We start from the raw sequence: 57,671 nt of genomic DNA, 5'->3' as shown, positions 1-57,671 counted from the left end.
AGAGACTGACGGGGTCGAGCAGGCGGATGAGCCCCCGCTCGACTAGCATCATGGTACATACGGCGGTCGACATGGACTTGCTGCACGAAGCCATGTCGAACACGGTGGAAGTTGTCATCGGTTCTTCGTCGGGCACCAGACTCCGGTGTCCGTATGCCTTGAGGTAGGCCATCTTTCCGTGGCGGACTACGGCCAGCACAGCTCCTGGTATTTTCTTTTCGGCGATGGCTTTATTGATAGCCTGGTCGGCATACATCAGGTGCCGGCTGCTCATGCCCACCTGCTCGGGAGCCACGCGCTGCAGGAACTGGGCCATGGCGGCCTGTGTTCCCAGCAGCAGGGCGATTAGCAAACGGATAGTTCTCATGGGGCGTTTTGTTTTGGGTGGAAGAATACGGTTTATTTTCCTTCGCGGTAGGCATCCACCGCTTTCTTTACCGAGCCGTGCATCAGCAGCAGTGCCTTGGCCTTGCCGTAATCCAGACCCAGCTCTTCGACCAGCATACGCGTGCCGCGGTCCACCAGCTTCTTGTTGCTCAGCTGCATGTTCACCATCTTGTTGCCTTTGACGCGGCCCAGCTGTATCATGACCGAAGTGCTGATCATGTTCAGAATCATCTTCTGTCCCGTACCCGACTTCATGCGCGAGCTGCCGGTGACATATTCCGGCCCTACAATCATCTCGATGGGCACGTCAGCCTCGGCGGCCATCGGCGAGTCGGGGTTGCTGGTGATGCAGGCCGTCAGGATGCCGTGTTCGCGGGCTTCGTGCAGGGCACCGATGACGTAGGGCGTGGTGCCCGACGCGGCAATACCGATGACGGTGTCCTTGGCCGTGATGTTGCGTTCCACCAGTTCCTCCCAGCCGCGGTGGATGTCGTCTTCGGCGTTCTCCACGGGGTTGCGCAGGGCGGTGTCACCTCCGGCAATGAGCCCGATGACCAGGGTGTTGGGCATGCCGAACGTGGGTGGTATCTCCGAAGCGTCGAGTACGCCGAGGCGGCCGCTGGTACCGGCTCCCATGTAGAAGATGCGTCCGCCCTGCTTCATGCGGGGCACAATCTGGGTGACCAGTTTCTCTATCTGTGGGATGGCCTTCTGTACGGCCAGGGCTACTTTCTGGTCTTCGGTATTGATGTCTTCCAGTATTTCGCGGACAGACTTCTTTTCCAAATCGTTGTAGAGCGAGGGTTGCTCTGAAATCTTGATGAATGCCATATGATAAACGGTTAGTGGTTAGCGGTTAGTGGTTAGTGGTTAGCGGTTAGCGGTGGTAGGCGATGAGGCCTTCCATGGGGCTCTTGAGGATGGTGCCCAGGCGGATACCCATTTCGACGGTAGCCTGTGCCAGCACGTCTTTGTAGTAGTAGGCTACGGAGCCGATGAAATGGACTTCGTGGTTCTGATAGTCATACTGCATGACGTTGCGTTTCAAGAACGACTTGAAGCTGTTCAGTACCAGGCTGTGTATGCAAGGTTCGTTGAGGTTTTGTGCCAGGAAGGGAGACAGGCTGGCCAGAAAACGGTTGGGGAACGGCTTGCGGTAAACACGGTCGATGATGTCGGCTGGCGTCAGGTTGAACTGGCTGAGGAACTTCTCCTTCAGCTCCGGAGTCATTTGGTTCTTCAGGATGTCGCCCACCAGCAGTTTGCCCAGGCAGGCACCGCTTCCTTCGTCGCCCAGAATAAATCCCAGGGGCGATACGTTCTGCACAATCTTCTCGCCATCGTAGTAGCATGAGTTGGAGCCCGTACCCATGATGCAGGCGATACCTGCACGATGTCCGCACAGGCCGCGGGCGGCGGCCAGCATGTCGGTACTCACTTCCACTTCACCTTTCACCTGCAGATGGTGCAGGATGGCGCGGCGAACGATCTCTATCTTGTCGGGAAAGGCACAACCGGCTCCATAGAAATAGACAGCATCTGCTTCGGCCGTCTTCAGTTGGGGCAGAAGGTTGGCTGCTATCTCGTTGCTGATTTCTTCTTCGCTCTGGAAGAAAGGATTGGTACCTTTGGTAAAAATCTGTTGGAGAACTTCTCCATGCTCTACCAAACACCAGTCGGTTTTGGTAGAGCCGCTGTCTGCTATCAGTATCATAATAATAATGTTTATATCTTGATGTATATTTTCCTTTTATATAATTGGTAGCCGATGCACCAGTTGATGGCGACAAATATCAGGGCATAGGCCAACGAGCCGCCGGTATCTCCGAAGAGCGGCTGCATCATCTTGTCGTAGAGCAATCCGTGGATGGAAATGCTTCCGTCAGCCCAGGGCAGGCGGATGCAACCAAACAGGATGCTCAGCACACCTCCCAGTACGTACATGAACAGCGGGTTCACACCGAACGACTCGAAGAACAGACTCCAGCGCTTGTAGCCTTTTACGTCGATAATCCAGATGAGCAGGGCCAGCAGACTGGAGGCCAGACCACAGGTGGTAAGCACGAAGGTGGGCGACCATATCTTCTTGTTGAGCGGGCATCCGTAACTCAGCAGCAGGCCGCTGAAGGTAAGGATGGTGCCTGTCAGGAACAGCTTGACGAGGTGTGACTGGAGCACTTCCTCACGGCTGCGGCTGGCGGCATTCTTGTCGCCCAGCATCATGCGGCCTACGCAGAAGCCCAGCAGCACGTGGGCGATGGAAGGAATGGTGCTCAGCAGGCCCTCGGGATCGATACCGTTGTCCTTGTACATGTGGGCAGGTGTCAGGATGGCGCGGTCCACGACGGACAGGATGTTGGTTTCGTTGTAGGCAAAGCCGTTGCCTGCCATCAGCAGGATGAAGTAGCCCGCGAGGAGCGTGGCGATGAGGTAGGGAATGCGGCTGTGCTTCATCGTGAGAGCCACGATGGAAGCGGCGCAGTAGCACAGAGCCAGGCGTTGCATGACGCCCAGGATACGCATGCGGTCGAACGTCCATACCGATGCCCACAGATTCTGCCCGAAACTCTGGTCGTCGGGAGCAGATGCCCAGTAGTAGCAGAAGCGTGAGAACCAGCCGATGGCCATGCCGATGACGAAGATGACGACGGTGCGCCGCAGAATCTTCCGGAGGGTGGCATGGCTGTAGGCGAAGTCATACTTCTTCAGTGAGATATAGGTGGAGATGCCCATGATGAACATGAAGAAGGGGAACACCAGGTCTGTCGGTGTCAGCCCGTTCCATTCGGCATGACGTAGGGGAGCGTAGATGTGTCCCCATGAACCGGGATTGTTCACCAGAATCATGCCGGCGATGGTGATGCCCCGCAGAATGTCGAGGGCAAGGATACGTTTGCTGTTGGTTTGCGGTTTGTTCATATCGGTTATTCCTCCTTTCTGTCATTAGCGGTTGTACATTCATCCACCAGGTAGGCTATCGATACGTAGGGGATACCCGAGTTGGTGGTGAGGCCTATCTCGCACGTGCGGCTGTTGCTGTAGCCTATCTGGATGTTCCGTTCTTCAATCTGCGGGCGGAGCTTGCGCAGGGCATAGGCGTTCAGTTCGGGATGCGTGAAACCACGGTCGCCCGCAAAGCCGCAACAGCCCACCTCTTCGGGTACGAACACCTGTGTGGAGCACAGACGGGCCAGAGCGATGAGCGTGTTGGCCAGTCCCATCTTGCGCATGGAGCACGTGATGTGCAGGGCCACGGGACGGTCGACAGGCTTGAATACGAGGCGGGGACGCAGGAAGGTGTAGATGAACTCGGCCGGTTCGTAGAGCTTCATGCGACGGATGGTTTCGCGCATGCGGTGCAGGCAGGGACTTTGGTCGCAGAGCACAGGGTAACGTCCCTGTTCGCTGGCTTCCCACAGGGCCTCTTCCAGTTCATGCGTTTTGCGGTCGGCTATGTCTATCATGCCTTTGCTTTCCCAGATGGTACCACAGCACAGCTTCTCCATGTCCTTGGGGAAGATGACCTGATAGCCTGCCTTGTGGAGCAGGGCTACCATCTTGTTGACCAGCGCCTGCTCGACGGGCGACTTGCGTGCCAGCCCCATGGTCTGGTTGATGCAGCTGGGGAAGTACACTACTTTCAGTGGATCAGCTTGGGCGGAGGACGAAGAATGGGAGGTTACATCTTGTGGATTCTTCATTTTAAAAGCCTTCGGCATTGCCGGTGTCCATTGCGGGATACCAAGCAAGTTGTGCATGCCTCGGGTCAGTTTGCTCATGATGGCGGTGCCCAATGCGGCATGGGCAGTGTCGGCCAGGGTGAGTACGGGGCGCAGGGCGCTCTTGATGCCGGCGAAGTGGCGGGCAGCATAGTCGCCGGCCTTGTAGCCCGTACTGCCGGGGGGCAGGAGACGTTGGCGTACGAGGTGGGTCAGGTCGCCTGTGTTGATGCCCATGGGGCAGGACAGGGAGCAGAGCCCGTCGCCTGCGCAGGTCTGGTTGCCCAGGTAGTGGTACTGCTTTTCCAGCAGGGCAAGGCGTTCGGGATCGTTGCCTTCCTGGCGCAGGCGGGCCAGTTCGCGCTGGATGACGATGCGCTGGCGCGATGAGAGGGTGAAGCCACACGACAGGCAGTTCACTTCGCAGAAGCCGCACTCAATACAGCGGTTAATCTTATTTAATGTAGAATGAAGAGTGAAGAATGAAGAATCTCCTTGTGTACGCTTGTCTTCACTTCCTTTATTCTTCATTCTTACCTCTTCATTTAGCAGCGGCAGCGGCTTGAAGTACTTCAGGTGACATTTGGGGTCGTCGTTGAAGATGACACCGGGGTTGAGCAGTCCTTTCGGGTCGAAGAGATGCTTCACGGCTTTCATCACCTCGTAGGCCTCGTCGCCCCATTCGTATCGGACGTAGGGAGCCATGTTGCGACCCGTACCGTGCTCAGCTTTCAGGGAGCCGTCGTACTTGTCCACCACCAGTGTCTTGACGTCCTCCATCAGTGCCTCGTAGCGGTCCACTTCGGCTTGGGTGGAGAAGCTTTGGTTGAGGATGAAGTGGTAGTTTCCTTCCAGGGCATGGCCGTAGATACAGGCATCGTCGTAGCCGTGGCGGGCGATGAGGGCCTGCAGGTCGGCGGTGGCTTCGGGCAGGTCTTCGATGTGGAAGGCCACGTCTTCGATGAGGCAGGTCGTGCCGGGACGGCGCGTACCTCCCACACTGGGGAAGATGCCCGAGCGGATGGCCCAATACTTGCCATACTCTGCCGGATTGTCGGTGAAGTGTACGGGTATGTAGGTATGGAAGGCCGAGAGGGTTTGCACAATGGCAGCAATGCGGGTCTTCAGCTCTTCGGGTGTGCGGGCCTTGGTCTCGGTCAGTACGGCAGTGAGACCTGACGGGTCTGTGGCTTCTCCTTTATACTTTATATATATGGGGTCGTCCACGGACGACAGACTCTTGTAGTCCAGCAGTTCGGCACCTTTCACAATCCATTCTTCTTTCGGGTCGGTCAGCTTTTTCATGGCTACCACGGCCCGGCACGCCTCACGGATGTCTGTGAAGTAAACCATTGCGCTGGCCTTGTAGGGATAGTCGTACTCGGTGCGCATGGTCACCTGCGAGAGGAAGGCCAGGGTGCCTTCGCTGCCCACCATCAGGTGGGCGATGATGTCGAACGGGTCGTCAAAAGTAATGAAAGGCAACAGATTAAGGCCCGTGACATTCTTGATGGCATACTTGTAGCGGATGCGCTCCAGCAGTTTGGAGTTGGCGTGGATACGTTCGCGCAGGTGGCAGATGTTGCGGATGAAGTCGCGATGGGTCACCTCGAAGGAGGTGCGACTCACAGGGTCGGCTGTGTCGAGTACCGTGCCGTCGGTCAGGACGATACGTGCCGAGAGCATCACGCGGTCGCTGTTGGCATGCGTACCGCAGTTCATGCCCGAGGCATTGTTCATCACGATGCCGCCTACCATGGCGCTCTTCACCGAGGCGGGGTCGGGGGCAAACTTCCGTCCGTAGGGAGCCAGCAACTCATTGACGCGTTGCCCCACGATGCCCGGCTGCAGGGTAATCTGGCTACCGTCGGGGCTGATGGAGTATTGTTCCCAGTGCTTGCCGGCCACGATGAGGATGGAGTCGCTGATGGCCTGACCTGACAGGCTTGTACCCGCGGCACGGAAGGTGACCGGCAGGTTCAGACGGTCGGCTAGGCGGAGCAGCTTGGCTACTTCGTCCTCGCCGTCCGAACGGACGACAATCTGCGGGATGAGGCGGTAGAAGCCCGCGTCTGTGCCCCAGGCCAGACGCCGCAGTTCGTCGGTATAGATGCGTTCCTGTGGGATGAAACGCGAGGCTTCGTGCAGAAACGACAGATAAGGTTCTTTCATATTATTGTCTTTTTGGACTTATCGATACAAATAATATTTCGTGGATATTCGGCGGAAGTTCTCCACGTCTTTCTCCCAGTAGGGCCGGATGTCTTCCCAGCGATTGGCCTTCGTGAAGCGTTCGCGTATCTGGTGCGAACCGCACACCTTGTCGAACATCGCGAAGCGGCCCTTGTCGGCATGGTCGAAGACGGCGCGTTCGGGCCACAGGCGGGCCACTTCCTGCATCACGAGGAACTGCAGGGGACTGAGCGGCGCGCGGGCGTAGTCGGTGATGTGCACCTGTACGCCTTGCAGCTGTTCACCCTTGCCCACGCTGTAGAAGGGCTTCAGGTAGATGGGGCGGAAGATGATGCCGGGCACGTGCAAATCGTTCAGTGCGTCGGCCAGCTTGTCAGCTTCGGCCCAGGAAGCGGCGAACATCTGGAAGGGGATGGTGTAGCCCACGCCGATGGACATGTAGCCCAGTTCGCCCAGGATACCGCTCACGGGGTAGAAGAAGGCCGAGTGAGGGTGCGGAATGTGGGGCGACGAGGGTATCCATTGCAGGCCCGTGGCCGTGTAGTCCATGCGACGCTTCCAGCCCTTCATCTTGATGACTGTCAGCTTGCATTGCACGCCGCCTGTCAACATCCGCTCGCCGTTGAGCAGCAAAGCCAGCTCGCCGCAGGTCAGACCGTAAACGTAGGGTATCTTGAACTGGCTGACGAAGGAGATGCAATCGTCCTCCGTCAGGTTACCTTCTACTTTCAGTCCACCCAGCGGGTTGGGGCGGTCCAGCACGATGAGTTCCTTACCATTCTCAGCGGCAGCCTCCATCGCCAGTCCCAGGGTGCTGATGTAGGTGAACGAGCGGCAGCCGATGTCCTGGATGTCATACACCAGTACATCGACGTCCTTCAGCATTTCGGGCGTGGCTTTGCGCGTCTTGCCGTAGAGCGAATAGACGGGCAGGCCGGTGGCAGGGTCGCGCTGGTCTGCTACGTGGTCGCCGGCATGTACGTCTCCGCGCACGCCGTGTTCCGGTCCGTAGAGAACCACGAGGTTGACGTTCGGCGCTTCATGCAGGATGTCGATGGTAGAGCGCAGTTCGTTGTCTACGCCCGTGGGGTTGGTGATGAGGCCCACACGCTTGCCCTCCAGGCAGCGGAAGTTCTGTGCCTTCAGCACCTCGATGCCCGTCTTGATACGTATCTTCTGGGCCTGTGCACTGAGAGAAAGGCACAGGAAGAGGAACAGGAGAGTTTTCTCAAGTCCTGTGCCGGATGTAAGTATATTCTTTCTGTTCATGGTCGTTCTATCTATATAGTCTGTCTTCATATCTTTCCATACTCCGGGTCAATCTTCCTGTCCACGAAGAAAGTAACGATGACCGTGGCAATGCAGCACACCATTACCAGCCAGAAGAAGTCCGTGTATCCGATAGCCTCCTGAATATATCCGGCGAACATGCCTGGTATCATCATGCTCAGTGCCATGAAGGCCGTGCAGATGGCGTAGTGCGATGTCTTGAACTCACCTTCGGAGAAGTACATCATGTAGAGCATGTAGGCTGTGAAGCCGAAGCCATAGCCGAACTGCTCGATGGCGATGGCGGTGGAGATGATGACTACGTTGTCGGGCTGGGCGATGGCCAGATAGACAAACGTCAGACACGGCAGGGTCATGCAGCCGGCCATCCACCAGATGGATTTCTTCAGACCGAGGCGTGAGGCGAACAGACCGCCCAGAATACCGCCCAAGGTGAGGAAGATGACTCCGATGGTACCATATACGATGCCTACTTCGGCAGTGGAGAGTTCGAGTCCGCCCGACGCCTTGGAGGCTACGAGGAAGGGCATGCACATCTTGATCAGGAACGCTTCCGGAAGGCGGTAGAGCAGCATGAATACGATGGCCAGCAGTACACCCGGCTTGGTGAAGTAGGTGGCGAAGGTACGCCCGAACTCTCGGAAGATGGCTTTGGCACTGACGGTTCCGGCTGCCAGTGTGGGCTTGTCGGAAGCGGGTTTGGGCACCACGAAGATGTGGTAGAATGTCACCAGACTGAACAGGACGGCGGTGACGAGCATCGTGATGGTCCACGACAGCGGGATGTCTTTCGTCTTCAGCTCGATGGCACCGGCAATGGCTACGAGCACGCCCTGACCGAAGATGGAAGCCAGTCGGTAGAACGTGCTTCGGATGCCTACGAAGGCGGCCTGGTCGCTCTGCTTCAGCGCCAGCATGTAGAAACCGTCGGCAGCAATGTCATGGGTTGCCGAGGCGAAGGCCGTGATGATGAACAGGATCAGCGTGAAGGTGAACAGGCTGATGGGTGTTGTGCCCGCGGCAATGTCTGTTTCCTCCGGCCTTGGGATGGCCAGCGTCAGCAGGATGAAGGCGACGGACATCAGTACCTGCATAGCTATTGTCCACCAACGCTTAGTCCGGATGATGTCCACGAACGGGCTCCAGAAGGGTTTGATGGTCCACGGCAGGTAGAGCAGGCTGGTAAACAAAGCCATTTCTCCATTAGGGACACCCATCTTGGTGAACATCATTACGGAGATGTTGTTCACGATGAAATAGGGAATACCTTGGGCGAAGTACAGGGTGGGAACCCATAGCCAGGGATTGATATTCTTTGTCTGTTGGTTCATGATCCGTATGTTTGTCTGTTTATGAATAAATCTTCTCTATATTGGCTCCGATGTAGTAGTGCAGCAGGATTTCGTCATACTTGTAACCCTGCTCGCCCATGACGGCAGCGCCTATCTGACAGAGGCCTACACCGTGTCCCCAGCCGGCTCCGATGAGGGTAAATCGTGCGGGGATACCTTCTGGAGAGAGATCGTGCTTGTCCACTACAAAAGCCGAACTGTAAAGGTGCGAGGACGACAGCGTACGTCGTATTTCCAACTCCTTGCCAATGGTCAGGGTACGTTTGGTGCCAACAATCTTCAGTTTCCACAGACGGCCGCTGGTACCGCGGGCCACGGGTATGAGGTCAATAATCTGTCCGTAGTCCACTCCCGAACGTTTGAGGATAAGAGCCGCTAACTCTTCCTGTGTGTACTCAACCCGCCAGCGGTAGAAATCGGTTGTCTCCTGGTCGTAGTTGTTGAGCACCTGTGACAGGATGTGCTTGTCCGTAGTATTACAGAAAGCTTCGGGTGAGGTTCGTATCCAGCGGTCGGCTTCTGCTTCGACGGTTAGATCGGGCAGGGCAGGGTCGGGTACAGAAGTCTGTCCCTGGCGGATGCGGCGGTCGAGCTGCTTGCGCAGGTAAGGGTAGGGCGTGTCTTCCCAGCAGTACTGGAACTCTTCGAAGGCACCACCACAGCACTTGGAGAAGCGGGCGTCACATATCTTGTCTTCTGACATCAGTACCTGTCCGCGCGTAGCCTGAATGGCCTGGCGCACAATATCTGTGGAGGCACGGGTGATGCCTTGGTAGCGTTGGCAGTGGTCGTCGGCACAGACGTCGAAGCGGGTATGATCTTCGCGGTCGAACCATCGGATCAGTTCGTCATCGGTTTGCGTATAGGCCGAGTAGTCTGTATGGTGTGCTTCGATTTCCTTGTTTTTGTTGATTTGGGCCAATAGCCAGCTTCTCGAGATTACTGCATGGGCCTTCAGCAATTCCAGCGAGGCAGTAGCACTCATTTCACTGGAGATGACACTCGTCAGGTAGTCTTCCACACGTATGACGTTGACGGCGGTCAGGTGGTTGTCTTCTACGATGATGCGCAGGGCACCCTGGAAGCGTTGGTTTTCCTTGCGTTCCCAATGGAAGTTGATTCCGATGGTGACACCGTGCAGTTCGAAGGAGGCCGTCTGTTCGTCTTCGGGTTCGAAGAGAAGTTCGTCATAGATGCGGCCTTGCCATAGGATGCGGCCGTGGTCGAAGGTGGCGGTCTGATGACCGTCCATCTTCTGGCCGTTTTGCTGGTAGGGAGTCAGCAATGTAAATTCTATCTGGGGGTCGAATACGATTCCGACTTGTACGTAGGGTTCGTTCATGATATTGTTTCTATTTCTGGTTAATGGATCTTGTTATGGATGCGAGCCTTTACTTGGGCAAAGGCTTCGGGTGAAAGGCATACTTCGCTCAATATTTGTGCCACGTCGTCGGCTGTTATCTTCAGGAAGTCCAGTTCGACGGGAGTAATGAACACACCGCCCAAATCAACGGAAGCGGGACTGCTGAGCAGACGGGCGTCTCCTTCGGCCGTGTAGCAGGCGGGACGGTGCTTGGCACGGGGGAAGACGAAGGCCGTCCAGTGGGTCGACTCGTAGAAGGCCAGGACGTTCATCATCGGTTCTTCGTCGCCTTCGTGCACGGGTAGGGCCTGATAGATGGCCTGGAAGAGGCGGGAGGCCTCGCCGGCATCATCGGTGTTGATGACAAGCGTTGTACGCGGTGCGTCGTTCAGGCTGTAAAGGGTGGCATGAGCGGTTTGCACCACTGTCTCGGCTATTCGCGTGCGCCAGTCGGCCTCAATGGGCATAAAGCCGCGGCTGCCCGCCTGAAAGTGGGCATGGTCGGGGGCAGAGGCACCGCAACGCGGCCCGTTGTAGAAGATGGTGAAGTCTGTCAGTTCCTGGGCCAGCTCCAGCATGTCGGCAAAGCGGTTGGCGATGAGCTGGGGCAAATGGCCGGTCTCGGGCACGGTGAGGTGGCGCGGGAAGATAGGGAATGGGTTTACCAGTATTTCGTAGTGCCCCCGGAAAAGGATGCCTTCCTGTTCGGCAGGCCGGTTGGCGGCACAGAGGAAGCAGCGCCGCTCCTTGATGGACTGGGCATCGACCTTGGCACCGGAGGAGACGATGCGGGCGGGATTGAACTGCACCTTATAGGGTACACCGAGCACGTTCAGTTCCTTTACCCGTACGCCTGAGAGAGCATCGTAGTTCCGGCGCGCCGTTTCCCAGCTGGCTAGTTGTCGGTCCAGCAGGTCGTTTACTTCTTTGTTCATAGGTATGTTGTAACTATTTTTTTACATCTTATATGTTATATGCTATTTCCATCGATAGCTATTTAGAGGAGAATTCATGCTTGTTCAGCGCGATGCGTGCCTGCAACTCCCAGGTGCGGATACGATCCTTGTAAAGGTTGTGCGCATTCATCTTCACTACATCGAGCGAGGCGTCGGAATTGTCGTCCCAGCGGCGGCAAAGGTAAACGACGTCATAGACGCGGCCTATTTGGAAACGGCGCGAGATGTTTAGTCCCAGCGCATAATCTTCGCCGTAGCTGGTGTTGGGCACCTTCACCTCACGCAGCACGGGGGTATAGAAGGCACGTGGTGCTCCCAGACCGTTGATGCGCAGGGCGTTGTTGCGCCCGTTCTCGGGTGTCCATTCGCGGTGGTCGATGATGCCGGGCGGAATCATCTGCATGTCGAAGTTGGTCATCATGTATGTGCCCACTACCATGGCGCAGTTCTGTTCATAGAAGGCGCGCACCATCGTGGCCAGTGTGTGCTCGTCCTTGTAGACGTCATCGCTGTCCAACTGAACGGCAAATTTACCGCAACGGGGGTGGTGTACGCCCAGGTTCCAGCAGCCGCCGATACCCAAGTCGTTCCGCTCGGGAATGATATGAATGAGACGATCATCGTTTGCGAACTCGTCAATGGCTTCGGTCGTTCCGTCGGTCGAATGATTGTCAATGACGATGAGGTTGAACCGGAAGTCGGTCTGTTGTGTCAGCACCGAACGGATGGCATCACGGATGGTGCGGATACGGTTTCGCACGGGGATGATGACCGATGCTTCGTATTCAAAATTGCCACGGTTGAATTCGATGTGTTCGAACTCCGGCTTCAGGTACCCACCCACTTCCTTCAGGTGTTCAGTGCAGGCCGCTTCCATTTCAATCTGGCGGTTGCGGTTCTTCGGATCCACGTAGTCGAATATCTTTTCACCACTGCGGCGGGTATCATTCTCTACTTCAGTATAGAGATATTCGTTGATGTGCACCAGTTCGTATTGTTGTGACAGTTTGAGGCGCAGGTCGTAGAGCCCGGCGAACTGGTAATCGGCCTTCATACGTGAGGCAGTTTCCTTCAAGGCATCGGTACGTAACAGAAGAACGGAACCGAAGTCGAAATCATCGCGTAACGAACCTTGCTGGTAGTCGATGACGGGTGCGATGCTCTGCTGGCCTCCCTTAAGTTGGTAGTGGTCGGCATAAACCATACCTGCACCGCTGTCTTCCAGAATATGTACCATGCGTTCCAGAGCAAACATACCCAGATTGAGGATGGTATCCTTGGTGTAAAGTAGGGTGTAAGGTGCTTCGGCCTGTGCGGCGATAGTTTTCAGGCTTTGGCTTCCAAAAGGATTGGAAGCAGATATGAAGCCGCAACCTTCAAGTCGGTTGGCAGGTGTCTCGGAACCGAAGAGGGTGATTTGTGCGACCTGGCCTGTGGCTTGCAGGCCTTTAACGGTTTGCTTTATGTCATTGTTTCCTGTGTAAAGGAGGTAGCAATCAATTCTTTCCATGGTTGTTATAGTTTAATGATAATTATTTCTGTTTCTTATCCTGTAGTAACGTGATGGTTCCATCCGTACTGCTTACGAGTAATGAACCGTGTTTCAAAGGAACCACGGTATTGACAAGCGAGTTACCCACTTTATGCTGCCAACGCAGGTGACCGGTACGTCCGTCCAGAGCACATACCACTCCGTCGTTGGTGCTGGTATAGACGATGCCGTCTTGCTCAGGCAGCATGCAGGGGGCGTGTTCATAACCGAAACCGGCATCGGTGGCCCATATTTGGCTGGCTTCCTGTTTTTGGGCCGCATAACAGACGATGCTGTCGTTCATGGTCTTGGCGTAGATGCGTTGACCGTCTTCAGATAGACCGATGCTTTCGCGTACCTGCGATTGGAAGGTGCGCCACACGGTCTGCCCAGTGAGGAGGTCGATAGCTGTCAGGGCACGTTTGGGGTCGGCGATGAACACTTTGTCGTCGGCTGCTACAGGCCATACGGCTGCCGGTGAATAGTGGATGCCTGGCAGGTCGTGTGTCCATTTCCAGCACTCACGGCCTGTCTGTTGGTCGAGGGCGTAAAGTGTATTGTCCCATGCACCAAATATCACTTTACCGCCTGCCAGTAACGGGCGTGTTTCGATGTAACCTTTCACGCCGGTATAGGCCCAAATCAACTTTCCGTTTTTCAGGTTGATGGCTCGGAAAGTATGGTCGCTGGCACCAATGTAGGCCGTGCCGTCTGCGATGGCTACGGCTCCCAGCACGGGAGCTGACGCTTTGAGTGTCCAAAGCAGCTTGCCGTCCATGGAACTTACGCCGTAAATGTGTTTGTCGGCCGAACCGAATACTACCACACCGTCTGCCACGGCAGGAGTGCCCACAATGCGCTTTTCGGCGGCGAAACTCCATAGGCGTTTACCTTTCTTCAGGCTGTAGGCGGTCAGATTGCCCAAATCATCGGCAACAAATACCCGTTCACCATCTGTGGCTGGCGAGCAGTAGATGCCTACGCCTGTCTGTACCGTCCAAACTGCTTTTACTTGTGGGTAATCCTGGTTGATGGAATAGTCAGGGTATTGTTCTGCTTTGCCCTGATGGTCATAATAAGTATGAGTGAGTGAATAAGAGGCCCATTGCTTTTGGGGCTCACCTATACGCTGAGTATAAACGCGGATGGAATCCGGGCCGACTTCATAGATACCATAGCCTGGTTTGCCATCAGAGTCACGCAGATTGCTGCGCATCAAGATACCAGGAATGCCGTCATAGCTCAGTTGGCGGTTGCGGTGGTAGTGCCCTCCAATGAAGAGCCGTACGTTGTAGGGGCGCACAGCGTCGGTTACGTCATACCAGTTGTCCACATCACCTTCCAGCATGGGATAGTGGGTAACGAGGATGATGGGTGTGTCTTTGTCTGCCTTTTCAATCTCGGCAGTCATCCATTCGATATCTTGCGGCACTACGTGTCCGTAGGCCATACGCATTAACGGTCCCGAATTGAACCCCAGAAAGAGGAAACCTTTGTGCATGAAACTGAAACGCTCGTTACCGTATATCTCTGAAAAGGCGGTGCAACCCGATTCGCTCCATTTCGTTTCATGATTGCCCAATATAACGTGGTAGGGCACTTTCAAGAGGTCGAGACATGATTTGACGTGCTCCATGCACGTGCGGTCTCCGTTGTCTGTCAGGTCACCCGTTACCAACACAAAATCGATACTGTCCGTTGCATTGATTTGTGCGACGGATCGTAACAGGTCTTCCGTTGGATTGGGATTGCCTGGTGAAAAATGGATATCTGTCAGTTGAACAAAGCGGAAACGCTCCTGCTGTGCTTGCATATTCTTTGGGAATAGAAGCAACAGCAGGATACTGATGTATAACTGAAATCTGGAAATGGTTGGAATCATGGTTTTAGTTGTTTGTTGTATTAAAGAATTGCAGGATGTTATCCATCAGTTCGTTTCTCTCTTCTTCAGTACGGATTGTCTCGAACGGAAAACCAAGTACAATGGTCTTGTATGAACCCCGATAGGCTATGCCTGCGCTAAGATTGTTTTCTGTATAACGCATGATGGTATAGGCGCCTTTTGTCGGCTCGATGGCATCGGGCGATTCGACAGCATACGATTCGGTATTCAGTTCATTATGGTATGTATAGTTACCTTTGAGAATTTCGAAAGGTGAAGGTACGCTTTTGACTTGGCCACAACGAGCGGCTTGACCGACACGCCAGCTGTATTTCAATACATCGGTTGCAAATTTCCGGTCGGCTTCCAGTGAAGGTGCCAGACGGTTGTCCCACAAATCCGTACCGACATAAGCACCCGATACGAACAGATTGCCGCCTTGTGTACAATAATCGGTCAGGGCATGCTGTAGGGCGGGACTGAAGGTCTTGTATTCCAATGGCTTGACTCCCCGTCCTATTTTGGTCTGGCATTCCTTGCCAAGGATGAGATCGGCATAAGCATAATCGTTTAATGAAACTTGTCGGTCTTCAACTGCTTCGTCGCTGCACGATACAAACGAATAGCCTGCTTTCAGTATCGCTGAACCGTGTAGGGCCGGATAGTCGAATGTGTTTCCTGCTATCACTTTTGTCTCATAGTCGCCGTAACTGTCGCCGAATCCGGATGCATCGTCGTCCATCCAGGGAATGGATCGGCGAAATTCTTTCATGGAGCCTACGTAACTAATATCTTCTATATAAGGTACTCCATGGTCGAGGTTGTCCCAAAAACCGGCCAGCAGAGTGTCGGCGGGAGCAGGTGCCACGAAATCGGCGGGGGCACTGACGCGGTCGAAGCCGTTGACTACGAGTACACATCCTTTGCTGTTGAAGGCACGTCCGGCAGAAAGAATTTCGGATGGGAAACTTTCACCACCCTTGTTGACTGCTGTCACTTTGTAGCTACATACCACTCCGGCAGGCAACTGAGCGCGATAGCTATTGTTTTTTACCAACACCCCATTGTCGAAGTCACCGTTTCCGATACGGGTGTAGACGATGTATTGTTCGGGTTGTGCTGTCGGTTCGAGCGGGTCGGATACGGGTTCCCACGATAGTTCGATTTCATTTTCGCTGGTCATTTTTAGTGAGAGGTGGTCAACAGGGAGTGGCTGTACAATGTGGTCTGTTCCACTTATCGAACTGATGAACTGAAGCATGCCTTTATATATGGCACGGCTGACCGTGAAACGGAAGCGCGGGTCGAGTCCGTATCGCATGTCGGCAAAATTCTGATGCGAAAGCATCTCGAGCAGCATGGTGGGTACGCGGGGTACACGTGCTTCGAAATAGGATTTGTTCCACATGCCTCGACGGCTCCAATCCGGCTCATACAAGGAACGGATATCGCGTACGATATTCGACTGTATCAGGTCGGTCAGGTCGCGGGCCAGGTAGCGGGAAACTCCGTTAGCATATTTACCTCCATAAACGTCGGTATAATAGATACCCAGCGTGCCGATGATGGAATCGTTGAGGGTGGTGCCGGCATCAGAATGGAAGGCAAAAGCCAGATCAATGGGAATGTTCAGGCCTTTCTCGTCGGGATTGACGGAGGAACCGCCTGCGAGATAGTTCACCCAGATACCACGGCACTTGTAATCGTCGGTATAGTCATTCTTTCCCTGACTCTCTGAATAGATGCTGTCGGGGATGCCTGCCCATTGCAGCCAGTAGCGTGCGGCTTCACAGAAACGGGGGTATGTACTGGTTTGAGGTTGACTGTAATTATCGAATATACTGGGTGCTGAAGCGTCGACAGGCTGCAGGTTGCGCTTGTCTGAGCTTTTCAGATTTTCGGTTGTACCTTGAGGCGAACGGCTGCGGGCGATGTTTCCCATACCTCCGCCTATCTTGACGGCGTCGGCGGTTATGATTCGTCCTGCTTTGTCCGAGCGGTTGTTCAAGGTAACCTTACAGCTGTTGTTGCGTCCCTTATCGAAGCTGAATGTACCCAGATAAATCCACGTTCCTCCGCCCATCGTTTGATTGACGCTGAATTCTGTCTTTCCGCCACGGTGGTAGACGGTATATCGGGCATCTTCCGTGCTGTTGGGCAGAGAACGGTAAGATACATAGACGGCATATCGGCCGCTTTCTGGAATTTCTGGTATCCATTCGGCTATGCTTTCTTTTCCTTTTCGGATGGTTTCGGTCTGACGGTAGGTCCCTTCCAAAAAAGGATTTTCAAAATCTTTGTAGATGTAGCGCTGGTGTGCAAAGCCTTGTCCGTCACCATTCTGCCACGGACGGTCGGCATCGCTTTCTATGTATAAGGAGCTTCCCTTCAGATTTCCGTCATTGTCCACTATCACTTCGTGAGTTTGTGTATCGCGTTCGCGAGGAAGCAGAACATTGGCACCGGCATTTTCGAGCATAGGTACAAGAAAGGGCAGGACATAACTTTGGGTGTAGAGGTCTTCCACTGTCTGTAGAAGACGGGCACGTTGCCATTCCCAACGGTCGAGTTTGGCTTCATAATAATAGCCGTGGCTTTGCCACAGGGCGATGTGGCGGTTGTTCAATCCTCGGGTAGGTGCATAGGGCAAAGATTTTTTGCTGGTTAGGGGAATATTTTTCCCTAATTGGGGAAAAACTGCTTTCCTGTCCTTCTTGCTTCGGAGGGCCAACGGAATCTGTTCTTCAATGCTCCGTCCGTTGGTACGGATTTCGAGCCGATAACCTTCCCATTCGGCAGGAAGCATCGATTTTACCGTCCGATAAATCTCGTCCACATTGTCTTCACGGAAAGGAATGTAAGAACAGTTGGTGTTGGCAAACAGTTGGAGGGTCTTTCCTTCGGTTGCGACAGAATCGATACTGATCGGACCGATGGATACCTCTCGGCTGGCCACACAATCCAGATACTTGCCAATCCTTTGGTAAAGGTCTGTAGGAAGCTCTTGCGCGTATCCTGCAAAGGGAAGCATGGGCATGATGAGCAATGCCCTCCAAAAGTGATGTCTTGCGTACATATCGTTTTCGATTGACTGGTTAAGGTTGGGTTACAGTTTGATTTTTTCGTATCAGCAGGCAAAGCCCGATAGCCGTAATCAAAGCATTGATGATGAGCAGCTCGAAGCTGATCTGATAACCGCCGAACCAGGCTTCGCTATGACTTTTCAGTATGTAGCATAGAATGGGGGAGAGGACGGCTACCAATGGTACCCATCGGTCGTTAACGGGTTTGCGGCATGCCATGCCGAAGATGAACATGCCGAGAATGGGGCCATAGGTATAGGCGGCCAGGCTGTAGACGGCATTGATGGCGCTGTCGTCGTTCAGCTCGTAGAAGATGATGATGACGATGACCATCAGCAGTGACATGATGAAGTGAATCAGCTTGCGTGTCAGCGACAGATTCTTCTCATCCTGCTTTTCGTTGGCTTTCAGTATGTCGATGGTAAATGAGGTCGTCAGGGCGGTCAAGGCTGATCCGGCTGCCGAGTAGGCAGCCGCAATCAGTCCTATTATGAAGATAATACCTATGAAAATGGGGAAGTTTTCGCTCCACGCCACTTCTCCGAACAGGGCGTCGCCTGCCGTTTTCTGCCCCGGCATGTAGGCATCCGCATACATGTAGAGCAGGGTACCGAGCACCAAAAACAGGCCAATGACAAATATTTGTATGAACGAACTCAATATCATGTTTTTCTGCGACTCCTTGAAGTTCTTGCAGCTCAGGGTGCGCTGCATCAGGTCCTGGTCGAGGCCTGTGGTGGCTATCACCATGAACACGCCGGCAATGAACTGCTTCCAGAAGTAACGTCCGTCATTGGGATCGTCGAAGAAGAATGTGCGGCTGGTGGGATGGTTGCCGATGGCCGCCGGCAGGTCGCCGATGCCCAGATTGAGGCTGCCGGCAATGAAGACAATGCAGCATACTACCGACAGTACAAGGCAGATGGTTTTCAGCGAATCGGTCCATATCAGCGACTTGACGCCTCCTTGGAAAGAGTAGAGCCAGATGAGGGCTACCGTGATGACTACGTTCAGCGAGAAGGGTACGTTCAGCGGGGCAAAAACCAGCGATTGCAGCACGACGCACACCACAAAGAAGCGTACCGATGCTCCCAGCATCTTGGATACGAAGAAGAACCAGGCGCCCGTTCGGTAAGAGGCCAGGCCGAAGCGGCTCTCCAGATAGCCGTAGATGCTCATCAGGTTCATCCGATAGAAGAGCGGAATCAGTATGAAGGCCACGAAGATGGAGCCGACAAAGAAGCCCAAAACCATCTGCATGTAGGAATACCCTCCGTGCAACACGGCGCCTGGGACGGAAATGAAGGTGACGCCCGAGATGGTGGCGCCGATCATGGCCAGTGTCACCATGTACCACGACGACTTTCGGTTGCCGGTGAAGAAGCCTGCATTGTCGGCCTTACGGCCTGTTATCCACGAGATGATGAACAGCAGGGCAAAGTAGCATGCGATGGTTGTAAGTATGATCCAAACGGTAGTCATTTCTATCTGTTTTTTATGCTTTTGGCAAAGCATTGCTTTCGTCCTCGGAAAGCAGTGCTTTAAGGTTGGAAAAACATTGCTTTTCTATTCTTGTCTCTATGAGGCTTATTCTGCGTAGAGCAGATAAGGCTTGCGCTGTTTCTTGAACTTCTTGACATCGTCCTGCCAGCAGGCTTTGATTTCGTCGGCACTCTTTCCGTCTTCAATCATCTTGCGCACATAGCCCACGCCTACAAGCTTTTCGAAGAAGGAGCGGAAGAAATGGTCGTCCAGGTTCAGGTTACGGTAGGCGTCGATGACGTAAGTCAGATCGACTCCCCGTTTCCAGATTTCTTCATCGCTCATACCGCTCAAGTCCACGCCGTAGCACAACTTGTTGAGCTGGGGCGGATTCTTGGCGCCGGGCACGCTTCGTGGCGTGAAGCTGAAATTATACCCCTTCATGTTGGGATGTCCGTACACTTGAAAAGGCTTATCTGTGCCTCGTCCCAGGCTGACGGGTGTTGCCTCGAAATAGCAGGTCGATGGATACAGGTAGACGGACTTCATGTTCGGGAGGTTGGGCGATGGCGGGATGGGCAGCTGGTACATCGTCTGGTGCGTGTAGTTCTTGCAGGGGATGACGGTCACATCGCAGGTACGCGACTCGGGCAACCAGTGCTCACCGTTCACCATCAGGGCCAGTTCGCCTAGCGTCATGCCATGTACGATGGGGATGGGCAGCCAACCTACGCCCGACTTGTATTTCATGTCGAGTATCGGGCCGTCTACGTAATGGCCGTTCGGATTGGGACGGTCCAGTATCAGCATCTTCTTGCCGTATTCGGCGCAGGCATCCATCAGTCGGCACATGGAAGCATAGTAGGTATAATAGCGGAGCCCCACGTCCTGAATGTCGACAATGAGCAGGTCGAACTTGTTCATGGATGCTTCGCTTGGTTTACCCAGCTTGCCGTCGTAAAGCGACAGGATGGGCACTCCCGTTTTTGAGTCTATAGAGCTTGATACATGTTCGCCGGCGTCGGCGTTGCCGCGGAAGCCGTGTTCGGGCGAGAAGATGGCTACAACGTTGAACTTGTTTTCCAGCAAGATATCCAGCAGATGTTTGTCGCCGACCATTCCTGTGTGGTTGGAGAAGATGGCAATCCGTTTCCCTTTCAGCATGGGGAAATATTCGGAAGTCTGTTCATCGCCCAGGATGACTCGTTCATCGGATTGTGCGAATACCCGTAAACAGAGGGCACATAGAAGAATAATCGGTATTAGAAGTTTTTTCATATTGATATACTTTAGATAGATATGGGCAAAGATACTATTTTTTGGATAGGTTTGTACTTAAAAATTCCTATTCTTTGGACTTGTTGTATGCTGAATGGTAGCTGTTGTCTGTTCGGATAACTTCGGGCCGGCCCTTTCCTGCTTTTCGTGGAAGGGCCGATCCAGAAGTTACTTTTTTTGTACAATCAATAGCTTACCATCCGGGGGTTTGTGTCAGCGTATAGCCATTGTCCTTGTAAACCGTTATCTGCTCGGCAGGAATGGCGCGCAGATAGTAGCGTTCAGAGTTCAGATCGCCTTTCTTGAATACGCGCAGGTCGTCTCCTTGCAGATAGTTGATGTACCCTTTGTCCGTATCCTGATTGCTTGGATCGGCCGGGTCGAACAGGAAGAGAACGCGGTCGCCTTTTTCGTTTTTCGACTTCATGCCTTCGTAGTCGGCAACGTTGACATAGGCACCCAGGAATGTCTTGCTGGGTGTGCCGTCTGCATTCTCCGAATTGAGGTATTCGAATTTGGCCCAACGGCGGAGGTCTTCACCGCGACGTCCTTCCATAATCAGTTCGATACGGCGTTCACGACGGATTTCCCACAGGACGGGATCCACTTCGGGGTCGCGGGCCGGGTCGTTGATGGTTACGCCGTTGACGGTGATGTTACCGTTGCCAAGCTGGACTTGCGGCATGGTCTGTGCTTCTGTGCTTCCCCATTTCGTGAGCTGGCGCTGGCGGAGCTGGTTGATTGTTTTGTTCAGGTCTTCCTGTGTGAAGGCATCTCCACCTACTCGGGCTATCTCGTAACGTGCTTCCACATAGTTCAGCAGCACTTCGGCATAGCGGAAACAGGGAGCGTCGGCCGGACTCAGAATGCCGGTACAGAATGCCGATCCGCTTTTCAGCCATTCGTCATTCAGGAATTTCTTGGTGGCATATCCTGTCGGTGAGGTTCCTTCGGAATAGTTGGTACCCAAGGCGCTCATGATACGCAGGCTGTCGGCCACGGTCTGGTAGAGACGCGGGGCACGGTTCTTGAACGAATTCCAGATGCTTGGGTCATCCTTCCCTTCGTAGAGGGGGGATTGGCCGATGGGCAATCCGTCGGTACAGAGATAGGACTCGATTACGTTTTGGGTAACACCGCCCTGTGTCTGGTCTTCAGGACCGTTGTAGGACATCAGGGCATTGCATTGCAACCCGGTGGTATATTCGCGGTACCAGATGATTTCAGGGTTGTTTGCCAAATCGTCGGTTGTGAACAGGGCATTATAGGTGTTTCCTATTTTGTATAGGCCGGAACTCATGACGGCATCAGCTCCGTTGATGGCCCCTTGCAACAGTTCCTTGATATCTGCATCAGCGACGGTTTCGGAAGTCGGGCCTACGGTTGTACCGTGGTATTTTAGCCATGTGGCATGGTAGAGCAGTTCACGCGACATGTAGGCTCCTACAACATAGCGGTTTACCTGACGTTTGGTGTCGTCATTACGTACATAATTCAAGGTATATTGGAAATCTTCCAGCACTTTCTGTGCGACAAACAGGTAGGAGTCGCGATCCTTGTAGAGGGTCGGATCGGCTGGATCTGCCACTTTGTCGACGTAGGGTACACCTCCATAGGCTTTGAGCAAAGCACTGTAGGCCATGGCGCGGAAGTATTTGGCGACGCCTGTCCAGTGGTTCTTTGCTTCTTCGGAAATATCCATCCCAGGGATTTTTTCAATCATGACATTGGCTTTGTAGATGATGCTGTAGTTGTCTGACCAAATGGCGGTCTTGCTGTTCCAGTCGGTTGTGGCCGATGTCGGGAAATAGATATAGCCGGCACTGTAAGTATTGGCGTTGTTCAGATTGATGAAGTCATCTGTATAGTCATCGCCAGAGAAATATCCGCCGAATACGGTATAATCTGTGCCGTATCCTTCAAAGTAAGATGAATAAAAATCTTGTGCATAAGTGCGCAAGGAAGTTTCAGTTTGCCAATACGTGTCATTGGTTTGCTTGTCCAAAGGTTCCTTGTCAAGGAAGTTTTCGCAGCTGCTTAAGGAAGCGAGTGCCAGGAAACAAGCGGAATATAATAGATGTTTCTTTTTCATGATTCACAAAGTATGTTAGGTTATAAACTGAGCTGGATACCGAAGGATACGGTCTTCTGATACGGATAACTGCGTCCAAAGTTACGTGCGTCGCTGCTGGTTCCTACGGTGCGGATACCTATTTCAGGGTCAATGGCAGGTTTGACACCGTCGACCGTAAAGAGGTTCTCACCAGTAAAGTAGACACGCAGGTTTTCTACTTTGAACTTGCTTAACCAGCTCTTGGGAAGCGTGTATCCTACGGTAAGAGTCTTGAGACGCATATAGGCCATGTTCAGCATGTAGCGGTCGTTGACGTTGTAGTTACCCGTTTGTGCTTGGCTGTAAACCATTGGTCTTGGATAGAAGGCGTCTTGATTGTCAGGAGTCCAGTAGTCTTCGGCTCCTACGTAGTAAGGTTCGCCTGTGGTGAAGCCGGGTAGTACCTGGTTGCCGGCTGCCCATAAATTACGCTTGCCTACTCCTTGGAAGAACATGCTGACATCAAATCCCTTCCAGGCTGCGTCCAGGTTCAAACCGAACTGGAGACGGGGCAATGCATTACCTATGATGGACATATCGCCGGGGGCTGTGGTTTGCGTACCTTTTTCAATCTTGCCGTTTCCATCCAGGTCTTTGTAGAGCACATCGCCGGGAGCAAACTGATAATTGCCGGGGAAAACTTGGGTCTGGTCGGGAATACCTGCTTTCAAAGAACCGTCTGCGTTGAAATCGTCTTCAGTCAGGAAGCGGTCGAATTGCAGACCCCAGATGTCGCCCAGTATCATTCCTTCTTTGTAGGCGCTGGTGCTCCACCAGCCGGTAGCTCCATAAGTAGGAAGCTGTGTGTTGTTGGTCCATTTGGTGACTTCGGTCTGATCATCGGACAGAGAAGCGGTTACGCCAAAGTGGAAACCGTTTTTGAACGTGTGTCGATAGTCTACGGCCAATTCCCAGCCTTTGGTTTGAATTTCACCCATATTCTGATAAGGTGCATCGGCTCCGAGAACCCAAGGCAGGTTGGCGGTAGTCAGAATGTCGCTTGTCGTACGATTGTACCAGTCGAAAGTTACTCCAAGCTCGTCGTCAAAGAATCGGGCGTCTACACCAAAATCCAATGTAGCCACTTTTTCCCAGGAGAGTGAAGACGATACCAAGGTGGGCATTTGTGTGGATTGAACCTTCTGCCCGTCGATAATCCAGCTGTCTTGCGATGTACTCAAGGTTGAGATAAAGCGGTCGGTTCCTACATCCTGGTTACCGATCATACCCCACGAACCACGTAGTTTCAGTGTACTGAGGTAAGGCTTCAGCGATTCCATGAAAGCTTCTTCTGAGATGCGGTAACCGGCCGAGAAAGATGGGAAGAATGCGAAGCGGTCTCCGGACGGGAAGCGGGAAGAACCGTCGTAACGTCCGTTCAGCTCAATCATGTAGCGGTCTTTGTAGGCATAGTTGATACGGCCGAAGAAACCTGCTACCGACCACCAGGAGTGTGAACTACCGGTTGTCTGGTCGCCTGTGGCCATATTCAGCTCCGGCTTTTCCGGATCCAGAAGGCCTTTGCGCTGGGCCCAATAGTATTCGTATTCGCTCTTTTCGAGGTTCGAACCACCCATTACTTTGAAATCGTGGTCGCCCCAACGTTTGGCGTAAGTAGCTACGATATTGGTTGTCAGGTTCTCTGTACGTCCATTCTCCTGGTATACGTAGTCATAACTGCTGGATATATAGTTCCCATAAGAATTGCGGAGGTCGTCAACAGTCGGTCTGGCAGTAAAGATTTCATATCCTGCTGTTTTGCTGGGCGTACCATATTTCTTGTAGCGGTCGTTGATGGTGCTGTATACAAAGTCCACGTCAATGCTCAGGTCTTTGATGGGTTTGATGGTCACGCCGCCGGTCAGACGGATGTATTCATTCTGCTGTCTGGTCATAGGGGCTGTACTTTGCTCCGTCAGGGCATTGCGGAATTCTTTACCTTCGAATGTACCATACGGCATCATCGGTTGCCAGCGATACAGATAGTACAATGGGTCATATAGGTCCGAAGCATAGTTGAAGGGCTTGTCATAGTCCGAACGTGTGAACATGATGCCTGTACGGATGGACACGTATTTGTTCAAATCAGAATTCAGGGAGATATTGGCATTGTACCGTTTGTAGGAATCTGAGTTGATTTCCATCATGCCATCCTGGTTCAGGTAACCTAAGGCAATGTTATAATTGGTCTTGCCATTTCCGCCATTGATAGAAATGTTATGAGTCTGCTGGGGTGACCAGTCCTTGATATACATGTCATACCAATCCCATGTACGGTAGAAAAACATACCTCCGTCGCGGAATTCAAAGTCTCGGCCAAGTTCCATTTCCCGTCCGAACTGGTCGCCATATCCGTAGGCATCCCAATACTCTTTCATTTTCTGTACCGCTGTTGCGTCAACACGCATGTTGCCTACTACGTTATAGAATGCGGTCGCGCCTTTGGATTCATTGATGACACCCTGCAGGTTGATGTCTGCCTGTTGCCAGCCGGGAAGTTGCTCCGGCGTTTTGGTCGGAGTACGCCAGGCGAAGTTGTTGGTGTATTTGATAGAAAGACGTTCATGCTTGGTTTTGGATTTGGTCGTAATCAACAGTACACCGAATGCACCGCGAGCACCATAGATGGAGGCGGAAGCTGCATCTTTCAATACGGAGATACTTTCGATGTCATCGGGGTTGACCATGGATATGTCGGTTACTTCTACGTTGTCAACTAAGATTAAGGGGTTAGCATCGCCGTTCGGTGAGCCGATGCTGCCGCGAATCTTGATAGTCGGTGCACTGCCTATTTCACCGGAATTTGTCGTGACGGTCAGGCCGGGGACGCTTCCTTGCAAGGCACGTCCGATATCGGTGATAGGACGGCTGTCGATGGTCTTGGCAACGTCGACCGATGCAACAGCACCTGTCAGATTGACTTTCTTTTGTGAACCATAGCCGACGACTACCACTTCGTCCAGCAGTTCGGTATCATCTTTTAAGGTAACTTGTAAATTGGGGGCGGCTTTTACTTCTTGGGTGGTATAGCCTACGAATGACACTTGGATGATGGCGTCGGGCTTTACTTCCAGTTTGATTTTTCCGTCAAGGTCTGTTATGCCACCGTTTGTAGTACCTTTCTCAATGACGTTGGCACCGATAATGGGTTCGCCATGGGAGTCTACAACCGTGACCGTAATGCTTTGGGTTTGCATTTGTTCCATTGTTTCGTTGGAACGTTCGGAAGCTGTCCGTGCAGCGGCTGGGACGCTTCCACTTAGAAATAGTGCTGTAATGGCTACAGCTGCGAAGAGTTTCCTGTTGGAAAGTCTCCGTTGTCTGCGGTCCTCTTTCATAAGTAGTGATTTTATTAAAAATAGGTTTGGTATATAAATTACTATAAAATGATAGTCTTCATATTCAACGTCTTTTTATTAGTTTCTATTCGTAACCTGTTTTTATGAGTTGTGGATGTTCAAGGCTTTAGGTTTGGATTGCTCTGTCAACCATTGCTTTGCCAAAGATAGTTTTATTTTTGTTTTAATCGATATTTAGAACTTGTTATTTTTTGATTTATATTCAATAATTCACATTAAATTAACAGTTTCATTGTCGCTGAAACGGCTTTTGAATTGAAAAATTATTGTTTCTAAGTATTAAAATATGTTTCGAGTTATACCTTTGGATACCTTTGGGTTGTTGATGGAAATAAGATGATGAGAAGGATGTCGTATTTAGAAATAAGGCTCTCGGTTGATTGATAAATGCTGGTGGCCAGTGTTTTATGAGTATGCAGCTGTTCTGGCTACAATTGTTCCTGTAATGCCTTTTTTGTATAGCCTTGAGAAAGAATATGCTGGAGGCTTTAACCTTCTTCAATATTCATGGCATGGTATTCAATCAGACCGTTGATGGGAGTTTCTTCAATGACTTGCAGGTTTATGTCAAACTCTTGGGCGATTTGACGCAAGAGCTCGGCATAGTGATAGGCGAGCGACCCGACGAAACGGACCGGGTAGTTGTGATAGTCGTACTGGCAGACGCATCGCGTGAAGAAACTGCGCAGGTTGTTTGTTATCAGGTCGTATACGTAGTCATTGTCCAGATAATCGGCTAAAAAATAGGAGAGAGTGCCTAGGAAGCGGTTGGGGAAGGGACGGTTGTAGACCGACTCCATCACTTCGTTGGCATTGATGCGGAATTTGTCGTAGAAGTCGTTGGTGATATCCTTGGGAGCAAGTCCTTTCAGTACATCAGACAGAAAGTATTTACCCATGACGGCTCCACTGCCTTCATCTCCTAATATATAACCGCCAGCTTTGACGTTTTTGACGATGATTTTGCCGTCGTAGAAGCACGAGTTCGACCCTGTTCCCAATATACATGCTATACCTGCCTCGCACTGGAAGAGCCCTCGGGCGGCAGCCAGCAGGTCGCTTTCCACCTGAATAGGGGTCTTGAATTGGGCGACAAGTGATGCTCCCAAGATGTTTTTCTTTTCATAAGAGGTACATCCGGCACCATAGAAGTAGACTTGTTCCAGCTTCTTTTTGAAAAATAGCTCGGGCAATCCCAGACGTACGCTCCGACTGATTTCACGGCGTGTCTGGAAAAACGGATTCAGTCCTTCTGTATAGGCTCTTTGTATCAGTTTGTTGTCTTCGACCAAAGCCCATTCGGTACGTGTAGAACCGCTTTCAGCTATTAATTTCATGGCATGTACTGTTTTTGAATGACGTACAAATATATAGTTTTTTTTAGATATAGCAATTCTTTTTCAATATTTCTTTCGGAGCCTTCCAGTTGGAAATCAAAAGCTCCCGACTTCTTCACGAAGGAAAGCCGGGAGCTTTTGGGCTATTTCGATTTTTCTTAGAGGGCGTTCTCCTTAATCAGATACTCGGCAATCTGGACGGCGTTCAGGGCGGCTCCCTTCTTGATTTGGTCGCCTACAATCCAGAAGGTCAGCCCGCAATCGTTGGTCAGGTCCTTGCGGATGCGACCTACGTAGACGGGATCCTTGCCGGCCAGGAAGAGCGGCATGGGGTATTCCTTTTCGGCGGGGTTGTCCATCAGCACCAGTCCTTCACCTTTGCCGAAGGCTTCGCGGGCCTCTTCGACGGAGATGGGGCGTTCGGTTTCCACCCAGATGCTCTCGGAGTGGGAGCGCAGGGCAGGTACGCGGACGCAGGTGGCGCTCACCTTGACGTCGGAGTGCATGATTTTGCGCGTTTCGTTGTACATCTTCATCTCTTCCTTCGTATAGCCGTTGTCGGTGAAGACGTCAATCTGAGGGATGAGGTTGAAGGCCAGCTGGTAGGCGAATTTCTCGACGGTGACAGGTTCGCCGGCCAGCACCTGGCGGTATTGGGTGTACAGTTCGTCCATGGCGGCGGCTCCGGCACCGCTGGCTGCCTGATAGGTGGCTACGTGTACGGTCTTGATGTGCGAAAGCTGTTCGATGGCTTTCAGGGCAACTACCATCTGGATGGTGGTGCAGTTGGGGTTGGCGATGATGCCGCGCGGACGGTCTTTGGCGTCGGCGGCGTTGACTTCGGGCACTACCAGGGGCACGTCGGTGTCCATGCGGAAGGCGCTGGAGTTGTCTATCATCACGGCTCCGTATTTGGTGATGGTCTCGGCGAACTCTTTCGATGTGCCTGCGCCTGCGGAAGTGAAAGCGATGTCCACACCTTTAAAGTCATCGTTGTGCTGCAAGAGTTTGACCTCGATCTGTTTGCCGCGGAAGGTATATTTGGTACCGGCGCTGCGTTTAGAACCGAACAAAACTAACTCGTCCAACGGAAAATTTCTTTCATCGAGCACACGCAGGAATTCTTGTCCCACGGCTCCGCTTGCTCCAACAATTGCTACTTTCATTTCTTTTTCTTTGTTTTAAGTGGTTTGTAAAAAAGTCAATTCAAGGCGCAAATTTACAACATTCTGCGATTATAACGGCAGAAGTAGTTTTAAATTTTTGATAAAAACATGCCTTGTACGCAGACGCCCTTGGCAGCGGTTGGCGGAAAGCATTGCTTTCGTCCCCGGAAAACGGTGCTTTCGCCTTCGGAAAGCACCGTTTTCCTGAAAGTAGCGGGGGAGGGTGTTGGCAAGTGAAAAGTATTTTTGCTATTTTTGCACAAGAATTTTAAATGACGCAAGCCTATGGACTGGTTAGACCTCAGTTTGAAACTTCCCATAACCGACCCTACATGGATTTTCCTCCTTGTACTGCTCATCATTTTGTTTGCGCCCATCCTGCTGACCAAGCTGCGCATCCCCCACATCATCGGCATGATTCTGGCCGGACTGGCCATCGGCGAGCACGGGTTCAACATCCTGGTGCGCGACAGCAGTTTCGAGCTTTTCGGCAAGGTAGGTGTCTACTACATCATGTTTCTGGCGGGGCTGGAGATGAATATGGCTGACTTCAAGAAGAACCGCGGTAAGGCGGTGGCATTGGGCCTGCTGGCTTTCATCATCCCCATCAGCATCGGTATGGTGACCAACGTGCTCCTGCTCAAGTACAGCCTCATCACTTCCATCCTGCTGGCCAGTATGTATGCCTCGCATACGCTGGTGGCCTATCCCATCGTCATCCGCTACGGCATCTCGCGCCAGCGCAGTGTGAGCATCGCCGTGGGCGGTACGGCCGTCACCGACACGCTGACGCTGCTCGTGCTGGCCGTCATTAGCGGTGTGTTCAAGGGCGAGGCGGGCGGCCTCTTCTGGCTTTGGCTGGTGGTGCGCTTCGTGGTGCTGGCCATGCTCATCATGTACTTCCTGCCACGCGTCGGGCGCTGGTTCTTCCGCCGCTACGACGACAATGTGATGCAATACATCTTCGTCTTGGCCATGGTATTCCTCGGCGCGGGGCTTATGGAGCTCATCGGCATGGAAGGCATCCTGGGGGCTTTCCTCGTTGGTCTGGTGCTGAACCGCCTCATTCCCCACGTGTCGCCGCTGATGAGCCATCTGGAGTTTGTGGGCAATGCGCTGTTCATCCCCTACTTCCTGATAGGCGTGGGCATGCTGATTGATGTCAAAGTCATCTTTGGCGGCGGTGATGCCCTGAAGGTGGCGGGCGTGATGATTGTGGTGGCGCTGGGCGGCAAATGGATTGCCTCGTGGCTGACGCAGAAGATATACCGCATGTCGGCCCTCGAACGCGAGCTGATGTTCGGCCTGAGCAATGCACAGGCGGCAGCTACGCTGGCGGCGGTGCTGGTGGGCTACAACATCATCTTGCCCGACGGTAGCCGTCTGCTCAACGAAGACGTGCTCAACGGCACGGTGCTCCTCATCCTCGTCACCTGCATCGTTAGCTCCTTCACCACCGAGCGGGCGGCGCGCAAGATGGCCATGGACGAGGCCCATCCCGAAGAAGACCGTTCGCGCGAGCCCGAAAAGATTCTGATACCTGTGGCCAATCCCAATACCATCGAATACCTGATGAACCTGTCGCTCGTCATCCGCGACCCCAAGCAGAAGGACAACCTGCTGGCTCTGAACGTCATCAACGACCACTCGGGCACCGAAGCCCTCGAGCAGCAGGGCAAGCGCTACCTGGAGCGTGCGGCCAAAATCACCGCCTCGGCGGGTGTGGAGCTGAAGTGCATCAGTCGCTACGACCTGAATATTGCCGCGGGCATCATCCACACGGCCAAGGAGCATGGAGCTACGGACGTCATCATCGGCCTCCACTGGAAGGTGAACATTGTGGATTCCTTCTTCGGTATGCTGACCGAGAGCCTGCTCAAGGGACTTCATCGCGAGGTGATGGTGGCCCGCTTCCTGATACCCATCAATACCCTGCGGCGCATCATCGTGGCCGTGCCGCCCAAGGCCGAGTACGAAGCCGGCTTCCAGAAGTGGGTGGACCACTTCTGCCGCATGGGCACTACGTTGGGATGCCGCGTCCACTTCTTTGCCAACGAACAGACGGGCAACCTGCTTCAGGCCCTTGTCAAGAAGAAACATAGCGACACGCTGACCGAGTTCTCCCGCCTTGACGAGTGGGAAGACCTGCTGCTCCTGACCGGCCAGGTGAACTACGACCACCTACTGGTGGTTATCAGTGCCCGCCGCGGCTCCATCTCCTACGACAGCTCGTTCGAGAAACTGCCCAGTCAGTTGGGCCGTTACTTCACGAACAACAGCCTCATCGTCCTGTATCCCGACCAGCTGGGCGACCCGCAGGATGCCTTGTCGTTCTCCAATCCGCAGGGCAGCAACGAGAGCCAGCACTACGAGAAGGTGGGCCGGTGGTTCTATAAATGGTTTAAAAAGGAAAACTGATGGAAGACTGGAAACAACGTACACGCCTGCTGTTGGGCGAAGAGAAGAGTGAACGTCTGCGCCAGGCCCATGTACTGGTCGTTGGTGTGGGAGGTGTGGGAGCCTATGCGGCCGAAATGCTTTGCCGTGCGGGGGTAGGCCGCCTGACGCTGGTCGATGCCGACACCGTCCAGCCTACCAACATCAACCGCCAGCTTCCGGCCTTGCACTCCACGTTGGGGCAGCCCAAGGTCGAAGTTCTCGCCGCCCGTTTCCGCGACATCAACCCCGAGGTGGAGCTCACCGTCCTGCCCGTTTTCCTGAAGGACGAGAATATCCCCCAGCTGCTCGATGCCGACCGCTACGACTTTGTGGTCGATGCCATCGACACCCTGGCCCCTAAGTGCCACCTGATAGCCGAGGCCCTGAGGCGGCGCATCAAGATTGTATCCAGCATGGGTGCGGGCGCCAAGAGCGACATCACGCAGATACGCTTTGCCGACATCTGGGACACCTACCATTGCGGCCTGAGCAAGGCCGTGCGCAAGCGGTTGCAGAAGATGGGCATCCGTCACAAACTCCCCGTCGTGTTCAGCACCGAGCAGGCCGACCCCAAGGCCGTGCTGCTGACCGACGACGAACAGAACAAGAAATCGACCTGCGGCACGGTGAGCTACATGCCCGCCGTCTTCGGCTGCTACCTGGCGGAGTACGTCATCCGCCGGCTATAATAATAAGGAAAGAAAGTATGATACGACTCGAACAGATAACCAAGAGCTTCGGCAACCTGCAAGTGTTGCGTGGCATCAACCTCGAGATACAGAAGGGCGAAGTGGTGAGCATCGTCGGCCCCAGCGGTGCCGGCAAGACCACGTTGCTTCAGATTATGGGTACCCTCGACCGCCCCGATACGGGTACGGTCTGCATCGACGGCGTGCGTGTCGACGGGCTGAAGGAGCGTGAACTCTCCGCCTTCCGCAACCGCCGCATCGGTTTCGTCTTCCAGTTTCACCAGCTCCTGCCCGAGTTTACGGCCCTGGAGAATGTCATGATACCCGCCTTCATTGCCGGGCAGGGGCGGCACGAAGCCCAGGCTGCCGCCCTCGAGATACTGACGATGATGGGCCTTGCCGACCGTGCCTCGCACAAGCCCAACGAGCTTTCGGGCGGCGAGAAGCAGCGCGTGGCCGTGGCGCGCGCCCTCATCAACCGGCCGGCCGTTGTGCTGGCCGACGAGCCCTCGGGTAGCCTCGATACCCACAACAAGGCCGAGTTGCACCAGCTCTTCTTCGACCTGCGCGACCGCCTGGGGCAGACATTCGTCATTGTGACCCACGACGAAAGCCTGGCTTCCATCACCGACCGCACCATCCATCTGAAAGACGGGGAAGTCGTGGCGGATACGGCGTCTGCTATCTGATGGTAGTGGGGCTTTGCTTCGAATATCACTTTCTTTGATTAGATACCGTACCATAAAACTTTCACCACAGATTACCCGGATTTTCACAGATTACTTGATTGGTTAATTTAAATATCAAGTATCGTCTGTGTTAATCTGAGTAATCTGTGGTGAACTTTTAGAGTATTCTGTCAATTCACTGTTTTTTTGTAAGATATCTTTATTCCCTTCGTCCGATTTCACTTCCCGTTTTCTCAGCACTCTTTCCCGGCGTCCTATGGGAATGTTTGAAACATAGAGGCCTTATGTTTGAAACATTCCCCCTCTATGTTTGAAACATTCGCCCCTTGGGGTTGAAACCCGAAAAAGTGGGGAGGAAAAGCCGTCCAGCCTTCAGTCTTTATTTTTGTAAATCTTATTGATTTATTCGAAGCTCAGGTAGTGGCCTATCCGTTCCAGGTCCTCGCATGTGAACTCCTCATAGAGCACGAACGGCTTCAGGCTTTTCAGCGGGCCGTGCTTGCGGCGGTATTCCACCAATGCCTTGGCCTGGTAGAAGTTGAGGTAAGGATGGTGGCGCAGTCGGTCCACGCTGGCACGGTTGACGGGGATGCGGCGGATGGCGGTGGTGTCGATGCGGAACCAGTCGGCCAGTTGGCGATAGTCGAGGTCGATATCTTCCAGCTGGCTGAGGCTGTAGAAACCGCCCAGCTGTTGGCGGTACCCGCTGATGAGGCGTGCAATGCCGCTCCCGATGCCGGGAATCTTTTTCAGTTCGGTGGTGTCGGCACGGTTCAGGTCGACCCGGGTGCCGGGTTCGTATTTCAGCGGTTTTGCCTGTTGGAGGCTGTCCTTGCGCCGGTCGGCCAGGAAGAGGGAAGGACGATGGTCGGTGCTGTCTGTGGCCGGAATGCGGATGTAGGGCCGTAAGGTAGTGTATTGTTCTTCTGTCAGCCCGTATATTTTGCGGAAATCCTCTGCCCGACGGAAGACACCTCCCTTTTCGCGGTAGCGCAGGATGTTGCGGGCCATCCAGGCAGGAAGGCCCAGCTGGCGGAAGGTGGCCGAGTCGGCCGTGTTGGGATTGAAGGGAGCGAGTAGGGGTGACATGTCTTTTTCTTCCCATGCCGTGTAGCGGGACTTCCGGCCTTCCTTTTCCTCTTTCTCTTTTTCGCGGATGGAAGCGCTGAAGGCCCGATATTCCTCCATCGTCTGCTCTTGTTCCAGGTGGTCGTCAGGGTTGTCTGCCCGCTTTGATTGCAGGTGGACATACATTTCTCCTCCCAGCAAGAGGAGAAGGGCGACACCCAGCAGCGCCAGGATGCCCCGCCTCTCCCCTCGGGAGTAATAGAGAAATTCACCGAGCCACTTCCACATGAATCACCTTTCTTATTTCAGCAGTCCCAGTTCGTTGATGAAAATGAAGCCAATGCCTATCGGAGCAATGTACTTCAGCAGGAACAGCCAGATGCGGTAGACCGCTTTCGGCAGGGTGCCGTTGTTGCTCACCTCTTCCCACACGATACGCTTGTCCAGATACCATCCGGTGAAGATGGCGATGAAGAAACCGCCCAGCGGAAGCATGATTTTGGCCGTCAGGAAGTCGAAGAGGTCGAACAGGGTCAGACCGAAGATGGTCAGCTCCTTGCCCACACCCAGCGAAAGCGAGCAGAGCACGCCCAGGAAGGTACAGCCCGCCGTTACCAGCTTGGCTGCCCGGCCGCGGGTCAGGTTGAACTCCTCGTGCAGGTAGGCCGTCACCACCTCGTGCAGGGAGATGGTCGATGTCAGGGCAGCCAGGGCCAGGAGCACGTAGAACATGATGGACAGGATGACTGCCAGCCAAGGCAGGTTGCCGAAGGCCTGCTGGAAGACGTTGGGCAGCGTGATGAACAGCAGGCTGGGACCCGCGTCGGGCTGGATGCCCACCGAGAAGGCGGCAGGGAAGATGATGAAACCGGCTAGGATGGCCACCATCGTGTCAATCCATCCCACGTTGAGTGCCGTCTTGGGCAGGTTGGTGTCGTTGCGGAAGTAGGAGGCATACGTACAGAGGCAGCCCATGCCCAGCGAGAGCGAGAAGAAAGCCTGCCCCATAGCACCCAGTAGCACGTTGCCGTCCACCTTGCTGAAGTCGGGTTTCAGCAGGAACTCGATGCCTGCCCCTGCACCCGGCAGCGACACGGAGCATACGGCCAGCACGATGAGCAGCAGGAAGAGCATCGGCATCATGATTTTGGCAGACTTCTCAATACCCTTTTCCACGCCTTTCACAATGATGAAGTGGGTCATCAGCATGAAGGCTACCATCCACAGGGCCGGCCGCCACGGATGGGCGATGAAGCCGTTGAACGAGGCGATGAAGTCGTTCGCCGACTGGCCGGCAAAGGCGTTCGTGCCTGCCTGTACGATGTACTCCAGCGTCCAGCCCGCCACCACCGAATAGTAGCCCAGTATCAGGAACCCTGCCAGTACCCCCATGCGGCCCACCCAGCGCCAGTGGGTGCCGGGCGCCAGCTTCTGATAGGCACCTGCCGTGTTGGCCCGTGAATGTCGTCCGATGGAAAATTCGGCCACCATGATGGGAATGCCGAAGAAAAGAACGCATCCCAGATAGATAAGGATGAAGGCCGCACCGCCGTGGTTGCCCGTTTCAAAAGGAAAGCGCCAGATGTTGCCCAGCCCTACGGCCGAGCCTGCCGAAGCCAGGATGACACCCAGCTTGCTTCCGAAGTTTGCTCTGTTGTTCTTTGTCATAAATCGTGGTTTTTTCTTTCAATTTGTTACTAATACCTGCAAGAAATCGCAAATATAGAAAATGTTCCGTACATTTGCATCTCGTATTGAAATATATTTGATTATGCTGTATTACATTCGGAAATATCCCGTTTCGCTCCTCATTATCGGGACGGTCGTCTATCTGTCTTTCTTCAAGCCGCCCCAGACGGATATGGATTCCATCCCCGGCATCGACAAGGTGGTACATGTGTGCATGTACTTCGGCATGTCGGGCATGTTGTGGCTGGAGTTCATGCGGGCACATAAAAAAGCACGCGTACCGTTGTGGCACGCGTGGTTGGGAGCCTGGCTCTGCCCCGTCTTGTTCAGTGGGGCGGTAGAGTTGCTTCAGGCCTATTGTACGACCTATCGGGGCGGCGACTGGTGGGACTTTGCTGCCAATACCACAGGAGCTACGCTGGCATCGCTCATTGGCTGGTATTGGATGAAGCGTCATCCTTCTTTATAAATATTCTACTACAGAGCTCAGCCGTATTCCGTTCGACCCCTTGATGAGAATGGTTTTGCCTGTCGGCTTTTCCTGTTTCAATGCTTCGATGAGGGCGGGAGCGTCGGCATACGTCTCATAGGAGTGGCGCGTGGCGGCAAACTGGCTGCCTACCAGAATGACGCGCTCGAAGCCGCATTCCTCCAGGTAATCCACTATCTTCTGATGCTCCTCGGCGCTGTCTTGCCCCAGCTCGCGCATGTCGCCCAGGATGGCTGTCTTGTGCGCCGCCTCCATCTGGCGGAAGTTGGCCAGCGAGGCCATCATGCTGGTGGGGTTGGCGTTGTAGGCATCGATGATGAGGGTGTTGTCGGCCGTCTGCTTCAGTTGCGAGCGGTTGTTTTGGGGCGCATATTCCGTCAGGGCCTGGTCAATCAGGGTGGCGTCCACGTCGAAGTAGCTGCCAAGGGTGACGGCGGCCAGGGCATTGGGCAGGTTGTAGCTGCCTATCAGTTGGGTTTGTACATGATGCGTTTCCGTTTCTCCCTGTTTCTTCCATTCGAAAGCGAGGAAAGGCGAACAGCCGGTCAGCCTGCCGCAGATGTCGTTGCCGGCTCCTTCGCCATAGGTCACGTGCGGCAGGCCTGCGGCCATCTTTGTCAGATAGGGGTTGTCGGCATGCAGGAAGACGACGGGAGCGGGCAGCGTGCGCAGCCAGTCGTAGAGCTCGCCCTTCGTGCGCATCACGCCCTCGAACGAGCCGAAGCCTTCAAGATGAGCCTTGCCTACGTTCGTGATGAGACCCATGTCGGGTTCGGCTATCTCCACCAGCTCACGGATGTCGCCCGGATGGCTGGCACCCATCTCGACGACGGCCAGTTCGTGTTCGGGCCTGAGGCGGAGCAGGGTGAGGGGCACGCCGATGTGGTTGTTCAGGTTGCCTTCCGTGTAGAGCAGGCGGTATCGGCGGCTCAGCACGGCGGCTATCAGTTCCTTGGTCGTGGTCTTGCCGTTGGTGCCGGTGATGCCGATGATGCGTGTACCTAGCTGGCGGCGGTGATGGCGGGCCAGGCGCTGGAGCGTCAGCAGGCAGTTGTCGGTCAGCAGGTAGCGTTCGTCGCCCGGCACGAGGTATTCGGCTTCGTCGATGACGGCGTAGGCACATCCGCTTTCCAATGCCTTGGCGGCAAAGGCGTTGCCGTTGAACGTGTCTCCCTTCAGGGCAATGAAGAGGGAGCCTTCGGGGCACCGGCGGCTGTCGGTTGTCACGCCGTTGCACCGGCAGAATATCTGGTAAAGAGTCGAAATATCCATAACTTTTCTGTTTTTGTGGTTGACGGGTGCAAAGGTAGTCTTTAATTGAGAATTGCGAATGGAGAATGGAAAATTTTAACCGCAAACATTTTTCCTTTTCCTGTGTTACTTATGCATGTGTTTTTTCCGTATATTCGCCCTGAATTCAGGAAATAATCATTTTTGAAGTCAAACCAAATAAAATTGTAGAGTATGATGTTTTCATTATTGAGTGCCGCGTCTGTCATCAACGTGGAGAATTTGCTGGACCGCCTGCTGAACTATGGCATCGAGCTGGGCAAGAGCCTGCTGGCCGCCCTGGTCATTTATATCGTCGGCCGTTTCATCATCAAGTACATCCTGCGTTTCATCACTTCCCTGATGGTAAAGCGCAAGGTGGAAGTCAGTGTGCAGACCTTCCTGCGCAGCCTGCTGAAGATTGTGTTGAACCTGATACTGGCCTTTGCCATCATCAGCAAGCTGGGTGTCGAGACCACCAGCTTTGCCGCCCTGTTGGCCTCCGCCGGTGTTGCCATCGGTATGGCTCTGTCGGGCAACCTGTCAAACTTTGCGGGCGGACTGATTATCCTCGTCTTCAAGCCCTTCAAGGTGGGCGACTACATTGACGCCCCCGGCGGAAGCGGTACGGTCAAGGAAATCCAGATTTTCCATACGCTGATTGCCACTACGGACAACCGTATGATCTACATCCCCAACGGCTCGCTCAGCAGCAACGCCGTGACCAACTACAACAAGCAGGAGACACGCCGTCTGGAGTGGGTCTTCGGCGTGGAGTATGGCGAGGATGTACAGAAGGTACGTGCCGTCCTGCAACGCATTGTCGATGCCGACCCGCGTATCCTGACTACCCCTGCGCCGATGATTGTCCTCAAGACGCTGAATGCCAGCAGTGTGGATGTCATGGTGCGTGTTTGGACGAAGACGGAAGACTATTGGGACGTGATGTTCGAAGTGAACGAGCTCGTCTACGACACCTTCAACAAGGAAGGTATCGGCTTCCCCTTCCCGCAGCTCACGGTACATCAGGCCAAGGACTGAAACCGATTTTACCGTATTGGTACGGGCGTGGAGTGTTCGGATGGCAGGCGGCTGTCCGCACGCTCCGCGCCTACCTGTTTTTTGTGCCAGACAAAGCGGTGCTTTCCCAGGCATAAAGCAGTGCTTTGTTGCTCGGAAAACAATGCTTTGTTTTTTAAGGGGGGCAAGGAGGGGAAACCGAAAATAATGGGCCGATTGTGCGGCAATGCCTTTCTTTTTGTTTACATTTGCAGGGACTAATTGTAGAAAAACGATTGCCATGAATCAGGAACAAACGAAATACTTGAATGTCAACGGCCGGCTGCTCGACCTTTCGACGCCGTGCGTGATGGGCATCCTGAACGTGACGCCCGACTCCTTCTATAGCGGGAGCCGCATGCAGACGGAGGAGGAGATAGAAGCCCGCGTGCGGCAGATTGTGGACGAAGGCGCGGCCATCATCGATGTGGGGGCCTATTCTTCGCGCCCCAATGCCGAACACGTGTCGGCCGGGGAGGAAATGAGCCGCCTGCGCCTGGGGTTGGAGGTGCTTCGCCGCACGGCTCCCGAGGCAGTGGTGTCGGTCGACACCTTTCGGGCAGACGTGGCTCGGATGTGTGTCAGGGAGTATGGTGTGGCCATCATCAACGACATTGCGGCGGGTGAAATGGATGCCGACATGTTCAGCGCGGTGGCCGAGCTGAACGTGCCCTACATCATGATGCACATGCAGGGAACGCCCCAAAACATGCAGCAGCATCCGCACTACGACAACTTGTTGCGCGAGGTTTTCCTCTATTTCGCCCGCAAGGTACAGCAGCTGCGCGACCTGGGTGTGAAGGATATCGTGCTCGACCCCGGCTTCGGCTTCGGCAAGACGTTGGAGCACAATTATCAGCTGATGGCCCATCTGGAAGAGTTCCGCCTCTTCGAGCTGCCCCTGTTGGTGGGGGTGTCGCGCAAGTCGATGATCTACCGCCTGCTGGACACAACGCCCCAGGAAGCCTTGAACGGTACGACCGTCCTCCATACGCTGGCCCTGATGAAGGGAGCCGACATCCTGAGGGTACACGACGTCCGTCAGGCCGTCGAGGCGGTGAGGATTGTCGGGGCGATGAAGGCGAACGAGTAGCGGTTAGTGGTGAGTGTTTTTAACGTATAATATATAAGAATAGCCGTGTTTTTCGATTTTGGTATAAAAGACTTTATAGACATCCTGCTGGTGGCCTTCCTGCTGTACTATACCTATAAGCTGATGAAGGCGTCGGGGTCCATCAATATCTTTACAGGTATTCTGGTGTTTATCCTGATTTGGCTGGTGGTGTCGCAGGTGCTCGAGATGAAGCTGCTCGGCTCCATCTTCGACAAGTTGGTGAGTGTGGGCGTGCTGGCGCTGATTGTACTCTTTCAGGAGGAAATCCGCAGGTTCCTGGTGACGCTCGGTTCGCATCAGCATGCCAGCGCGTTGGTGCGGTTCTTTACCGGCGACAAGAAGGACGGGCTGGAGCACGACGACATCATGCCCATCGTGATGGCCTGCATCAGCATGGGCAAGCAGAAGGTGGGGGCTCTGATTGTGATAGAACGTGACGTGCCCTTGGATGACGTGGTGCGAACGGGGGATGTAATAGATGCCAACATCAACCAGCGGCTCATTGAGAATATCTTCTTCAAGAACAGCCCTTTGCACGACGGGGCGATGGTTATCAGCAAACAGCGCATCAAGGCGGCAGGTTGCATCCTGCCTGTATCCCATAACCTGGATATCCCCAAGGAACTGGGTTTGCGCCATCGGGCAGCGATGGGTATCTCGCAGGTATCCGACGCGCAGGCCATCATTGTTTCCGAGGAAACGGGCGCCATCTCTGTGGCCTACAAGGGACAGTTTCATCTGCGCCTCAATGCCGAGGAACTGGAACGGCTGTTGACCATTGATAATGGATAATTGATAATTGAGAATTGAAAATGAATAAGGATAACGGTAAACTTAATTATCCATTATCAATTCTCCATTAATTAAGCATCAGGCTCATGTAGGGATGCTGGGGGGCCAGTATCTTGGCCGTGAGCTCGCCGATAGTGAGTGCCAGATGGCTGCCGGGCAGCCGTTTGGCACTTTTCATACAATGCCCGTTGTTCAGGTAGTAATAGCCGGTATTGGTCTGGAGCTGTTCGTCGGTCAGGGCCAGATTCCATTCCTCGTCAGGGTGGACGGCGGCGTAGAGCTGGAGCAAGGCGTGGGCGTGGATGATGCGGCCCATGCCCAGTCTCTCTCCCTTTTCATTTCCGGAAACCGGCCGAAGCAGGTGGAGTTCGGTCTGCCCGTTCGTTTGGCAGATGTGCTGAAGCAGGAGGCGGGCCTCTTCATCTGAATCGGCCAGCAGTTCGCCTATCAGAAGGCCACCTTCCCCGTTGGGGTAGGCAAAGGCCAGGGCGGCTGCTTCATGCCGTTGTACGTGGTGCAGAAGATAGACGCGGCCGCCGCTCAGTTGCAGGTCGGCCAGGATAACCTTGAAGTCGTCTTCCGTATGCTGGATACAGCAGGGACGTTGACGCATCTTCTGTTCAAAGCAGGTGTACAGTTGTGGGTCGAAGCTGTCAGTATCCGTCACCCTATAGTCGGGTGGCAGGGCGGTGGCAGGAGCTGCCTTGAAGGATTGTGGACAGACGTGGAAGACTGGCGCATATCCGCTGCGGGCATAGTAATCGAAGAGCCAGGGTTCGGCCGGGATGAGTGTGGTCAGCAATACCCCTTGGGTGTGCATCCGCCCGAAGGCTTCGGCCAACAGCTCGCGCATGACGCCCTTGCCGCGGAAGTCGGGATGGGTACAGGCTCCCGATATATAAGAGGTATCTATGGTCTGGCCGCAGAAGGTCATGGGGTAGGGCAGTGTCTGCATGGCAGCGATAACGGTGTTGCCGCTACGGATGGTAAGGTTCACTTCGTTGCTGTATCGCATACGGAAATACAGGTCGGTGAAAGCGGGACTGTCGTGGAAGCAGAGCTCCCACAACTTTCTGACATCTTCTTTCATATTATATACAGTGAATCGTTACCACTTGATAGGTTCCACCGGCTCGTCGCGCAGACAGGCGGTGTATTTCTCCAGAATAATGGCAGGCTGGTAAGACAGCTTGGCCTTACGCAATCCTTCGATGCCCAGGTCTTCTTCGCGGTTGATGTAGGTGTATTGCTCGGGGATGTGGTTGGCAAACTCGTAGTTGATCATGGCATAAGCGCCTTCGATACGGGTATCAGCCTTTTCTACATGTACGCCGAAGGTATCCTGATTGATGGGCATGCCGAAAGTGAAAGCGGCGATACGTCCGTCTACGTGCAGGATGCCTCCCGTCAGACCCAGTTCCTCGAAGTGGTGAAGAGCATAAACCAATGCCCGCCGTTCATTGCCCGTCCCTTCGTGCTGGTCGCAGTTGTTGGCCTTGCACCATTCGGCCTCCAGTTCGAGGCATTCCTGGATGCGGTCGGGAGTGATGGCGGTGTATTCGTAGTTGGGATACATCCGTTTGAACTTGTTTACATGGTTGCGTTTGGGCTGGAATTTCTTGCCGGCCAGGGTTGCCAGGTCGGTGCGCAGGTACAGGTAGTCGGCATAGTCGCGGTCGGCGGTAAACTGGAAACGGCCGGGCATCAGGGCTTCGAGGTCTGCGCACATATCGGTGCAGATGCCCAGCAGGCAGAAGGGAGCCTTCTCCTGGTGGGCATCCTGAATCAGGACTTCCAATACTTTTCCCAAGTCTCCCTGGCCGATGGGCATCATGTACACCAGCTCGCCTTCGGCCCAGAACTTCAGTAACAGATAGCCTTCGAATACGGCAAACTGCGTGTGGTAGAGAAAGCGCCAGCTGCACAGGTTGGAGAACGACAGATCGCAGTTGCGGCGGTGACTATGCTGGGTAAAGGAAGTTATCAGTTCCTTGTCTTGCGGGGTGATATCTTTGAATTCAATCATAATCGTTTGCTAAGTGCTGTTTTTTATGAATAACAAAGATAGTGCAAACCGAGGGAAGTACAAAACGAAAACTCTGTTTTCGGATTTTACATCCGAGGTGCAGCCTGTTTTATGAAAAGATAGGAGGATTTTGTTAAAGCAAGCCCAGCAATCTTAGAATTGTAGGGGTGAACAAGGCCGTGAAGATGCCATTCAAGGTCAGCCCCAGACTGGCGAATGCCCCGTACTTGCGGCTGACATCCATGGCGGTGGATGTGCCTACGGCATGGGCAGCTGTACCCAGGGACAGACCTTGCGCCATCGGGCTGCCGATATGGGTCAGACGCATGGTCTTGAAGCCCAGAATGCCTCCCAGTAACCCTACGCATACCACTACGGCTGCCGTGAGCGAAGGAATGCCTCCCAGCGACTTGGTCACTTCCATGGCAATGGGGGTGGTGACCGACTTGGGGGCAAGCGAGTAGATAATCTCGTCGGAGGCTCCCATCCATTTGGCTATCAATACGACTGATACTACGCCGACAATACAGCCTGCCAGCTGGGACAGCAGAATGGGGAGCAGCTGTTTCTTGATGGTCTCGAGTTGCAGGTAGAGGGGAACGCCCAAAGCGACGACGGCCGGTTTCAGCCAGAATTCGATAAGATGTCCGCCTTCGTTGTAGGTTTCGTAGCTGATACCTGTCGTTTTCAGGAAAAGGATGAGCAGGGCAATGGTCAACAAGATGGGGTTGAGCAGCATGATGCCGGTCTTTTTCTGCAACAGCTTGGCAAAGAAAAAGAGGCCGAACGTGACGGCCAGCAGGAAAAATTCGTTTTCTAAGTAGGTCATTTGATTTTGCGTGTTAATTGGTGAACCCATCCGGTGACAACAAGAACCAGCAAAGTACTGACAAGCGAAGCGGTGACGATGGGCCAGAATTCAGCCGCAATGATGTCGAAGTACAGCATCAGTGCCACGCCGGGGGGCACGAAGAAGAAACCGAGGTTGGCAACGAGGAAGTCGGACATACCCTGCACCCAGTGCAGCTTGATCCAACCCAATTTAAGAAACAAGGTGAGCAGCAGCATACCGATGATACTCGAGGGCAGCTTGATGCCCGTGAGCCAGACGATCAGCTCACCCAAGGCCAGACATCCGAAAAGGATGGCGCATTGACGAATCATAATCCTAAAAAACTAATACCTTAAAAATGTAATGTTACTGAAAACGGGCGCAAAGTTAGTCATTATTCGTTTCGGGTATATGGGACTCACTCGTTTTTTTGTTTTAAGTGTGTAAAATGAGGATTATAAGCGCGTTTTCTTGTACCAAAATGAAATTTGTCATTATTTTATTTCCTTCTTTCAGAGAAAAAAACTGAAGAAAAATAGGATACTTTGCACCCATTTGAAAATAATTATATACATTTGCGGCGTTGATTGATGGTAATACATTGAATAGAAATATTAATCTTTAAACTTAGAAGAGTATGAAAAGGACTTTATTATTCACCGCTTTGGTGGCGTTCATCATGTCTTTCTCTATGAATGTGAACGCTCAGATGAAAGCTTCGGACAAGGATTTCAAAAATCAGCAAAAGCATGAAAAGGTATTGAACAAGGACCTTGAGAAGAAAGCAATCAAGGCAGCCCGCAAGGAAGCCAAGAAGCTGACGAAGGAAGGTTTCCGTACGCCGGTAGGTAAACTGCCTTTGGATAAACAGCTCGAGAACGCATGGCAGAAGCAGGCCGAAATGGATATGGAAGGCAATCCGTTCTGGTATATCGCTTCGTCCAGAGCTATTGGCGGTAACCAGTCTTCTGCAGCTTTGCAGGCTACAAACGCTGCCAAAATTGACTTGGCCGGACAGATTCAGACAAAGGTTTCACAACTGATTGAGGCAAAGGTGGCCAACGACGATATGGGTCAGGAAGAGGCTGCCAGCCTGTCCAACGTAGTGGCTGCCAGCAAGAGCATCATTTCCGGAACATTGGGCCGTACCATTCCTTTGGTAGAGGTGTACAGAACTTTGCCCAACAAGAATGTGGAAGTGATGGTAACCATCGGTTACAGCATGCAGACTGCCAATCAGGAGGCTATCAAGGCTATCCGTCAGGAACTGGCAGGCAAGTCGGAAGAACTGGCCAAGGAATTGGACAAACTGGCTGAATAAGAAAACACGGGAAGAATATAATTTGATTTGAATGGAAAGGAAATATCTGATTGTTTGGATGTTCCTTCTGACACTGATGGCTGCAGCGCCTTTGTACGCACAAAAAACCGTAAAGGTGAAAGGCGTACAAGGGCGCTGGCAGGTTAGTGACGACATCACGCTGAAAGAAGCCGAGGAACGTGCATTCCTGGAAGCCAAAAAAGAGGCTCTGCGCAAGGCAGGAGTCATGGAGAATGTGTGGTCGGTCTTCGGGCAGATAACGCAAGAAGGTGGTGATGAGTTTCAGGAGGCATATTCGCAAATGAATGTGTTGGCCATCGGTGGAATGGTGAATGTTACGAAAAAGAAGGTGGAAGAATTTTGGGATACCTCTACCAAGAGCCTGTTTAAGGTAGTGACGATTGACGCAATAGTGCAGAAGGATGAAAGAGTGGACAAATCGTATGCGATGGAAGTCAAGGGTGTGTCCAGCTTGTACAAGGAAGGTGACGTGTTCACCTGCCGGTTGAAGGTTTACGGAACAGATTCGTATCTGAAATTCTTCTGGTTTGACAGCGACGGAGGCGCTTTGCTTTATCCCAACGGTTATGAAGGAAACCAGCAGCTGAAGGCCGGAAAGGAATATAAGATACCTTTCAGCAACATGGTGGATTACCGGATGGAGAAACGGGGAGCCAGCAGTGAAAAAATCAATATGATGTTTGTGGCTACGAAAGAAGACATTCCTTTTACCGGTGAGGTGACCTATCAGAACGTGTTGAAGTGGGTATATGCCATTCCCAATGACCGCCGTTGCGCTACGTATGAAATGGTATTGATCAAATAAAGTATGTTGTTATGAAAAAGGTTCTAAGTTGCTTGTTGGCATTTGCAGGTTGTCTGACCCAGTCGGGCCTGTTTGCACAGGATATAGAGAAGGAATTTGCAGAATTCGAAAAACAGCAGAATGCGGCGTTTGAACAATTCAAGAAAAAAGCGGATGCCGATTTCGAAAACTCCTTGCGCCAGGCCTGGGAGGAATTCGACGCCTTCAAGCCGCTTGAAACTCATCTGAGGTTGGAACCGCCCCAGCCGGTTGTGTTCGATCCCAAGGTGCCTGCAACGGAGCCGGTTGCTGTGCCGGTAGGAGAAGAACGCACTCCTGAAGATACGTACGAGCCTGTTGAAATAACTATGCCCGAAGTGGAGCCGGCCGGTGATGTGAAGCGGACGTCTGTCTTGTTCTACGGTGTGAGCATTGAACTGTTTACTGCTCCTGCGGCAGGCCTGCAATTGAAGGGAAGTAGTGAAGCCGATGTTGCCGATGCCTGGAAATATCTTTGTAAAGAGCCATATGAAACGATGCTTTATGACTGCCTGTCGGTCAAGAAACAGTATCATCTGAATGATTGGGCCTATTTGCTGTTTACAAAGGCGATAGGTATGCAGTTATATGGTGCCGATAAGGCTGACCAGATTACTTTCCTTCAGATGTTCCTGTTGACCCAATCGGGTTATAAAGTACGTTTGGCCAAGATAGATGGCCGTTTGCGCTTGTTGATAGCTACGGCCGACAATATTTATGGTGTTCCCTATCTGACGATGGACGGTTTGCGATATTATGTCTTTGAACCTTTCAAGGACGGATCTATGAGTATTTATACCTATCGGAACGATTTTGCCGATGCCAAGAACCTGATAAGCCTGCGTATGGAGCAGGCGCCTGAATTGTCAGGAACGAAGGAAGATCGGGTATGGAAACCTGAAAACGCTTCGTGGAGCGTACGTACTTCTGTAGACAAGAATCTGATTGATTTCTATCGTGACTATCCTCAGTGTGACGTAGCTGTTCACTATCATACTCCCATGAGTGTGTCACTTTGTGCGGAATTGTATGCACAGCTGAAGGAAGCCGTTGCCGGAAAAGGACAGCGGGAAGCCGCTGCTCTGTTGTTGCATTTTGTACAGACGGCTTTTCCTTATCAGACGGACGGTGAACAATTCGGTTACGAGAAACCCAATTTTCCCGACGAGACTTTCTATTATCCCTATTGTGATTGTGAGGACCGCGCCATGCTCTATGCCGTATTGGTCCGCGATTTGTTGGGACTGAAAGCCGTGTTGCTCGATTATCCTAACCACATTGCTTCGGCCGTATGTTTTACCGAAGATGTGTCGGGTGACTACATCCTCTTGGACAACGGGCAAAAGTATATTATCTGCGATCCTACCTATATCGGTGCTCCGGTCGGGGTATGCATGGAGCAATATAAGAATGTGGCTCCCGGAATAATCCGGTAGTGTTAAATATTATAATATTTGTCGTTCTCGCCGCAAAAATACGCTGGATTGCAATGTTGATATTGCAAAATTGTGTATTTTTGCGGCGTGATAAACACAATATGGGCTAGTATTTAACATACAATCTTATTATATCATGCAAAGATTAATTAATGAAATTCTTGAACGCGCCAAGGCCGACCGCCAACGCATCGTTCTTCCTGAAGGTACAGAAGAACGTACCTTGAAAGCTGCTAATCAGATTCTGACTGACGGCATTGCTGACCTGATTCTTTTGGGTAATCCTGATGAAATCCACGCTTGTGCCAAGGAGTGGGGGTTGGGTAATATCGGTAAGGCTACCATCATCGATCCTGCCAACCATCCGAAGCAGGAAGAGTATGCACAGTTGTTGTGCGAATTGCGCAAGAAGAAAGGCATGACTATCGAGGAAGCCCGTAAACTGGTGCTTGATCCTTTGTATTTGGGCTGCCTTATTATCAAGAATGGTGATGCCGACGGTCAGTTGGCCGGTGCCCGCAATACGACGGGTGATGTACTGCGTCCGGCTTTGCAAATCATCAAGACTGCTCCGGGCATCACTTGTGTTTCAGGTGCCATGCTGTTGCTGACTCATGCTCCTGAATATGGTAAGAACGGTATTCTGGTGATGGGTGATGTTGCGGTAACTCCGGTACCCGATGCATCTCAATTGGCTCAGATTGCTGTATGTACAGCCCGTACAGCTCAAGCTGTGGCAGGTCTTGATCCGAAAGTAGCACTGCTGAGCTTCTCAACGAAAGGTTCTGCCAAACACGAAGTGGTAGACAAAGTGGTGGAAGCATTGAAATTGGCCAAGGAAATGGCTCCCGATATCGCCATCGACGGCGAACTGCAGGCCGATGCAGCCCTGGTTCCCGAGGTCGGTGCCAGCAAGGCTCCGGGTTCATCCATTGCCGGTCATGCCAACGTATTGGTAGTGCCCAGTCTGGAGGTAGGTAATATTTCTTATAAACTGGTTCAGCGCTTGGGACATGCCGATGCTGTAGGTCCTATCCTTCAGGGTATTGCCCGTCCGGTGAACGACCTTTCACGCGGTTGCTCCATCGAAGATGTATATCGCATGATTGCCATTACAGCCAATCAGGCTATCGCTGCAAAAGCCAACAAATGATGAACCTTGGATAAAAAGTAAGATTATGAAAGTATTAGTATTGAACTGTGGCAGTTCTTCCATCAAGTATAAATTGTTTGACATGGACCACAAGGCTGTTATAGCCCAGGGTGGTATTGAAAAAATCGGTTTGCCCGATTCTTTCCTGAAATTTACCTTGCCGAACGGTGAAAAGAAGATTCTGGAAAAGAACATTCCCGAGCATACAGTCGGTGTGGAATTTATCCTGAATACCCTTGTATCTCCTGAATATGGTGCTATCAAGTCGCTGGACGAAATCAATGCCGTAGGCCACCGTATGGTACATGGAGGTGAAAAGTTCAGTGAATCGGTTTTGCTGACAAAAGAGGTGCTTGACGCCTTCACTGCCTGCAACGACCTGGCTCCGCTCCATAATCCTGCCAACCTGAAAGGTGTCCGTGCCATCGAAGCTATCCTACCGAATGTTCCTCAGATTGGAGTATTCGATACAGCCTTCCATCAGACAATGCCCGACTATGCCTATATGTATGCGGTACCTTATAGATTGTATGAGAAATATGGTGTACGTCGTTATGGCTTCCACGGAACTTCTCACCGTTATGTATCAAAACGTGTATGCGAGTTCCTGGGTATTCAGGCCGAAGGTACAAAAATCATTACCTGCCACATCGGTAACGGCGGTTCCATTTCGGCCATCAAGGACGGTAAGTGTGTAGATACCAGCATGGGCCTTACTCCGCTCGAAGGTCTGATGATGGGTACACGTAGCGGTGATATCGATGGCGGTGCCGTGACATTCATTATGGAGAAGGAGCACTTGGATGCTGCCGGTGTATCCAATCTGCTTAACAAAAAGAGTGGTGTGATGGGTATTTTCGGCAAGTCGAGTGATATGCGCGACTTGGAGAATGCTGTGGCTGCCGGTGATCCGAAAGCCATTCTGGCCGAGAATATGTACTTCTACCGTATCAAGAAATACATCGGTGCATACGCAGCCGCTTTGGGTGGTGTGGACGTGATTGTCTTCACTGGTGGTGTAGGTGAGAACCAGGCATCGGCCCGTTGGGGTGCTTGCTCCGGTTTGGAATATATGGGCGTGAAACTGGATGCCGAGAAGAACAAAGTACGTGGTGAAGAAGCCATTATCTCTGCCGACGATTCGAAGGTGAAGGTGGTGGTTATTCCTACCGACGAAGAGCTGATGATTGCTTCGGATACCATGACTATTCTGAACAAAAAGGCCTGAAATACAAACTGAACAAATAGGGAAAAGCCCTGAAGACAATGTTCTTCGGGGCTTTTTTTTAACATAATCTTAATGCTTTTCTTGGAGGCTTTTGCCTATCTTTGTCTGAAAGAAAAGCCCAATTTATATTATTAAATAGAGAATTAGTTATGAAAAGATTGACTTATTTGCTACTTTTTGTCCTGATGGCGGGGATGACTTACGCCCAGCAGGCCAAGTATGTATTCTTCTTTATCGGTGACGGTATGGGAGTGAACCAGGTAAATACAACAGAAATGTTTCAGGCCGAAATGGAGAACGGCCGCATCGGTACCCAGAAGCTGCTGTTTGGGTCGTTCCCGGCTGCGGGAATTGCCACTTCCTATTCGGCCAGCAATTCGGTGACCGACTCCTCGGCCGGCGGTACGGCCTTGGCTACCGGTTCGAAGACCTACAATGGTGCTATTGGGGTAGATGTCAACAAGGAGGCTTTGGAGAGCGTTGCCTATCAGGCCAAGAAGAGTGGTAAAAAGGTAGGTATCGCTTCTACGGTCAGTGTAGACCATGCCACACCGGCTGCTTTCTATGCTCATCAGCCGGATCGTAATATGTATTATGAGATTGCGCTGGAATTGCCCAAGAGCGGTTTCGATTTCTTTGCCGGTGCAGGTTTTCTGAAGCCTGATAAGACTTATGACAAGAAGGATGCTCCTTCCATTTATCCGATTATCGAGAAAGCGGGTTATACCATTGCACGCGGTCTGAAGGAGTATGAAGAAAAAGCTTCTTCGGCCGAGAAGATGGTGCTGCTTCAGGCTGAAGGCGCGGCTGCCGACTGCTTGCCGTATGCTATCGACCGCAAAGAAGGTGACTTGACGCTGGCACAAATCACGGAAAGCGCCATTGACTTCCTGACGAAAGACAATAAAAAAGGCTTCTTCCTGATGCTGGAAGGCGGTAAGATTGACTGGGCTTGTCATAGCAACGACCCTGCTACGGTAGTAAAAGAGGTGATTGACATGGACAATGCCATCCGTGTGGCCTACGAGTTTTACAAGAAGCATCCGAAAGAGACGCTGATTGTTGTTTCTGCCGACCACGAGACTGGTGGTTTGGGTATGGGCACCGGAACGTATACGCTGAACTTGAAGGCACTCGATTGTCAGAAACAATCTGTTGAGGCTTTGTCACGCCGCATTACTGACCTGCGTCGTAACGAGCATGCTTCTTGGGAACAGGTTAAGGAACTCTTGTCTGAGACAATGGGATTTTGGAGCAAACTGCCTCTGACATGGGAGCAGGAACGTGCGCTGCGCGACGTTTATGAGACTTCTTTCGTGAAGAACAAGGTCGCTTTCAAGGAAACGCTCTATGCCAAGACCGAACCGCTGGCCGTAACCGCTAACGAAGTGATAAGTCAGATTGCTCACCTGGGATGGACCAGCAGCAGCCACACGGCCGAATATGTGCCTGTTTATGCCATCGGTGCAGGTTCCGACTTGTTTATGGGCAAGATGGACAATACGGATATTCCGAAGCGCATTGCCAAAGCGGGAAGATATTGATTTAGGTATTAAGATAAGATATTAAGTATTAGGCATAAGGTGTGAAGAGCAAGTTTCACACTTTATGCCTAATATTTTATAATTGCGTCTCTCCCTCAATGTAGTTCTCCAGGAAGAGATGTTCGCCGTCGAACACGGCATACGAGAAGCAGTTGATCCAGTCGCCCAGGATGACGACGCGCGAGGTGGCGTTCAGCATCAGGTCCAGCTCGATGTGGCGGTGGCCATAGATGAAGAAGTTGATATCCGGGTGGCTCTTGAGGTAGTTCTTGGTGTAGAGCACCAACGGTTCCTTGTCTTCTCCCATATAGTCCGGTTCCTTGCCGTCCACCCGTTTCAGGCGGCTGTGCTTGGCCCATGTCAGTCCCAGCTCCACACTCCAGCGGGGGTGAAGCGAGGAAAACAGAGTTTGCAACGTATGGCTGTGAAAGACAGCGCGCAGAAACTTGAACTTGCGGTCGGGGTCGCCCAGCCCGTCACCATGGGCCAGGTAGAATTCCTTGCCATGAATCTCTGTGGTCAGCGGCTCGCGGTGCAGGATGACGCCGCATTCTTTCGTCAGATAGTCGCCGCACCAGATGTCATGATTGCCTGTAAAGAAGTGTACTTCCACTCCGAGGTCCGTCAGTTCGGACAGCTTGCCCAGAAAGCGTGTATAGCCTTTGGGCACCACCAGCTTGAATTCGTACCAGAAGTCGAACATGTCGCCCAGCAGATAGACGGCCGAAGCCTTGTGCTTGATGCTGTCCAGAAAGTTCACCAGCCGGCGTTCTTGCGTACGGCCGTGCTCGATGGCACGCGAACCCAGATGGGCGTCGGAGAGGAAATATACATTCTTCATAAGGCGTATTCGTTTAGTTATTATTTGAACAGTTCGTCCAGATATTTGTAGAAGGCGGGGTCTTCGCCTACCACAATCTTGGCCACCTTGCCTTCGGGATCGATGACAATCTTGGTGGGATAGCCCTGTATGCCATACTTCACCGTGATGTCTGCCTCGTCCGTATTGCGCACATGCAGCCAGGGCAGTTCATGCTTCTCTACCGCATCCTTCCATTTCTCTTCCGTGTCGCGGCAGTCCACGCCCAGTATCTCCATGCGGTCCTTATACTTTTCGTAGTATTTCTTCATGTCGGGGATGCCCTTGATGCACCAGCCGCACCAGCTTCCCCAGAAGTCCAGCACCACATACTTGCCGCGCAGGGACGACAGGGTGAGGTCTTTGTCTTGGAGGTCCTTCAGCGTGAAGTCGGGGGCTACGGCTCCTTCGACCATATTCTTACGCGCTTCTTCGCGGGCTTTCTGCCGCTCGATAGCTTCTTTCATGGCCTTGTAGAGGGGAGCCATCGGGCCGTTCTGTGCCTTTTCGCCGATGAGGTCGAGCAGGTCGCCGGCGGTTTTGCCAAAGTCGGATATCAGATAGACGGAGATGTCTTCATCAGGGTGCTGGCGGATGTAGTCTTCCTTTACCTTTTTCATGTCGGCATTGATCGGCTCATAGATTTGACGCAGGGAGTCGAGGCGTTCGCGTGTCATCATGCCTTTGCTTTGCATGTCCATGATGACTTGTGTCACTTTGTGCATCTTGTCCTCATAGGGCTTGTATAGGGCCCGTACTTCTTCGTAGGCCTGGTGGAAGGCATTGCCTTTCATGTGGTAGTCGTCCATCGAACCGCTTACTTCCACCGTTTCGCCGGGGAAGGTTACAACTGTGATGGTTTTGCGAAGTGATGCGGCGGCGGCTCCGTTACGGGGCTGGGCGTAGAAGAAGGCCTCCATCGGCACGCTGTCGTTCTCCAGCTGGCAGGTGAAGCTTCCGTTCTGCAAGGCGATGGTGTCGCGGTGTATCGTGCTGCGGCTCAAGTCCGATACGGCAAAGTAGTTCACAATCAGGGTGTCGCTCTCTACGCCGGTCAGTGTGCCGGTGATGGTTGTTTGTTTCTGTGCGGGCTGGCAGGCGCAGAGCAGTGCCGTACAGGCCAGCAGGCCAAGTGTTTTCTGTTTCATGATATGCTGTTGTTTTTGTTATAAGAATCCCAGTTCCAGTTTGGCCTCTTCGCTCATCATGTCCTTGTCCCATTCGGGCTCGAAGACCAGGTTGATGGTGGCCGAGGCCACACCTTCGATGCTCTCTATCTTCTGGCGGATGTCCTCCATGATGAAGTCGGCCGCCGGGCAGTTGGGCGCCGTCAGCGTCATGTCGATGCTGACATTGAAGTCGTCTGTCACGTCAATCTTGTAAATCAGGCCCAGGTCGTACACGTTGACGGGTATTTCGGGGTCGTATACGGTCTTGAGCATCGCCACAATCTTTTCTTCTATTTCAAATTTTGTCATAATCTTGCTTCTCTTTTTCGTGAAGCAAAGCTACGCTTTTTTTGCGAGACAGCCAAGAGGCGTGTGCAGGGAAGGGAAGAAAACATTGCTTTTTGTGCCTCAAAACATTGCTTTCTTTGGTGGAAAACATTGCTTCTTTCGGTGGATAACATTGCCGCATTTCGGGCACGTCAAACGATGTTCTGCTCGATCTGCTATAATGCAGACATCCTGCCGACGGGATGTGCGATTCCTGTCGGCAGGATGTGTACAGGGCGGAGCGGGGATGTGCACTCCTTGTCCGCCGTTATTTTTCTGTTATAAACTCAAATTGGTTATTAGAAAGATTGGAAACTTTAATGATTGATTTAGGCTTAACAATACGGCAACTGTTTCTTTTTAATATCGTATTCTCTTGTTTCTACGATTCATGTGGCTTGTAAAAATAGACGAAGCTTTACTTTCATTTAACATGTTAGTGCTTTTACTTAAGGAAATCTGTTGGCAGATGATTTTTAGTTAATACACCTCGTTTGTTCAGTAACTTGAACGATGGGAATCTGAATATTGAAAGAACTCCCATCTTTCTTAGAGTTTACGGGTGTGATTGCACAGGCGGCATACAAAACGATTGGTTCGTCATTTTCGTCCAAAAGCAATTGGGGACGTTCCAAACGGTCTACATCAATCCATCCACCGTTCTTCAACTTTATTTTCTTGTCCATAAACAATGAGTTTTCAGGCAGTTTCCAATGAATGCCGTCCTTTGACTCCATGATGGCCAATCCCGGTTTCCCTTTAGTGAAGGATCCCGTAAAGTCCTTGAATACAGCATAAAAATAAGAATCTTTATGGTGATACCAGACAAACGGGTCTTCAGCGTTCAGTTTCCTTCCGTCTTCCGTCTCGAAATCGAACACATAATCGTCCAGGACGGTAAAAGGACCTTCTGGGTTGTCTGCAAGGGCAACGCCATGTATTCCCCTCCAATGGGGATCGTAAACGTTTCCCTTGAAATAGAGCAGATATTTTTTGTCGGAAGGTCTGTATACTACAGAAGGATTGACCATAATCAGATTGTCGGGTTTCATTGCAGTACCTTCGGGAGAGGGTTCCAGCACATTGTCCGGCTTCACCCTTGTACGGGGGAGAAGCAGAGGTCTCTCGTTGCAGGCTACCTTGCCCTCCAGAAAATCCTGTATTGTGTTGAAACACATAACGCCGACTGTCAGGCTCTGTTGAATCCGGTCCCTCCTGTTCACTTTCCCTTTCACGCGGGCTGATGCTCCGGGATCCCTGGCACCTATGTAATACAGATAATATTTTCCTCCGAAATGCTGAATGTGCGGGTTGTGTACCGTTTGGGCATCCCAGGAACTGGAATCCGGTCTATACCCGTCCTTGTTGTAACAGATACCCAAATCCTTGTATCCGCCATAAGGTGAGTCTGATACGGCTATGCCGATTTTTGATCCCAGAACCCAGGCGTCCGCAAACGGAGGATATTCATCTCCCGCACCCATTGCCGAATAGAACAGATAATATTTACCGTCCTCCACGGCACGGATGGCCGAACCGCACCAGACAAAATGACTGTCCAGTGAGAAGGCTGAAAAACCGACTGCCACACGTGAATCCCCCCTTTTTTCAATCCGCAGATCCACTTCGCCGCTCCCATACGTTTTCGGGGGCATTCCGGCAAAAAACAGGGATAGACAAAACAACGGAACGGCCAGCTTTAGGGTATTTGTCATAACACTTCCTTATTTTTACGGTTATAGATACGGGGACAATATGTCACCCCCAGTCCGTCATAATGCCTTTTTATCTTTTCAAGGCGTATGCAGAATCTGTCATAATTCATGTTTTCTCTCCGGCTCCAGGCGATTTCAGCCACTGCGGCCAAGCGCGGAAACAAGGAATAGTCCATTTGGGGAATGGTCACCAGATATTCAGTCCACAAGTTGGCCTGTACTCCCTTGATGTGTGCCGCTTCCTTTTCTTTCAGTACGGAAGGAACCGGGTTGTAGTTATATACCTTTTCCAAGGAAATCAGACGTTTTTTGATACCGACACTGTCTTCCGCACCGAGCTGGTGACAATTCAGATACATATATACGTTGGGAGTCATGATAACATCATACCCGGCCTGTGCAGCCTTTATTCCCCCGCTTTCACCCCTCCAGGACATGACTGTCGCTCTTTGGGGAATTCCTCCTTCCAGTATTTCGTCCCATCCGATGATTTTCTTTCCCTTTCCGTTCAGGTAGTTTTCAATACGGTTCATGAAATAGGTCTGCAATTCGGCTTCGGTATCCAGCTTTTCCTGCCTCATCCGATTCTGGCAGTGTACGCAATTTTTCCAGCGGATGCGGGGGGCTTCATCACCGCCCAGATGGATATATTCCGAGGGGAACAGGGAGGTTACCTCATCCAAGATATCCTGAAGAAACTGAAACGTTTTTTCCTTGGTACAAAAAATGTCATTGAAGACTCCCCAGCGGCCCTCCACTTCAAACGGGCCACCGGAACAGGAATATTCCGGATAAGCGGCCAGTGCGGCCACGCAGTGCCCGGGCATTTCTATTTCCGGTATGACTTCCACAAAGCGTTTCTTTGCGTATTCCACCACTTCCTTTACATCCTCCTGCGTGTAAAAACCTCCGTAGCGTTCGGTATCCCATTCTGTCGGATTGTCCCACATGAGCCCTTTGATTGTCTTGTTCCGCCAGCCGCCCGTTTTCGCCAACTTGGGATATTTCTTGATTTCGATACGCCATCCCTGGTCGTCCGTCAGGTGCCAATGGAAAACATTCATTTTGTGGAAGGCCAGCAAGTCAATATAGCGTTTCACATCTTCCTTGCCCACGAAATGGCGGGAAACGTCCAGCATCATGCCACGGTAGAAGAAAGAAGGGGAATCCTCAATAGATACGCACGGAATCTCCCATCTGGCATCTTCCGCGCGTGCTGAACCCTCAATGGCAGGGGGGAGCAGCTGGCGTAACGTTTGGAACGCATAAAAAATGCCCTTGGCCGTTCCGGCTTCTATCTGTATGCTTTTTGTGGAAACATTCAGCCGGTAGGCTTCTTCAGCCAAGGTTGGATTCAGTACACACCGGATGACATTTGAACTTGTCTTTCCGGCCGTTACTTCAGGGGTATATCCCGCTGCCGTTGCAAACAAATCCCGCCATACGTCCACCGCATCAAGCAGGCTGTCTGTAATCTCGGGAAACATGATCACAGTCTTTTCGTTTACAGTAAAATGCCCTTTTCTTTCCACGCATTTCTGGGGTGCGGGAATAATGGATATTGAAGTTTCTGCCATTATCCGGAGAGGCAGCAATAACAAAAGTGTAAGATATAAATGCTTCATTGTTCGTTCCTTTTTTATTTCTTTTTTGTCAGTTCCTTGTTTTTAGGATAGTTGGGGCTATACAGCAAATTGGTCTTACGGATAACCAATTTATCGTCTTTTACCCATTCATCACCGCGTTCTCTCAGATGTTCCACCATCACCTTGCGCATTCCATCCAGTTTTTCCTGCCAGGAAGATTCTCCGGAAAGATCATGTAATTCCTGCGGATCGGCCTTCAGATTGAACAATTGTTCCTTACCGGTACGGAAGAACCAGATATACTTGATTTTTCCATCTGTCAAAGCACACCAATAGTTGTCTGCAAAATATGCCGTAGAATGCTCTATGTCGATATATTTTCTCCACTTGGCATTCTTGTCATGAAATAATGGGAGCAGGGAAAGCCCGTCCATGTCTTCGGGAATTTTCTCTTCATTTATGGCAAGGAAGGTGGGGAGCAGATCGCGCAATTCCACAGGAGCCTCGATTACCTTTTCCGCTTTCAGGCCGTTCTCCATTTCCCTCGGCAGTTTTACGATGAACGGAATGGCCGATGAGCCTTCATAGGCATAAGTCTTTCTCCACAGGTGGTGGTCGCCCAGCATATCCCCATGGTCGGAGACAAAACAGATCAAGGCGTTGTCATACATACCCTTTCTTTTCAGTTCATCGATAATCCGCCCTATCTGTTCGTCAATAAAGGTTATCGACGCATAATAGTATTTGCGTGAATTCCGGGCATATTCAGATCCGAAATTCCCGGTTGCCGCCTCCGGCTTGTTCTCCGGATGTGTGTCCAAAGGCATGTCTTTGCACCATTCACCCACAGCTGGTGCCGGAATCTCTCTTTCGGCATACTTGTCCACCACTCTTTGGGGAGGGTCATAGGGGCTGTGCGGACGGGCGAATGAAATCTTGAGAAACAGAGGCTGGTCTGAACTGTATCCCCGTATGGCCTCCACTGCCCTGTCTGCCGTCCATACGGTTGGGTGCAAATGTTCCGGTAATGCATAGGCTTTGGCCTCATGGGCATTCCATTCCACTCCCGTACTGTCAGGGTTCAGGCCGAAAGCCTGTGTATTGAACCATTTCCTGTAATCACTCATGAAATAGGGGGATTCCACACGGCCACTTTCATCGAGCAGAGTTGCTTCAAAGCCGTGGAGAGCATTCTGTGGGTGCCAGTGCATCTTGCCTATACCCAGAGTATGATATCCCAGGTCCTTCAACATTTGGGGCATTTCGTAACAATAATGTTCCGCCACTTGCCCGTATCCCAGAAGACCATGATGCCATGGGGACATCCCCGTAAGCATTCCGGCACGTGCTGGAGTGCTGCTTGGAGACGCACTGTACGCATTGCTGAACAGATGTCCCTCCGAGGCCAGACGGTCCAGGTTGGGAGAGATGACCGCTTCGTTCCCGGCACATCCCAATGCGTCGGCACGTTGCTGGTCGGTCATTATCAATATAATATGGGGGTGTATCTTCGTTTGTGAAAATACGTTCAATGGTAAAGATACAAGGCATGTGCTTCCAGCCGTATAAAGTATGATGTTTTGAAAACTTTTCATGTGATTTTTGTATGTATGTTATTCTGATGAAAAGTATCCCGTCATTGATATGAATTTTATTAATGACGGGAGTTGGTAACATTTTGAATAGCTTTTGGTTATATTAATCAGCGTGGTTTGAAGTTTGATAATACATATTTGTCCTCATTGTGTATAGAACCGTCACCGAGAAGAGCTATGTTTAATAGATAATTTCATTAGTGTCCCGTTAAAATGGGACGAGTTAAACAATTAATCAAAAAGCCCC

The 57,671-nt window shown here is 52.3% G+C and carries 44 protein-coding genes (1 of these 44 running past the window's edge); 13 read left to right on the top strand and 31 right to left on the bottom strand.

The features are described 5' to 3' along the window. The 18 genes from RDO88_RS00220 to RDO88_RS00135 form a co-directional block, all read right to left on the bottom strand. On the bottom strand, positions 1-367 hold the 5' end (the start) of the coding sequence (locus tag RDO88_RS00220) for a serine hydrolase (RefSeq protein ID WP_307757434.1). The gene continues 1,484 nt to the left of window position 1, outside the view; the window shows 367 of its 1,851 coding nt (coding positions 1-367); it begins with the start codon at positions 365-367; its stop codon lies beyond the left edge, outside the window. Between the two features lie 32 nt (positions 368-399). Next, on the bottom strand, positions 400-1,218 hold the full coding sequence (murQ, locus tag RDO88_RS00215) for an N-acetylmuramic acid 6-phosphate etherase (RefSeq protein ID WP_307757433.1): 819 nt from the start codon (positions 1,216-1,218) through the stop codon (positions 400-402). Between the two features lie 46 nt (positions 1,219-1,264). Beyond that, positions 1,265-2,101: a BadF/BadG/BcrA/BcrD ATPase family protein gene (locus tag RDO88_RS00210; protein ID WP_307757432.1), complete on the bottom strand. Its 837-nt coding sequence runs from the start codon at positions 2,099-2,101 to the stop codon at positions 1,265-1,267. An 11-nt stretch (positions 2,102-2,112) separates the two neighbouring features. Beyond that, positions 2,113-3,306: a heparan-alpha-glucosaminide N-acetyltransferase domain-containing protein gene (locus RDO88_RS00205; RefSeq protein ID WP_307757431.1), complete on the bottom strand. Its 1,194-nt coding sequence runs from the start codon at positions 3,304-3,306 to the stop codon at positions 2,113-2,115. A 5-nt stretch (positions 3,307-3,311) separates the two neighbouring features. Further along, positions 3,312-6,278 (bottom strand): FAD-linked oxidase C-terminal domain-containing protein, encoded by a 2,967-nt coding sequence (locus tag RDO88_RS00200; protein ID WP_307757430.1) that lies wholly within the window; start codon positions 6,276-6,278, stop codon positions 3,312-3,314. A gap of 18 nt (positions 6,279-6,296) precedes the next feature. Next, a complete protein-coding gene (locus RDO88_RS00195; RefSeq protein WP_307757622.1) occupies positions 6,297-7,568 on the bottom strand; it encodes a DUF1343 domain-containing protein in 1,272 nt (423 codons plus the stop codon). A 26-nt stretch (positions 7,569-7,594) separates the two neighbouring features. Continuing rightward, positions 7,595-8,920 (bottom strand): MFS transporter, encoded by a 1,326-nt coding sequence (locus RDO88_RS00190; protein WP_307757429.1) that lies wholly within the window; start codon positions 8,918-8,920, stop codon positions 7,595-7,597. Between the two features lie 19 nt (positions 8,921-8,939). Next, positions 8,940-10,283 carry a SpoIID/LytB domain-containing protein gene (locus RDO88_RS00185; RefSeq protein WP_307757428.1) on the bottom strand — a complete coding sequence of 448 codons (1,344 nt, stop codon included), beginning with the start codon at positions 10,281-10,283 and terminating at the stop codon, positions 8,940-8,942. A gap of 20 nt (positions 10,284-10,303) precedes the next feature. Then, positions 10,304-11,239, bottom strand: coding sequence for a DUF4922 domain-containing protein (locus RDO88_RS00180; protein ID WP_307757427.1), 936 nt, complete (start codon positions 11,237-11,239; stop codon positions 10,304-10,306). Positions 11,240-11,297: 58 nt separating this feature from the next. Beyond that, complete coding sequence (locus tag RDO88_RS00175) at positions 11,298-12,770, bottom strand: glycosyltransferase (protein ID WP_307757426.1); 1,473 nt, start codon at positions 12,768-12,770, stop codon at positions 11,298-11,300. Positions 12,771-12,792: 22 nt separating this feature from the next. Then, positions 12,793-14,604 carry a PQQ-binding-like beta-propeller repeat protein gene (locus RDO88_RS00170; protein ID WP_307757425.1) on the bottom strand — a complete coding sequence of 604 codons (1,812 nt, stop codon included), beginning with the start codon at positions 14,602-14,604 and terminating at the stop codon, positions 12,793-12,795. Between the two features lie 73 nt (positions 14,605-14,677). Continuing rightward, positions 14,678-17,749 carry a xanthan lyase gene (locus RDO88_RS00165; protein ID WP_307757424.1) on the bottom strand — a complete coding sequence of 1,024 codons (3,072 nt, stop codon included), beginning with the start codon at positions 17,747-17,749 and terminating at the stop codon, positions 14,678-14,680. Positions 17,750-17,768: 19 nt separating this feature from the next. After that, a complete protein-coding gene (locus RDO88_RS00160; protein ID WP_307757423.1) occupies positions 17,769-19,238 on the bottom strand; it encodes a sodium:solute symporter in 1,470 nt (489 codons plus the stop codon). Between the two features lie 105 nt (positions 19,239-19,343). Beyond that, the gene (locus RDO88_RS00155; protein ID WP_307757422.1) at positions 19,344-20,516 is read right to left on the bottom strand and encodes a DUF1343 domain-containing protein; all 1,173 of its coding nucleotides are present in this window, start codon (positions 20,514-20,516) and stop codon (positions 19,344-19,346) included. 193 nt (positions 20,517-20,709) lie between these two features. Further along, entirely contained in the window at positions 20,710-22,608 is a 1,899-nt protein-coding gene (locus tag RDO88_RS00150) for a RagB/SusD family nutrient uptake outer membrane protein (protein WP_307757421.1), read from the bottom strand. A gap of 20 nt (positions 22,609-22,628) precedes the next feature. Beyond that, positions 22,629-25,967, bottom strand: a complete 3,339-nt coding sequence (locus RDO88_RS00145) for a SusC/RagA family TonB-linked outer membrane protein (RefSeq protein WP_307757420.1) — start codon at positions 25,965-25,967, stop codon at positions 22,629-22,631. Between the two features lie 509 nt (positions 25,968-26,476). Next, positions 26,477-27,325 carry a hypothetical protein gene (locus RDO88_RS00140; RefSeq protein ID WP_307757419.1) on the bottom strand — a complete coding sequence of 283 codons (849 nt, stop codon included), beginning with the start codon at positions 27,323-27,325 and terminating at the stop codon, positions 26,477-26,479. A 158-nt stretch (positions 27,326-27,483) separates the two neighbouring features. Continuing rightward, positions 27,484-28,491 (bottom strand): aspartate-semialdehyde dehydrogenase, encoded by a 1,008-nt coding sequence (locus RDO88_RS00135; RefSeq protein ID WP_307757418.1) that lies wholly within the window; start codon positions 28,489-28,491, stop codon positions 27,484-27,486. A gap of 285 nt (positions 28,492-28,776) precedes the next feature. On the opposite strand from RDO88_RS00135, the gene RDO88_RS00130 reads away from it, so the two are divergent. Genes RDO88_RS00130 through RDO88_RS00120 form a run of 3 tightly spaced genes read left to right on the top strand, consistent with a single transcriptional unit; the run spans position 28,777 to position 32,308 of the window. Next, a complete protein-coding gene (locus RDO88_RS00130) occupies positions 28,777-30,909 on the top strand; it encodes a cation:proton antiporter (protein WP_307757417.1) in 2,133 nt (710 codons plus the stop codon). After that, positions 30,909-31,619, top strand: coding sequence for a ThiF family adenylyltransferase (locus RDO88_RS00125; RefSeq protein WP_307757416.1), 711 nt, complete (start codon positions 30,909-30,911; stop codon positions 31,617-31,619). The genes RDO88_RS00130 and RDO88_RS00125 overlap by 1 nt, the downstream gene beginning before the upstream one ends. A 17-nt stretch (positions 31,620-31,636) precedes the next feature. Further along, positions 31,637-32,308 carry an ATP-binding cassette domain-containing protein gene (locus RDO88_RS00120; protein ID WP_307757415.1) on the top strand — a complete coding sequence of 224 codons (672 nt, stop codon included), beginning with the start codon at positions 31,637-31,639 and terminating at the stop codon, positions 32,306-32,308. 402 nt (positions 32,309-32,710) lie between these two features. On the opposite strand, the gene RDO88_RS00115 is transcribed toward RDO88_RS00120, so the two are convergent. Together RDO88_RS00115 and RDO88_RS00110 are read right to left on the bottom strand one after the other, a co-directional pair. Continuing rightward, a complete protein-coding gene (locus RDO88_RS00115; RefSeq protein ID WP_307757414.1) occupies positions 32,711-33,664 on the bottom strand; it encodes a helix-hairpin-helix domain-containing protein in 954 nt (317 codons plus the stop codon). 12 nt (positions 33,665-33,676) lie between these two features. Next, complete coding sequence (locus RDO88_RS00110; protein WP_307757413.1) at positions 33,677-35,044, bottom strand: sodium-dependent transporter; 1,368 nt, start codon at positions 35,042-35,044, stop codon at positions 33,677-33,679. 103 nt (positions 35,045-35,147) lie between these two features. On the opposite strand from RDO88_RS00110, the gene RDO88_RS00105 reads away from it, so the two are divergent. Then, the gene (locus RDO88_RS00105) at positions 35,148-35,534 is read left to right on the top strand and encodes a VanZ family protein (protein WP_307757412.1); all 387 of its coding nucleotides are present in this window, start codon (positions 35,148-35,150) and stop codon (positions 35,532-35,534) included. Here the strand turns inward: RDO88_RS00105 and murF are convergent. Beyond that, positions 35,529-36,827: a UDP-N-acetylmuramoyl-tripeptide--D-alanyl-D-alanine ligase gene (murF, locus tag RDO88_RS00100; RefSeq protein WP_307757411.1), complete on the bottom strand. Its 1,299-nt coding sequence runs from the start codon at positions 36,825-36,827 to the stop codon at positions 35,529-35,531. The genes RDO88_RS00105 and murF overlap by 6 nt on opposite strands. A gap of 192 nt (positions 36,828-37,019) precedes the next feature. Here murF and RDO88_RS00095 point away from each other — a divergent pair, with 192 nt between their 5' ends. The 3 genes from RDO88_RS00095 to cdaA all read left to right on the top strand — a co-directional run bounded on the left by RDO88_RS00095 (position 37,020) and on the right by cdaA (position 39,789). Next, positions 37,020-37,865, top strand: coding sequence for a mechanosensitive ion channel family protein (locus RDO88_RS00095; RefSeq protein WP_204969887.1), 846 nt, complete (start codon positions 37,020-37,022; stop codon positions 37,863-37,865). A 259-nt stretch (positions 37,866-38,124) separates the two neighbouring features. Further along, the gene (folP, locus tag RDO88_RS00090) at positions 38,125-38,976 is read left to right on the top strand and encodes a dihydropteroate synthase (RefSeq protein WP_307757410.1); all 852 of its coding nucleotides are present in this window, start codon (positions 38,125-38,127) and stop codon (positions 38,974-38,976) included. A 45-nt stretch (positions 38,977-39,021) separates the two neighbouring features. After that, the gene (cdaA, locus tag RDO88_RS00085) at positions 39,022-39,789 is read left to right on the top strand and encodes a diadenylate cyclase CdaA (protein ID WP_307757409.1); all 768 of its coding nucleotides are present in this window, start codon (positions 39,022-39,024) and stop codon (positions 39,787-39,789) included. A 67-nt stretch (positions 39,790-39,856) separates the two neighbouring features. Here cdaA and RDO88_RS00080 read toward each other — a convergent pair whose 3' ends face one another. The 4 genes from RDO88_RS00080 to RDO88_RS00065 all read right to left on the bottom strand — a co-directional run bounded on the left by RDO88_RS00080 (position 39,857) and on the right by RDO88_RS00065 (position 42,979). Further along, positions 39,857-40,879, bottom strand: coding sequence for a GNAT family N-acetyltransferase (locus tag RDO88_RS00080; RefSeq protein WP_307757408.1), 1,023 nt, complete (start codon positions 40,877-40,879; stop codon positions 39,857-39,859). A gap of 18 nt (positions 40,880-40,897) precedes the next feature. Next, positions 40,898-41,815 carry a phosphatidylglycerol lysyltransferase domain-containing protein gene (locus RDO88_RS00075; protein ID WP_307757407.1) on the bottom strand — a complete coding sequence of 306 codons (918 nt, stop codon included), beginning with the start codon at positions 41,813-41,815 and terminating at the stop codon, positions 40,898-40,900. Positions 41,816-41,948: 133 nt separating this feature from the next. Then, positions 41,949-42,644: an LrgB family protein gene (locus RDO88_RS00070; RefSeq protein ID WP_307757406.1), complete on the bottom strand. Its 696-nt coding sequence runs from the start codon at positions 42,642-42,644 to the stop codon at positions 41,949-41,951. Next, on the bottom strand, positions 42,641-42,979 hold the full coding sequence (locus RDO88_RS00065; protein WP_307757405.1) for a CidA/LrgA family protein: 339 nt from the start codon (positions 42,977-42,979) through the stop codon (positions 42,641-42,643). The genes RDO88_RS00070 and RDO88_RS00065 overlap by 4 nt, the downstream gene beginning before the upstream one ends. Positions 42,980-43,284: 305 nt before the next feature. Between RDO88_RS00065 and RDO88_RS00060 the strand changes: the two genes are divergently transcribed. The 6 genes from RDO88_RS00060 to RDO88_RS00035 all read left to right on the top strand — a co-directional run bounded on the left by RDO88_RS00060 (position 43,285) and on the right by RDO88_RS00035 (position 50,173). Continuing rightward, positions 43,285-43,968, top strand: a complete 684-nt coding sequence (locus RDO88_RS00060; protein WP_307757404.1) for a hypothetical protein — start codon at positions 43,285-43,287, stop codon at positions 43,966-43,968. A gap of 31 nt (positions 43,969-43,999) precedes the next feature. Next, positions 44,000-44,794 (top strand): DUF4384 domain-containing protein, encoded by a 795-nt coding sequence (locus tag RDO88_RS00055; RefSeq protein ID WP_307757403.1) that lies wholly within the window; start codon positions 44,000-44,002, stop codon positions 44,792-44,794. An 11-nt stretch (positions 44,795-44,805) separates the two neighbouring features. After that, positions 44,806-46,248, top strand: coding sequence for a hypothetical protein (locus tag RDO88_RS00050; protein ID WP_307757402.1), 1,443 nt, complete (start codon positions 44,806-44,808; stop codon positions 46,246-46,248). A gap of 136 nt (positions 46,249-46,384) precedes the next feature. Then, the gene (pta, locus tag RDO88_RS00045; protein WP_307757401.1) at positions 46,385-47,401 is read left to right on the top strand and encodes a phosphate acetyltransferase; all 1,017 of its coding nucleotides are present in this window, start codon (positions 46,385-46,387) and stop codon (positions 47,399-47,401) included. 25 nt (positions 47,402-47,426) lie between these two features. After that, entirely contained in the window at positions 47,427-48,629 is a 1,203-nt protein-coding gene (locus RDO88_RS00040) for an acetate/propionate family kinase (protein WP_307757400.1), read from the top strand. Positions 48,630-48,778: 149 nt separating this feature from the next. Next, on the top strand, positions 48,779-50,173 hold the full coding sequence (locus RDO88_RS00035; protein ID WP_307757399.1) for an alkaline phosphatase: 1,395 nt from the start codon (positions 48,779-48,781) through the stop codon (positions 50,171-50,173). Positions 50,174-50,249: 76 nt separating this feature from the next. On the opposite strand, the gene RDO88_RS00030 is transcribed toward RDO88_RS00035, so the two are convergent. The 6 genes from RDO88_RS00030 to RDO88_RS00005 form a co-directional block, all read right to left on the bottom strand. Then, a complete protein-coding gene (locus RDO88_RS00030) occupies positions 50,250-51,014 on the bottom strand; it encodes a metallophosphoesterase (RefSeq protein WP_307757398.1) in 765 nt (254 codons plus the stop codon). A 20-nt stretch (positions 51,015-51,034) separates the two neighbouring features. Then, positions 51,035-52,180, bottom strand: coding sequence for a redoxin domain-containing protein (locus RDO88_RS00025; RefSeq protein WP_307757397.1), 1,146 nt, complete (start codon positions 52,178-52,180; stop codon positions 51,035-51,037). Between the two features lie 18 nt (positions 52,181-52,198). Then, positions 52,199-52,510, bottom strand: coding sequence for a metal-sulfur cluster assembly factor (locus RDO88_RS00020; protein WP_021847760.1), 312 nt, complete (start codon positions 52,508-52,510; stop codon positions 52,199-52,201). A 494-nt stretch (positions 52,511-53,004) separates the two neighbouring features. Further along, positions 53,005-54,243 carry a glycoside hydrolase family protein gene (locus tag RDO88_RS00015; protein ID WP_307757396.1) on the bottom strand — a complete coding sequence of 413 codons (1,239 nt, stop codon included), beginning with the start codon at positions 54,241-54,243 and terminating at the stop codon, positions 53,005-53,007. After that, positions 54,240-55,820, bottom strand: coding sequence for a family 20 glycosylhydrolase (locus RDO88_RS00010; RefSeq protein WP_307757395.1), 1,581 nt, complete (start codon positions 55,818-55,820; stop codon positions 54,240-54,242). The genes RDO88_RS00015 and RDO88_RS00010 overlap by 4 nt, the downstream gene beginning before the upstream one ends. Positions 55,821-55,882: 62 nt before the next feature. Further along, a complete protein-coding gene (locus RDO88_RS00005; protein WP_307757394.1) occupies positions 55,883-57,424 on the bottom strand; it encodes an arylsulfatase in 1,542 nt (513 codons plus the stop codon). Positions 57,425-57,671 lie beyond the last annotated feature (247 nt).

The sequence above is a fragment of the uncultured Mediterranea sp. genome (genome assembly GCF_902493215.1).
Taxonomy (GTDB): Bacteria; Bacteroidota; Bacteroidia; order Bacteroidales; family Bacteroidaceae; genus Bacteroides.
Note: the sequence above shows the minus strand (reverse complement) of the source record. Positions and strands in the feature narration are given on the sequence as shown.

Coding starts and splice junctions, on each gene's coding strand:
- RDO88_RS00050 (WP_307757402.1), top strand. CDS start 44,806: ATGAAAAAGGTTCTAAGTTGCTTGTTGGCATTTGCAGGTTGTCTGACC.
- RDO88_RS00205 (WP_307757431.1), bottom strand. CDS start 3,306: ATGAACAAACCGCAAACCAACAGCAAACGTATCCTTGCCCTCGACATT.
- RDO88_RS00170 (WP_307757425.1), bottom strand. CDS start 14,604: ATGCAAGCACAGCAGGAGCGTTTCCGCTTTGTTCAACTGACAGATATC.
- pta (WP_307757401.1), top strand. CDS start 46,385: ATGCAAAGATTAATTAATGAAATTCTTGAACGCGCCAAGGCCGACCGC.
- RDO88_RS00095 (WP_204969887.1), top strand. CDS start 37,020: ATGATGTTTTCATTATTGAGTGCCGCGTCTGTCATCAACGTGGAGAAT.
- RDO88_RS00015 (WP_307757396.1), bottom strand. CDS start 54,243: ATGACAAATACCCTAAAGCTGGCCGTTCCGTTGTTTTGTCTATCCCTG.
- RDO88_RS00180 (WP_307757427.1), bottom strand. CDS start 11,239: ATGAACAAAGAAGTAAACGACCTGCTGGACCGACAACTAGCCAGCTGG.
- murF (WP_307757411.1), bottom strand. CDS start 36,827: ATGGATATTTCGACTCTTTACCAGATATTCTGCCGGTGCAACGGCGTG.
- RDO88_RS00150 (WP_307757421.1), bottom strand. CDS start 22,608: ATGAAAAAGAAACATCTATTATATTCCGCTTGTTTCCTGGCACTCGCT.
- RDO88_RS00210 (WP_307757432.1), bottom strand. CDS start 2,101: ATGATACTGATAGCAGACAGCGGCTCTACCAAAACCGACTGGTGTTTG.
- RDO88_RS00070 (WP_307757406.1), bottom strand. CDS start 42,644: ATGACCTACTTAGAAAACGAATTTTTCCTGCTGGCCGTCACGTTCGGC.
- RDO88_RS00040 (WP_307757400.1), top strand. CDS start 47,427: ATGAAAGTATTAGTATTGAACTGTGGCAGTTCTTCCATCAAGTATAAA.
- RDO88_RS00010 (WP_307757395.1), bottom strand. CDS start 55,820: ATGGCAGAAACTTCAATATCCATTATTCCCGCACCCCAGAAATGCGTG.
- RDO88_RS00130 (WP_307757417.1), top strand. CDS start 28,777: ATGGACTGGTTAGACCTCAGTTTGAAACTTCCCATAACCGACCCTACA.
- RDO88_RS00065 (WP_307757405.1), bottom strand. CDS start 42,979: ATGATTCGTCAATGCGCCATCCTTTTCGGATGTCTGGCCTTGGGTGAG.
- murQ (WP_307757433.1), bottom strand. CDS start 1,218: ATGGCATTCATCAAGATTTCAGAGCAACCCTCGCTCTACAACGATTTG.
- RDO88_RS00060 (WP_307757404.1), top strand. CDS start 43,285: ATGAAAAGGACTTTATTATTCACCGCTTTGGTGGCGTTCATCATGTCT.
- RDO88_RS00200 (WP_307757430.1), bottom strand. CDS start 6,278: ATGAAAGAACCTTATCTGTCGTTTCTGCACGAAGCCTCGCGTTTCATC.
- RDO88_RS00125 (WP_307757416.1), top strand. CDS start 30,909: ATGGAAGACTGGAAACAACGTACACGCCTGCTGTTGGGCGAAGAGAAG.
- RDO88_RS00105 (WP_307757412.1), top strand. CDS start 35,148: ATGCTGTATTACATTCGGAAATATCCCGTTTCGCTCCTCATTATCGGG.
- RDO88_RS00025 (WP_307757397.1), bottom strand. CDS start 52,180: ATGAAACAGAAAACACTTGGCCTGCTGGCCTGTACGGCACTGCTCTGC.
- RDO88_RS00035 (WP_307757399.1), top strand. CDS start 48,779: ATGAAAAGATTGACTTATTTGCTACTTTTTGTCCTGATGGCGGGGATG.
- RDO88_RS00055 (WP_307757403.1), top strand. CDS start 44,000: ATGGAAAGGAAATATCTGATTGTTTGGATGTTCCTTCTGACACTGATG.
- RDO88_RS00195 (WP_307757622.1), bottom strand. CDS start 7,568: ATGAACAGAAAGAATATACTTACATCCGGCACAGGACTTGAGAAAACT.
- RDO88_RS00080 (WP_307757408.1), bottom strand. CDS start 40,879: ATGAAAGAAGATGTCAGAAAGTTGTGGGAGCTCTGCTTCCACGACAGT.
- RDO88_RS00185 (WP_307757428.1), bottom strand. CDS start 10,283: ATGAACGAACCCTACGTACAAGTCGGAATCGTATTCGACCCCCAGATA.
- RDO88_RS00145 (WP_307757420.1), bottom strand. CDS start 25,967: ATGAAAGAGGACCGCAGACAACGGAGACTTTCCAACAGGAAACTCTTC.
- RDO88_RS00075 (WP_307757407.1), bottom strand. CDS start 41,815: ATGATTGAATTCAAAGATATCACCCCGCAAGACAAGGAACTGATAACT.
- RDO88_RS00165 (WP_307757424.1), bottom strand. CDS start 17,749: ATGTACGCAAGACATCACTTTTGGAGGGCATTGCTCATCATGCCCATG.
- RDO88_RS00190 (WP_307757429.1), bottom strand. CDS start 8,920: ATGAACCAACAGACAAAGAATATCAATCCCTGGCTATGGGTTCCCACC.
- RDO88_RS00020 (WP_021847760.1), bottom strand. CDS start 52,510: ATGACAAAATTTGAAATAGAAGAAAAGATTGTGGCGATGCTCAAGACC.
- RDO88_RS00030 (WP_307757398.1), bottom strand. CDS start 51,014: ATGAAGAATGTATATTTCCTCTCCGACGCCCATCTGGGTTCGCGTGCC.
- RDO88_RS00005 (WP_307757394.1), bottom strand. CDS start 57,424: ATGAAAAGTTTTCAAAACATCATACTTTATACGGCTGGAAGCACATGC.
- folP (WP_307757410.1), top strand. CDS start 38,125: ATGAATCAGGAACAAACGAAATACTTGAATGTCAACGGCCGGCTGCTC.
- RDO88_RS00175 (WP_307757426.1), bottom strand. CDS start 12,770: ATGGAAAGAATTGATTGCTACCTCCTTTACACAGGAAACAATGACATA.
- RDO88_RS00160 (WP_307757423.1), bottom strand. CDS start 19,238: ATGACTACCGTTTGGATCATACTTACAACCATCGCATGCTACTTTGCC.
- RDO88_RS00115 (WP_307757414.1), bottom strand. CDS start 33,664: ATGTGGAAGTGGCTCGGTGAATTTCTCTATTACTCCCGAGGGGAGAGG.
- RDO88_RS00140 (WP_307757419.1), bottom strand. CDS start 27,325: ATGAAATTAATAGCTGAAAGCGGTTCTACACGTACCGAATGGGCTTTG.
- RDO88_RS00120 (WP_307757415.1), top strand. CDS start 31,637: ATGATACGACTCGAACAGATAACCAAGAGCTTCGGCAACCTGCAAGTG.
- RDO88_RS00110 (WP_307757413.1), bottom strand. CDS start 35,044: ATGACAAAGAACAACAGAGCAAACTTCGGAAGCAAGCTGGGTGTCATC.
- RDO88_RS00135 (WP_307757418.1), bottom strand. CDS start 28,491: ATGAAAGTAGCAATTGTTGGAGCAAGCGGAGCCGTGGGACAAGAATTC.
- RDO88_RS00155 (WP_307757422.1), bottom strand. CDS start 20,516: ATGAAAAAACTTCTAATACCGATTATTCTTCTATGTGCCCTCTGTTTA.